Below are 49,470 nucleotides of genomic sequence, written 5' to 3'. Positions count from 1 at the left end.
CCCGGCGGAGCTGCTCCGGGGGCCCCCGCCGCGCTTGCGGGGCGGCCACGGCATTCACTCGGCGCCCCGGCGCCCGGGGGGGAGGCGCCGAAGCCCGGCTCTCGGAGAGTCCCGGCGCTGGGGGGAGAGCGTCGGGACTCGGCTTCGGATGGTCTCGGTGCGATCGAGGTGCGGTTCGGGTGCGGCGGCTGCGGTGAGGGCGTGCGGCGGTGCGGGGTCGTCTCGGTGCGTGGTGTGCCTCCGACTCCCTCGGACCGCGGGTCCCGGGCCTGACGGCTCCGGGCCGGTGAAGTCGTGGGCCCGGAAGTCTTGTGCCCCGGGAACGGGGAGTTGAAGCGGCGCACTACGGCCAAGCAGCGGTACAGAAATGGCCAAGTCCAGGCCAGGACACGGCGCTGGGCAGACCGCGCGGCGGACCAAGCCCCCTTGCGGCCCGAGGGGTTGGGGGCCGTACGGGGCCTTGGGTCCGTACCGGGCGACGGTCGCCGTGCCGCTCCTCGAACGGGTGGGCGGCGGGCCGGGAACCGGTCGGGAATCGGATCGGGCCGACCCGTTCGCGAACTGCCTGCTCAGGCCGCCCGCTCGAACAGTCGGTTCGAACAGTCCGCTCAGGGAGTCCGTTCAGGGAGTCCGCTCAGATGGTCCGTTCAGGTCAGGCGACCGCGTCGAAGCCCGTGTCGCGGGCGAGCTTCTTCAGTTCGAGCAGGGCGTGCTTCTCGATCTGGCGGATCCGCTCGCGGGTGAGCCCGTGCTCCTTGCCGACCTCGGTGAGGGTGCGCTCGCGGCCGTCCTCGATGCCGTACCGCATCTTGATGATGGACGCGGTGCGCTGGTCGAGGCGCCCGATGAGGCCGTCCAGCTCCTCGCTGCGCAGCAGCGTGAGCACGGACTGCTCGGGCGAGACCGCGGAGGTGTCCTCCAGGAGGTCGCCGAACTGGGTGTCGCCGTCGTCGTCCACCGACATGTTGAGCGAGACCGGGTCACGGGCCCAGTCGAGGACATCGGTGACGCGGTCCGCGTTGGAACCCAGCTCGGCGGCGATCTCAGCGGGCTCGGGGTCGCGTCCGTGCTCGCGGTTGAACTCGCGCTGCACACGGCGGATCCGGCCCAGCTCCTCGACGAGGTGGACGGGCAGCCGGATGGTGCGCGACTGGTCCGCTATCGACCGGGTGATGGCCTGACGGATCCACCAGGTGGCGTACGTCGAGAACTTGAAGCCCTTGCGGTAGTCGAACTTCTCCACCGCGCGGACCAGTCCCGCGTTGCCCTCCTGGATGAGGTCGAGCAGGGGAAGGCCACTGCGCGGATAGCGCCGGGCGACGGCCACGACAAGGCGCAGGTTCGACCGTATGAAGACGTCCTTGGCCCGCTCGCTGTCGGCGACGAGGGCTTCGAGCTCTTCGCGGGTCGCGTCCGCCTTGGCCTCCTCCTCGCCGTCGAGGATCTGCTGGGCGAACACACCCGCCTCGATGACCTGGGACAGCTCGACTTCCTTGGCGGCGTCGAGCAGCGGTGTACGCGCGATCTCGTCGAGGTACATGCCGACCAGGTCGCGGTCGGCGATCTCGCCGCCAGAGGCGCGAACGCTGCGAGCCGCGTCGGTCCGGCCGGAGGCGGACGAACGACGAGCGGCGACGGCACGGGTTGCCATGCGTGCTCCCTTGCGATGGTGGGCTGGCAGGGTCGTATCTGTTCCTACGTGTGTCTTGATGCGGCCGCTCGGACACTCTCCCGAGTGCCCTGCTTCCGAAGGAAACAACGACTGGAATCAGGACAGAATTCCCATCCCGTCCCACTATTTTTCTGATCTTGCAGTACCCTGTGCCGCCACAAGGGGAGGCGAGATGTCCGGAGAGTCTGCAGAGGTGCAGGTCAGACCAGGAGTCGAGACCGACCTCGTCGCCCTCACCGACATCTACAACCACTACGTCCGTGAGACGCCCATCACATTCGATATCGCTGTTCTCACTCCGGAGGAGCGCCGCCCTTGGCTGCTCTCCCACCCTGAAGACGGCCCGCACCGCCTGATGGTTGCCACCGCGAAGGACTCACAGCGGATTCTCGGGTACGCCACGAGCAGCGCGTTCCGGCCGAAACCGGCGTACGGCACCTCGGTGGAGGTGTCGGTGTACCTCGCCCCGGACTCCGGCGGCCGGGGCGTGGGCACACTGCTGTACCAAGCCCTCTTCGCGGCGCTCGCCACCGAGGACGTCCACCGTGCCTACGCCGGGATCGCCCTGCCGAACGAGGCGTCGACGCGGCTGCACGAGCGCTTCGGGTTCCGGTACGTCGGCACGTATCGGGAGGTCGGACGGAAGTTCGGGCGGTACTGGGATGTGGCCTGGTACGAGAAGGGGCTCTGAAGGCCGCGGGCCGGGTGCGGGGCTACTGCTCGGCGGTCGGCGGCTCGCTGGTCGGCGGCTCGCTGGGCGGCGGCTCGGTGGGCAGGGACTCCCGCATCGCCTTCGCGGTGGCGGCGGGGTCGTAGCCCTCGGGTACCCCTTCGACCAGGATGATGTCGCCCGTGATGTGCCGTGTCCGCAGCGGGGCGATCTCCTGGTACGCGGCCGAGTCCCACCAGTCCCGCGCCTCGGCGATCCCGGGGAAGCCGATCACCACGACGGCTCCCGGCCAGCTCCCCTCCTTCACCTCGTGCTGGGCGACGTGCACGAGGAAGCGTCCGCCGTACGGCTCGAAGGTGGCGGGGATGCGTTCGATGTACTCGGCGATCTCCGGGTGCGGGGCGGCGTCCCTGAGGTGGGCGATGGCGTAGGCGGGCATGAGGTGGGGTCCTTCCGGTCGGCAGGGCTCCTGCGCACAGGCGGGCGGCGGGACTCGGACGAGCCTCGCCGCTCCGACACCGACGAGCCTGACAGGCGGACGGGCCGGGGTCGATGACCTCCGGGGTAAGGGACCACGTCGGCCGGCGCCCGTACGCCGGGGAGCCGCTCAGGCGTCCCGGCGCGGCGACAAGCCGTCTGATCCGGCCGCCCGAGCCGGCGCCGGCGGCTAACCGAACTGCACCGACCGCTTGGCCAGGCCCAGCCAGAAGCCGTCGATCACCGACCTCTGGGCATCCAGCTCGCCGGCGGCCTCGGCCGCGCCCATCGTGACGAAGAGGGGGGCGAAGTGCTCCGTGCGGGGGTGGGCCAGCTGGCCGGCCGGGGACTTGTGCAGGAAGTCGAGAAGGGAGTCCCAGTCGCGGGATTCGAGGGCCCGGTGACCCCAGTCGTCGAACTCGGCGGACCAGGCGGGGGTGCCGGCCTGGCGGAGGGCGGCGAGGTTGTGGGTGAAGAAGCCGGAGCCGATGATCAGCACGCCCTCGTCGCGGAGGGGGGCGAGCTTGCGGCCGATGTCCATCAGCTTCACCGGGTCGAGGGTCGGCATGGAGATCTGCAGGACAGGGATGTCGGCGTCCGGGTACATCTCCACGAGGGGGACGTACGCGCCGTGGTCCAGGCCCCGGTCGGGGATGTCCTGGACGGGGATGCCGGGGGCCTGGAGCAGCTTGCGGACCGAGGCGGCCAGCTCGGGGGCGCCCGGGGCGCCGTACTGGACCTTGTAGTAGTGCTCGGGGAAGCCCCAGAAGTCGTAGACCAGGGGGATGGTGGTGACCGCGCCGAGGGCGAGGGGTGCCTCCTCCCAGTGGGCGGAGATCATGAGCACGGCCTTGGGGCGGGGCAGGGTCGCGGACCAGGCGGCGAGTTCGCCGGGCCAGATCGGGTCGTCGGCGAGCGGCGGGGCCCCGTGGCTCAGGTACAGGGCGGGCATGCGCTCGACGGGGGCGGCGGACATAGGGGTGACTCCCTCAACACACGCGACGCACCACGACACGCGCGCCTCGGCGGGCCCGGTGGTCGCTTCTGTCTCCTTGGATTCGCCTGGCTCACCAGGCGCTTGAGACTCCTCCCAACTCCCCAGTAGTTGAAGTCTCAATATTTCTGGTTTCACCTTACATCTCTATAGTTCAAAATTCAAGAAGGGGCCTCGTACAGTGGGGGTATGAAGACCGCATCCACTGAGGAAGAACCCCGCTGGCTCACCGCCGAGGAGCGGCGCACCTGGCTGGCCTATGTGCACGCCACGACCCTGCTGGAGGACCACCTCGACCGCCAGCTGCAGCGTGACGCGGGCATGCCGCACCTTTACTACCACCTGCTCGTCGTACTGTCCGAGGCTCCGCAGCGACGGCTGCGGATGACCGAGCTGGCGATGCAGACGAAGATCACGCGGTCGCGGCTGTCGCACGCCGTGGCCCGGCTGGAGAAGAACGGGTGGGTGCGGCGTGAGGACTGCCCGTCGGACAAGCGGGGCCAGTTCACGGTACTGACGGACGGCGGCCAGGAGATGCTCGGTCAGAGCGCGCCCGGGCATGTGGGCGCGGTGCGGCAGGCGCTGTTCAACCGCCTGACGGACGAGCAGGTGAAGGCGCTCGGCGAGATCATGGGGATCGTCGCGGAGGGGCTGCAGCCGAGCGAGGCGGGGGCGGACTTGCCGTGGCTGCGATAGCGCTCCGCTGGGTTTAGCGGTGGGGCGTTGCCGCGTCCGTGGGGGGTGATCCGGGGGTTTCTGGGGCGTCTGGGGGCGTGGGGGTGTTGAGGGCTGAGGGGTCCGTGAGGTCGTGGGGACTGAGGGGTCCGTGAGGTCCTGGGGGCTGAGGGGTCCGTGAGGTCGTGGGGACTGAGGGTCTGTGGGGTCGTAGGGACTGAGGGTCTGTGGGGTCGTAGGGGGCCTGGGTCGTAGGGGTCGCGGGATGTCTGGGGTGCCTGAGGGGGTCCGCGGGTTCGTGAGTTCGTGAGTTCGTGAGTTCGTGAGTTCGTGGGACCGGGAGATCTGCAGGCTCTCTGGGCCGTGAGGTTGCGAGGCTATGAGGTCCACAGGGCCTCGGGTCCGTGGGGCGCGGGTTCGTGGGGCCGCGGGGCGATGAGGTCCACACGTGCCGTGGAGCTGTGGGTCCGCCGCGCCTCGGTAGCCGGCGCACAAGGTCCCCCTGGACTGCGGGAGCAGGAGCAGGAGCGGGAGCGTGGGAGGGGCGGGGCAGGGGAATCGCCCCTGCCCCGCCCCTCGCTTTCCGTCAGTCCGGCCCCGTTGTCAGTGGGCGATCACCGGGACCTTCAGCTCATCCGTCGCGTCCTCGTCCGATCCCGCCGTCGCCGTCATGTCGGGCTTGCCCGTCGTGACGAAGGTGAAGGCGATGGCGGCGGAGACCACCAGGATGCCCACGGCGAACCAGATGGCGTTGGTGTAGCCGTTGACCATGCCCTGCAGCTGGACCAGCTGGGCGGCCGGCTTCGAGGTGGCCGAGCCGATGTGGTCCGCGACGTAGGACGTGGTCGCGGAGGCGGCGATGGTGTTCAGCAGCGCGGTACCGATGGCGCCGCCGACCTGCTGCGAGGTGTTGACCATGGCGGAGGCCACACCCGCGTCACGCGGTTCGACCCCGTACGTCGCCAGGGACATCGCCGGCATGAACGCCGTACCCATACCGAGGCCGAGCAGCAGCTGGGCCGGCAGGAGCAGACCGGCGTAGGAGGAGTCGACCTCCATCTGGGTCAGCAGGAGCATGCCGAGGCCGGCGACCAGGAAGCCGGGGGCCATCAGCAGGCGCGGCGCGACCCGGGTCATGAGGCGGGTGCCGATCTGGGTCGAGCCGGTGATCATGCCCACGATCATGGGCAGGAAGGCGAAACCGGTCTTGACCGGCGAGTACCCCTTCACGATCTGCAGGTAGTAGGTCAGGAAGAGGAAGAGGCCGAACATCGCGATGATCGCGAGGCCGAGGGAGAGGTAGACACCGCCACGGTTGCGCTCGGTGATGACGCGCAGCGGCAGCAGCGGGGCCTTGACCCTGGACTCGACGAACACGAAGGCCGCGAGGAGCACCGCCGAGGCGACGAACAGCGTGATCGTCATGGTGTCGCCCCAGCCCTCGGACTCGGCCCGCGTGAAGCCGTAGACCAGGGAGACCAGGCCCAGGGTGGACAGGACCACGCCGGGGATGTCGAGCGGGGAGCGGTTGCGGCCGCCCGCGGGCTCACGGATGACGAAGTACGCGCCGGCCGCCGCGATCACCGCGAACGGGATGTTGACGAAGAACGTCCAGCGCCAGTCCAGGTACTCGGTGAGGAAGCCGCCGAGGATCAGGCCCACGGCGCCACCACCACCGGCGATCGCGCCGTAGATGCCGAACGCCTTGGCGCGCTCCTTGGCGTCGGTGAACATCACGGCGAGGAGGGAGAGCGCCGCGGGCGCGAGCAGCGCGCCGAAGGCGCCCTGGAGCGCGCGGGCGCCCAGCATCATCGCCTCACCGGTGGCCGCGCCACCCAGCGCGGAGGCGCCGGCGAAGCCGATGAGACCGGTGACGAAGGTGCGCTTGCGGCCCCACAGATCGGAGATACGGCCGCCGAAGAGGAGCAGGCCGCCGAAGGCCAGGGCGTAGGCGGTGATGACCCACTGACGATTGCCGTCGGATATCCCCAGGTCCTGCTGGGCGGACGGGAGGGCGATGTTCACGATGGTCGCGTCGAGCACGACCATCAGCTGGGCGAGGGCGATGAAGACGAGCGCTTTCCAGCGGCTGGCGTGCGCGTCGTTCTGCTGCTTCTGCAGATCGGCGGCCGATCCGGATGATCCGGGGGCGCTGCGGACTGTTTCTGACATGGGGGTACCCACTTCGGGACTTCGTGACGGAAAGATCGGTATCGGGTGACGGAAAAGGGCGTCGAGGAGGGCGGCTTGTCGTCGTCGACAGCCTCGGGGTCGGTCGGGTCAGCGGGTCAGGACGGGCAGGGCCTCCGTAGGTCCTCCACGGTCACCGGGGCGCCGGGCAGTTCGGAGGGGGCCGGGGCGCGCAGGCCGTCCAGGAACAGTTGCAGATGGCGGTGGAGGAACCGGTCGACGCCCGCGCACTGGGTGCCGGCCGGGGGCCTGCTGAGCTGGCTGACGGCGATCATCAGGTCGCCGACGCCCACGTCGGTACGGAGCTGACCGGCGTCCCGGGCCCGCTTCATGATCCCTTCGACCTGCTCCTCCAGCCGCTCGCGCGCCGCCTCCAGGTCGGGGTGGTTCCTGTCGAACGCGTTCTGGATCATGGGGCAGAGCGCACTGATCCGTTCGTCGGCCGAGATGTGCACGAAGCGCGAGAGCGCCTCGAACGCGTCACCGGTCTCGGTGAGCGCGGCCTCGGCCGCGAGGGCCGTACGGTCCATGACGGAGCAGACGACCTCACGGACCAGCGCGTCGCGGTCCGGGAAGTTGCGGTACAGCGTGGCGTTGCCGACGCCGGCTCGGCGGGCGACCTCGTCGAGCGGCACATCGGGGCCGAACTCCACGAACATCTCCCGGGCGGCGCCGACGATCCGCTCCCGGTTGCGCAGGGCGTCGGCCCGGGGGCGGGACACCTTGCGACGTACGGCGGTGGCGGTCTCCACGGCGTACTCCTCTGCTGCTGATCCGGTGGTGTGGGGGGCGCCCGGTGGCTATCCGGGGATGGAGTCCCCGTTTCGCTCGGACACAAGGCTAAACGGGGAGACGGTCCCCGGTTATTTCCCCTCACCGAAGACTTTCCTTGTGACCTGGGTCACATATGGATCGGGTGCGGATCGTGTGGACCGCACTCCACCAGCGCGGATCAACGGCCGCGCATCCGCCGCTCCGATGCCCACGTTCGGCCCTTCCAGCGCGCGCCCGTGCACCCCTCGTCCCAGGGTGATCGAAAGAGGACAGCCTCGTCACGGACGGCTGCCGTGGAGCGAAGGGCGCGTGGATGCAGCAGCCGTTCCGCAGAAACGGGATATCCGCGCGCCGGACTCGTCCCCACCGGGCCCACCGGCCGCGTTCGCACCGGATACGTCCGCGCCGGGTCGTCGCGCTCGCCTCCGTCACCGCCCTCACGCTCGCGGTCACCACCTCCGCCGGCACCGGGCAGCTGGTGGCGAAGGGGACGACGAGGGCCGCGGGGGCCACGGCCCTGGTGCGCGGCTCGGCGCTCGGCCCCTGCATGATCCGCGGCCCGCTCGGCACCCAGATGTCCGAGGGCATCCCCACCCCGCCCGGTTACGCCCGCTCCACCGGCACGGTCCGCGCGCTCAACCTGATGATCGACTTCTCCGACGCGCCCGGCGAGGGCAGTGCGATGGACCGCTTCGCGGAGTTCGCCCCGCAGACCCAGAAGTGGTTCAGGACCAGCAGTTACGGCCGTATCGACTACCGACCCGAGGCACCGCTCACCGAGTGGCTGCGGATGCCGAAGTCCTTCCGCTCGTACGGCATAGAGCGCGGCGCCCCCTTCGACCCCGGCTACCGCCGGCTGGTCCAGGACATGGTGCGGGCCGCCGATCCACTCGTGGATTTCCGGTCGTACGACCTGGTCAACGTCCTCGTCACCCCGAACGCGGGCCCCTCCGCCCTCGACACGGTCCTGTCCGTGACCTTCGCCGGCAACCGCGAGGCGCCGATCGCGGACGGCGTGCCGGTCGCCAACGCGTCGTTCGTCTACAGCCGTCAGGACGACGGCTCGGGTTCGTACGGGGAGACCGGGTACCGGGTGCTGCCCCACGAGAACGGCCATGTCTTCGGGCTGCCCGACCTCTACACCCACGAGGGCGGGGGCGCGGTCGGGCACTGGGACATCATGAGCGAGGACTGGGGCGTCGACAACGATCTGCTGGGCTGGCACAAGTGGAAGCTCGGGTGGCTCGACGAGACGCAGGTCGGCTGTGCGGCGCCGGCCGGAGCGGCCGAGTACACGCTGACCCCGCTCGCCACCCCCGGCGGCGCGAAGCTGGTCGTCGTCCCGCTCAGCTCCCGGGCGGCGTACGTGGCGGAGCTGCGGACACGGGCGGGCAACGACGCGGCGGTGTGCCGGCCGGGGGTGCTCGTGTACCGGGTCGACGCGACGGTCGACACCGGGAACGGGCCCATCAAGGTGCACGACGCCCGCCGGGACAGCGGGGGGTGCACCCGCAGTCCCAACGTCCACGCCGAGCTGTCCGACGCGCCGCTCGTCCCCGGTGAGACGTTCAGGGACACGCGGGCGGGGGTGGAGATCGCCGTGGTGGGGGTGGATGCCGGGGGGAGCCACCGGGTGGTGGTCCGACGGCGGCGAGGGGGCGGGAACGGGTAGGGGGAGGGGGGAGGCTGTCCGAGGTGCGTGGTCGGGCGCGGGTCCGGTGGGGCTTCTCGCGCAGGTCCCCGCGCCCCTGAAAAGCAGGGGCTACGCCCCATGCTTCTCAGCCCCGCAGGGGCTTGGCCTTCAGGGGCGCGGGGGCCTGGCCTCTCAAGGGCGCGGGGACCTGCGCGAGACCCCGCCGGGCCCGCGGCCGCCGAAGGACAGGCGCCCCCGAGCCGGCAGGCGCCCGGCGCGGCGGCGTGGCCGGGGCGCATTACCGTGAGCGCATGCTCCCGAACGTCCCCGGCGCGGCCACCACCACCCCCGCCACCGCCCCCGTGCCCGCCGAAGCCGTCGCACCCCTGATGCGGGGCATGGCCGTGCTGCGCCGGCTCACCGAGGCGGACGGGGCGCTGAGTCCGAGTGCGCTGGAGAAGGCCACCGGGCTCGCGCGCTCCACGGTGGACCGCATCACGGCGACGCTGGCCCGCATGGGCTACGTACGACTGGACGGCCGCGACGTGGTCCTCGCCCCCCGCCTGATGGAGCTGGGCAACGCCTATCTGGCCGCCCTGCGTCTCCCCCGCCTCCTCGACGCCCACGCCGACGCTCTCGCCGACGAACTGGACGAGTCGGTGTCCCTCGCCGTCCGCGACCGGGACGGCGTCCGCTTCATCCACCAGGCGACCCGCCGCCGCGCGATGTCCCTCAGCTTCCGCATCGGCGACCTCCTCCCCGCCGAACGCACCGCACCCGGACCGCTGTTCGCCACCGAGTGGGAGCCGGCCGACTGGGCCCGGTGGCGGATCCGTCGCACGGCCGACCCGGAGGGCCACGGCTTCCCGGCGGTGCCTCCGCGGGGCGGGGCGTACGACGACTTCGAGGACCGTACGGCACGGGCGGGCGCCCAAGGGTGGGCGCTGGACGACCAGTTGATCGAACCGGGGCTGGTCGCGGTGTCCGTGCCCGTGCGGGATCCCCGTACGGGACGGATCGCGTGCGTGGCGAACGTCGTCAGCCACACCAGTCGGCACACGGCGGAGTCCCTGCGGTCGACGCTGCTGCCCCGGCTGCGGGCGGCCGTTGCCGCGATGGAACAGGAACTCCAGCGGGAGCGGGGGGAGTTGCGGAAGTCCTCCCCGTCGGCCACAGCGCCCCGGGGTGCCGCCCCGGCTCCGGGCGGCCCGCCCGCCCCCGCCGGTCTCGCCGCCTGGACGGGTGCCTCCAAGCAGGAACTGGGGCGGGAGTTCGTCGAATCGCTCGCCCGGGGGCTCACCGTGATCACCTCGTTCGGCGAGGGGCGCGCCGAACTGACCCTGACCGAGGTCGCCCGGACCACCGGGCTCGCCCGGGCGACGGCCCGGCGCGCGCTGATCACCCTCGAACACCTGGGGTACGTCGAGTCGTACGACCGCGTCTTCCGGCTCACCCCCCGCGTCCTGGGCCTGGGTTTCCCGCCCCTGTCGATGCTCCCCCTCCCCCGCATCGCCGCGCCGCACCTGGCCGAACTCTCCGCGCGCGTCCACGACTCGGCATCCCTCGCGATCCTCACCGAGGGCGGAGACGAGGTGCAGTACACGGCCCGGGTCGCCACGAGCCGCATCATGAGCGTCAACATCACCCTCGGCACACGGCTGCCGGCGTACGCGACCTCCCTGGGCCGCGTCATGCTCGCCGACCTGCTTCCGCAGGCCCCCCTGCCGGACCGTCCCGCCGCCCTGACCCCGCACACGGTCACCGGCCGGCGGGAACTGCTGACCGTCCTGGAGCGCGTACGGGACACCGGATACGCCCTCGTGGACGGGGAGTTGGAGGAGGGCCTGCGGTCCGTCGCCGTGCCGGTGCGGGAGCGGGGCGGGCGGGTCGTCGCCGCCGTGAACGTCGCCATGCACAGCAGCCGGCGTTCGGTGGAGGAGTGCGTGGAGGAGGTTCTGCCCGCGCTGCGGGACGCGGTGGGGCGGATCGAGGGCGAGCTGGCGGTGGCGGGGATGTTCCGCCGCGTGCCGGAGGTCTGACGGCTCCGCGCCGCGAACACCGTACGCTGTGCGCGTCGCCGTACGCAGCAGAGGAGGGGCTCTCCCATGGCACCCGAGAAGCCGGCCAGGAAGCAGGAGGGGTTCCAGTCCGTGTGGACCCGGCCCCGGACCGGGCGGGAGCAGCCCGTGCTGAGCCGGGAGCACATCGTGGCCGAGGCGCTGCGCCTGCTCGACGAGGAGGGGATCGACGCGCTGAGCATGCGCAAGCTCGGCGGCCGGCTGGGCGCCGGCGCGACCTCGCTCTACCGCCATGTGGCCAACAAGGACGAACTGCTGGAGCTGGCCGTCGACGAGATCTACGGCGAGATCGAGGTCCAGGCCGCCCCCGTCCCGGCGAACTGGCGTACCGACACGGCCAGTTGCGCGCACAGCCTGCGCGCCACGATCCTGCGCCACCCGTGGCTGGCGTCGGTGCTCGGCGAGCTGGGCATGTCCTACCTCGGCCCGAACTGGATGCGGATCTCCGAGGCCATGCTGAAGCTGCTCACCACCGCCGGGTTCCCGGCCGACGAGGCCGACCGGGCGCTCTCGACACTCGTCGCGTACGTCATCGGCACGGCCACCAGCGAGGCCGCCTGGCTCAACGTCCTCGCCCGCAGCGGCGAGGACGAACGGACCATGGTCGAACGACTGTGGCCGGCCGCCGAACAGGCCGCCCAGGACTTCCCCCTGCTGCGCGAGGGCTATGCCGAACAGCGGGGCGCGGACCCGCGGGAAGCCCGGGAGGAAGGGTTCCGGTACGGGCTCGACCGGGTGCTGGACGGGCTGGAGACCCGGCTGAAGTGAGCCGGCCGGCCCGCGCGCCCGAGGAGCCCAGCTGCAACTCCCCCTGTGTTCCTACCCGTTGACGCCCGTGTATCGGCTCAGGCTCCGGTTCCACAGCAACCTGGACAGGACGAACGCGGTGAGGCCGATGACCGCCCGATGCCGGTCCACCGGCAGGTCCAGCTCGCCTTCTTCCCGGTCAACGCCATCGGCGACCTGGTTGTCGCGGCCGGGCTGTCCGTCGCCGAACACCTGCCCGCGCCGGCCGGCCGAGGCTGCCCCCGCCAGTACCCAGCCGTCGTCTACCCCCTGCTCGCCACCCTGATGACCGTCACCGGCTCCAAACGCTCCGCCGTCGGCACTCTCGACAGCAAACAGTGGCGTGCCGTCCGCGCCTCCGTAGGACAAAACGCCGGACGCACCGCAGCCGCCCTGCTGTCGCTCACTGCGCCGAGCCGCTTCCAGTACCAGTACGCGGAGCTGAAGCTCCTGGCCCCCAGCATCGAGCTGCTCCAAGACCTCTTCGAGCGGCATGCCGTGCAACAGGCCCTGAGCCAGGGCCTGTTCCCGGAGGATGCCGCGCACAACCGGGTGAGGCCCGCGCGTCGGCAGCCCCTCGTCGGCGACGCCACCGTCCCCAAAGCGCCCGCCAAGCGGGTCGGAAGCGAGCGTAGTGCCGCAGAGAAGATCAGCTGGCGGCTCGTCGCCTGACCCATCTCCCTGAACGGCTCTGGCGAATGTCCGGCGAGCGTCACTCGCTGTCAGCGAGGTGGCTGGGACGGGGGGAGGGAGTCAGGGGTGGCGCGCTCGGCCTTGGCTGCGTCGGCGAGGGCCGCGGCCGCGGCTTCCGCCGCCTGCGCTGTGTCGTCGGCGGCCTGGGCGGCCATGTCGTCCGGGGGTTTCTGGCGGGTGGCCGGAGACTGGGGCAGCGCCTCGGTGAAGGCACGGGACACGCCCTGGAGTGCGGCAGTGACCTCACTGGGGATCACCCAGAAGGTGCTGCCCTGGCCCTGTGCGAGTTGGGGCAGCATCTGTAGGTACTGCCAGGCGAGCAGCTTGGGGTCGGGGTCGTTGCGGTGCACGGCCTGGAACACCTCGTCGATCGCCCGGGACTGGCCCTCGGCCTGGAGGATCGCGGCGGTGCGGTTGCCCTCCGCGCGCAGGACGGCGCCCTGCTTGTCGCCTTCCGCGGTGAGGATCTGCGACTGGCGTTGCCCCTCGGCTCCTAGGATCGCGGCCCGTTTGTCCCGCTCGGCCCGCATCTGCTTCTGCATCGCGTCCTTGATGGACTGCGGAGGGTCGATCGCCTTGATCTCCACCCGGTTGACCCGCAGCCCCCACTTCCCTGTGGCCTCGTCCAGCACTCCACGGAGCTGGCTGTTGATGGTGTCCCGTGAGGTGAGCGTCTTTTCCAGGTCCATGGAGCCCACCACGTTGCGCAAGGTGGTGACGGTGAGCTGCTCGACCGCCTGAAGGAAGTTCGCGATCTCGTAGAACGCCGCTCGCGGATCGGTGACCTGGAAGTAGAGGACGGTGTCGATTTCGACGACCAGATTGTCCTCGGTGATGACCGGTTGCGGTTTGAAGGAGACGACCTGTTCCCGCAGGTCGATCACCGGATGGACGCGGTCGATGTAGGGGATCACGAGATTGAGGCCGGGATTGAGGGTCCGGTGGTAACGGCCGAGTCGCTCGACATTACGAGCGCGGGCCTGGGGAACGATACGGACCGCCCGCACCACGGTGAAAACCGCGAACAGCGCGATGATCAATCCGGCAATCAGGAACGCCGAGGTTTCCATGGTCCTCAGTCCCGGGGATAGACGATTGCGGTGGCGCCATTGATCTCTATGACGTCGACGGTCTTTCCAGCAGGAATCACCAGCGTCTCGTCGTAGGAGCGGGCCGTCCACTCGTCACCGTCGATACGAACCCTGCCGCCCAGACCCGTCACCTCCGAGACGACATAGGCGCCCCTGCCGACCAGGGCGTCCACACCGAACCGCGCCACTTGCGGCTGGACCACGTGACGCAGCGCCATGGGGCGCACGAACAGCAAGGTGACGGCAGCGACGACAGTGAACACCACAAACTGGTACGGCAGCGGCAGGCCGACCGCAGCGGAACCCGCCGTGACCAACGCGGCCGCACTCAACATTCCGAGCGCAGCGGTCAGGGTGAAGATCTCTGCCACGGCCAACGCGGCTGCGATGATCAACCAGATCAGCCATAGATCCATTACGCACCCCTTTTGACCGGTTCGGGTACGGAAAACCCCTTTGTGTCATCTTTACCCATGCAGCAGAGATCACTCCCCCATCGCAGAGGTCCCTGGGAGCCGACCGGCGGCCGACCACCTCCCGAAAACCTCGCCGCCCGGCGCGGAAATCGGCTGGCCGCCGAATTGGCGGCGGACACGCGGCGGCGGGCACCAGCGACGCACCCCCTGCACACACGACAGCCTTCACCGACCCCTTGCCGACGACCCACAAAGGGTGTTGCACCGCTGCGGCGGCTTCGAGTTTCTGGATCACGGCGGCTCGAGGGTCGCCACGCACTCCACAGGACACACCACCGGGAACATGTCGCAGGGTTTCCAGCCCAGTCGCAGGGCGAACCGACACGACCGTCATCAATCGGGCCTACCCGGCACCTTCCGCCCGCGCCCTGTCCCCGCCTCGCCCCTCAAGGGCTTCCCGCCCTCTTCAACCCTGGCGGACGTCGCGTACTCCGCGCGAGACGGAATGAGCACGCCCCTGCGACCACAACCGCTGCCAGCACCCAGCAATAGATGTCCGATGAACGGATCCCACCCTCCGCATAACGGTCCGATCTCGCTCGCTGGCACTTTCGACGGTGGCCGCCGGTTACGTGATTCACGTCACTAAAGAATAGGCAAAGGCCGTGGTAGAACTACGCAACTCCGCAGGTGGCACGATTCATCGCCCCAACACGGAGCGATCGGCATGCACCTGGCCGTACCCGGGTGCTCACGGCCGGCATCCGCGAATCGAGTGCCCGGTGTCACCGATCGGACAACGGCGTTCGTTCAGAGACCGCACACCAGCCGGCGGTATCCCCCTGCATCCCGGTCCCGCACCATCGAGGTAGCCACTGTGTCACTCGACTCCATGACCGACTCCGTCGACGAAGCCGTCAGCGAGTTCTTCGAACCCATAGCCACGTGGCTGGGGAAGGTCGTCTTCTACGCCGTTCCGGTCGGCGGAACAGACCTTCCTCTCATCGTCGCCTGGCTCGTCGTCGCCGGTCTGGTCTTCACCGGCTGGTTCGGGGGCGTACAGCTCCGCAAGTTCAGACTCGCCGTCAATGTGGTGCGCGGGAAGTACGACGAGAAGGGGTCGTCCGGCGAGGTCAACCACTTCCAGGCCCTGACAGCCGCCGTCTCCGGCACAGTCGGCCTCGGGAACATCGCCGGTGTGGCCGTCGCCCTCTCCATCGGCGGCCCCGGCGCGACGTTCTGGATGATTCTTTGCGGCCTGCTCGGCATGGCCACCAAGTTCGTCGAGGTCACCCTCGGCGTGAAGTACCGCGAGGTGCACGCCGACGGCACGGTCTCCGGCGGCCCGATGCACTACCTGCCCAAGGGCCTCGCCGACCGCTTCGGCGCGAACGGCAAGAAGCTCGGCAAGGTCCTCGCGGTTCTCGCCTCATTCATGATCCTTTTCTTCGGCCTCTTCGGCGGGAACCTCTTCCAGGTCAACCAGTCCTACGCGCAGCTGGTCTCCGTCACCGGCGGCGCGGACGGCCCCATGGGCTCCTCCGCGGGCGCGCTGTTCTTCGGCATCCTCATCGCCGCACTCGTCGGCATCGTGCTGCTCGGCGGCATCCGCTCCATCGCCAACGTCACCAGCAAGCTCGTCCCCGCCATGGCAGGCATCTACATCGCGGCGTGCCTGATCGTCATTCTGGTGCACGTCACCGCCATCCCGGCCGCCATCGGCACGATCATCGAGGGCGCCTTCAACCCGCAAGGCGTCGCCGGCGGCGTGCTCGGCGCACTGATCATTGGCTTCAAGCGGGCCGCGTTCTCCAACGAGGCGGGTCTGGGCTCCGCGCCGATCGCCCATTCCGCGGTGAAGACCAAGCACCCCGCCAGCGAGGGCCTGGTCGCCCTGCTGGAGCCGTTCATCGACACCGTCGTCATCTGCACGATGACCGCGCTGACCATCGTCATCGCCGACCCGGCCAGCTGGGCCGAAGCCCGCAAGGACCCCGATTCCATCGGCGGCGTCACGATCACCTCCGATGCCTTCGAGACGGTCCTGCCCTGGTTCCCGTACATCCTCACCGTCGCGGTGATGCTGTTCGCCATCTCCACCGTGCTGACCTGGGGCTACTACGGCCTCAAGGCGTGGACCTACCTCTTCGGGCGCAGCAGGGTCAGCGAGCTGACGTACAAGGTCGTCTACACCCTGTTCGCCATCACCGGTTCGCTGCTGACGCTGCAGACCCTCATCGACATGGCCGACGCGGTGCTCTTCATGCTCGCCGTCATCAACATCATCGGCCTCTACCTCCTCGCCCCCGTCGTCAAGCGCGAGCTCAGCTCCTTCCTGGAGTTCGTCCGCGCCCGCGACGCCGGTGAGATCACCGACGGCGACGAAGACCCGGAGTCGGTGAAGACCACCGTCTGACCGCCCCGCGGCCCGGCTCCCGAGCGAAGCGAGATGGGGTCCCCCCGGCCGAAGGCTGGGGGAAGGGTCCGTGCACACCTCGCGCCTTGGTGTGTACGGACCCGCTCGTTGTGCGTTGCGGCCGCTGCATCGTGTATGCGGCAGGTGAAAGAGCACCTGAGGTGATCAGGTGCCCGCAAAAGACGAGACCAGGCCGGGCCACGCCTGTGTTCGGCTTTGGCCGCGTGCCCCTGGTGCGGGCATGAGCGCGGGTACTCAGGACGACACCCGCACCTCGCGGACGTGGCGCAATGGTGGTCCTGCCCGTCAGACCGCGGCGATGCCCTCCATGCCGGACTCGGCGAAGGCGGGCAGGCCCTCGGCCGTCGTGACCTTGGTGAGGGAGCCGTTCGCCTCGACGCGGAAGCCGTCGACGGTACCGGAGACGGCGTTCTGGACGTAGACGAACTTCTCGTCCTCCGTCACGGCGAGATCGATCACGCCCTGCGAGTTGGCCGAGGGCGGGGTCGCGATGCCCACGTCGTTGGTCAGGGAGAGCCGGCCGTCCTTGTCCATGCGGTAGCCGGTGACGGTGGAGTTCCCGGTGTTGCCGCCGTAGAAGTAGTTACCGGCGCGCTCCAGCCAGCACAGGGTCTCCTGGCCGTTGGCCAGCGGCTCCTGAACGACCTTCAGCTTTCCGTCGCGCCTCACCTTGTACGTGGTGACCGTGGACTTCTCGGCCTCGGCGACCAGCATCCGCTTCCCCGCCTTGTCGAAGCTGATGGCGAAGGGGACGCCACCCGCCGATTTGTTGATGACCGGTTCGGCCACGGCCGGCAGGCCGTTCCGCCGCATGGGGAAGACCTCGACGGTGTTGTTGGACTTGGTGGTGACGACCAGGTTGCGGCCGTCCGGAGTGAACTCGACCTCGCCGGGTGAGCTGGAGAAGAGAGGGATGTCCTCGTTGTCCAGGCCCAGGGAACGATGTGACCCGGCCAGCGGCTTGAGCCCCCTGCCGGTGATCTTGAAGCCCTGGACGCTCCCCTCGCCGCCGGCGTTCATGACGTACGCGACGTTGCCGTACACCGCGACGCTGGCGGGGAACTCCCCACCGGAACCGACGACTTTCCGGTCTGTCAGCTTGCGCCCTTCGACGCGGAACGAGGTCACCGTGTTGCTGCCCGCGTTGACCGCCAGCAGCATGCCTGACGTGTCGTCGTAGACGAGGGAGCCCTGGGAGGCGAGCGAGTCGGTGGGGGCATCGACCTGATCGCCGCCCTTGCCGCCGGTCGCGTAGGCCCCCGAGGGACTGAGCTTGCCGTCGTCACCCCGCGCGAACACATGGATGGTGTTGCCGTCCAGCTCGTTGCCCTGGACGAAGACCGCGTGGTCGGCCCCGGCAGGGCTCTCGGAGTACTGACTGGCCGAGGCCAGGGACACGGCCACGGTGGCCGCCCCGGCGACGGCCAGGGCCCCGCCACCGATCATGATCCGCCTTGTCCTGGACTTCGCCCGGTGACCGCCGCGCGTCCCGGCAGGCTGGCCTGTGCGGTGGTGACGACTACTCTGCATGTGCGCTCCCGTTCCTCTGGGGCTGCTCCGTCTGTGCGCCCTTGATCCGCGACTGCGGACAGCAACAGCGTGGCCAAAGGGAACAGCGGGACGACGCGGAACGGCGGTCGCGTCAGACTCTCGTAAGGACGCCTCTCGAACGATTTCGCCTTGCCAGTCCACCGGCATCGTCGAGGTCACCGACGCCTTCCCTCTCGAACCGGGTGTGTGCATTGATGAGGACGCGCCGGTCGTCACAGGAGAACTCGTCCGGCACCCGCGTGTGGGAGATGTGCTGTGGCGCCGGTCGAGGCTTGGTTCACGGGAAGCAGCCTGTGGCAGATGGCGTGGTCATGGACGCATGGTCGGGGTTTCCGCTTCGGGTGGTTGGTGTCGTGCCGGTGTCGGCTTGCGCCGCTTGGTGAGCCGGCCGGCCCTCCAGCGTCGCCGCAGCCAGTCGCCCGTCTCCCCGATCGCGACGAGGAACGCGGCCGAGGCGATGCACTGCGCGAGCGTGGCGGGCTGATCGAGCGCCTTGCCCACGAGCCAGAGGACGAGGGCGATCAGCGCCCACCAGACGGTGAGGGAAACCGCGAGGCGCCATACGCGCCGTCGGCTGATCACGGGGTGGCCTTACCGACTCGGCGTGGCGCGAGGGCTGCGTACGTGCAGCCCACTGCGGCCACGATGGCCGCGGTGGCCGTAGCCACCAGGGTGATCACGGGTGTTGCCTCGGCCAGGCGCGGGATCGTGTTGAGGGGCGCGGCGGCGTAGAGGGCGAGCAGGGCCAGGCCGCGCGGGCGCATGGGCGCGAGCCGGTGCCTCAGCCGGTGCGGTATCCGGCCGCCGGCCAGGGCCAGGCCAGCCGGGAGCAGCGTGAGGGAGAAGAAGACGAGGCCGATCCAATGCCAGATCATGCGTGAGGGAACTCCTGTGGTGAGCGGCGCTGACGAAGGCACGGGGCAGCTTCCTCCACGACGGCCTCGGCGTCGGCGGTCGGCTGTGTCCAGTTGGAGAGCGTTGGGCACGGGTGGGGCAGGCCGACAGACGTACGTCGACAGTGCGGGCATGGTCGCCAGGGCGATCCGGATGTGCCTGACAGGCGATCGATCACGGTCGGTGCTCGTCTCGGTGGACGAGGTGGGCGGTGAGCGCTCCGATGAGGAGGGCCCAGGCCACAGCTGCGGGTCCTGCCTGGTGCCAGCCCAGCAGGATCGTGGCCGCTGCTGTGGTCGCTCCGGCGGCTGCGGCGCGACGGTCGGCGGCAAACGCCCACTGCTCACGAGCGGTTCCTCGGTGCCGGAGTTCACCGAGTGCCGTTCTGACCAGCAGGGCGGCGATGACGATCGCGGGTGCCAGCAGCGAGGCGTCCGTGGCCATCAGCCGGACATCCCGTCAAGCACCCTGGTGACCTGTGAGCGGAATCGTGGGGCAGCGGCCATGACGGCACACCTCCGGGCAACGGCGACGGGCACAAGGCCCCTTCACGCCGACCAGACTTCCCGGCACACCCCCACGTCCCTTGACGCGTTCTTTGCACTCTATCCGCTGTCGACACCCCCGGACAGCCCTGCAAGCAACGGTGTGGACCGTGGCCCCGCAGACGCGCTCATCCCCGGTCGGTCCACCCGGCGACCATGCGCAACAGCCCGCCAGCGCCGGAGCGATCATGACAAGTGACGCCGGTCTTGGGCACGGCCGCCTCGCAACCTGGCTGTTCAGCTCGACGGTGCCGGGCCCGTATCCACCGCTGTGACGATCGTCGTGGTTCTGGGGGCTTGGTCTCAGGTGTCGACCGGAGAGGCCCCTGCACAGGACGGACCGCTGCGCTCCGGCTGGTCACTACGGCCGCCTCTGGCCGATCCAGGGCAAGGAGCGGCTATGCGGGCGGGCCGTCAGTGGCTGGCTGACAGTTCACCGCTGAGCTTGCCGTGGAGGTGGGCGCTGGGGGCGTTCAGGCCGGTGATCTCCACCCGCTTGCCGCGTTGGGCGTACTTCATCTCGATGGCGTCCAGGGCGGCGACGGAGGAAGCGTCCCAGACGTGGGCCGCGGACAGATCGATGACGACCTGGTCCGGGTCGGTGGCGTAGTTGAACTGGCCGACAAGATCGTTGGAGGAGGCGAAGAACAACTCGCCCGTCACCCGGTAGACGACCGTGCTGCCGTCCGGGTCGATGGCGGGGGTGACCTGGGCGAGGTGCGCGACGCGCTTGGCGAAGACGACCATGGCGGTGACCGAGCCGACGACGACGCCGATGGCGAGGTTGTGGGTGGCGACCACGCACGCGACGGTGACCACCATGACGGTGATCTCTCCGGTGGGCATCCGCCGAAGCGTCTTCGGGGCGATGGAGTGCCAGTCGAACGTCGCGAACGACACCATGACCATGACGGCGACCAGGGCGGCCATGGGGATGTCGGAGACAACAGGGCCGAAGACGACGCACAGAACCATCAGGAACGCGCCGGCCAGGAACGTCGACAGGCGGGTGCGGGCACCGGACACCTTCACGTTGATCATCGTCTGGCCGATCATGGCGCAGCCGCCCATGCCGCCGAAGAAGCCGGTGACGATGTTGGCGATGCCCTGTCCGATGGACTCGCGGGTCTTGGAGGAGTGGGTGTCGGTGATGTCGTCGACCAGCTTGGCCGTCATCAGCGACTCCATCAGGCCGACCAGCGCCATCGCGAAGGCGTACGGGGCGATCGTCGTGAGGGTGTCGAGGGTGAACGGCACGTCCGGCAGGCCGGGCACCGGCAGCGAGGAGGGCAGGTCGCCCTTGTCGCCGACGGTCGGCACGGCGATCCCAGCCGCCACCGTGATGACGGTCAGGATCACGATCGACACCAGCGGGGCCGGGATGACGGTGGTGACCTTCGGGAAGAACACCATCAGTGCCAGCCCTGCCGCGAGCAGCGGGTACACCAGCCATGGCACGTCCGTCATCTCCGGGACCTGCGCCATGAAGATCAGGATGGCGAGGGAGTTGACGAAGCCGACCATCACGCTGCGGGGGATGAACCTCATCAGCTTCGCCACCCCGAGCGCGCCGAGGATCACCTGGAACACGCCCGCCAGGATGACGGCGGCGACGAGGTATCCCAGACCGTGCTCGCGGTTCAGCGGTGCGATCACGAGGGCGACGGCGCCGGTCGCGGCGGAGATCATGGCCCGGCGCCCGCCGACGAACGCGATGGTGACGGCCATGGTGAAGGAGGCGAACAGGCCGATCGCGGGATCGACCCCGGCGATGATGGAGAAGGAGATCGCCTCGGGGATCAGCGCGAGCGCGACCACCAGGCCGGCCAGGACCTCGGTGCGCCAGACTTTCGGGTCACGCAGCCAGTCGGGCTTGAGACCGCGCAGCCGCGCGGCGGGAGACAGGACGGACGAAGACAAGGAAGCAGCTACCTGTCGTGCTCGGGCACGCCCCTGAAGTAGGGCGGGGCGGGCGAAAGACGGCGCGGAAGGCCAGTCGGCATCCCGCGATCGGCCCGCTGACGGGCTAGAAGTCGAGGACAGAGCCGAGGGGCACGACCGGGTGCGCTCGGGACTCTGGTCAGGGGCGAAGGGTCACGGCGGACAGGCGGCGGCGCCGAGCACCACGGACTCGCGCACGCGTCTCTCCTGCAGATTCGAAGTTCTTCGCCGGAGGCGGCATCGGCCCCGACACGGCAACGGCCGGGCTGGAGACCCGCACCGCAGGCAGAGAAAGGGCAGCGCTCAGGCCCGCCCTCACCGACGAGTACTCTACCCTAACGTTAGAGTAGAGATCGGCGGCTGGTCGGACGCAGTGCCGTCGGCACCGAGAAGGGCCAGGTCGGGGACGTGGACGGCAAGCACATGCAGATCGGTGAGGTCGCCGCGCGGACCGAGCTGTCCCTGCGCACCATCCGGCACTACGAGGAGACCGGCCTCGTCGCCCCGTCGGCGCGCTCACAGGGTGGCTTCCGCCTCTATACCGAGGCGGACGTCGCGCGCCTGATGGTCATCCGGCGCATGAAGCCGCTCGGCTTCACCCTCGACGAGATGCGCGCCCTGCTGGAAGCCACCGACCGCCTCGATTCCGGCGAGGACCTGTCGCCCGAGGAGCGCGAAGAACTGTTGGGCCGACTGCGCGGCTTCGAGGAGACCACGCAGCAGCGCGTGGCCGACCTGCGCACGCAACTGGCCCGTGCGGAAGAGTTCGCGGCCACGCTGCGCGAGCGCCTCGTGCAGACCGCCGCGCCGGCCCCGACCCCATAGCCGATCGGAACCGAGCGTGACGCGGCTCGATCACCCGCGACGCGCAAGCGCCATCTCGGGTCGCGGCCCCGACCCTAGGAGACCGTGGCCGAAATGCTGGTCGAGATGGGCTCGCAGGATGGACATGGCCCGTTCGGCGGACCACTGACCGACCAGACCACCGTTACCCAGACCGTGGCCGGGTACCGGAAGCCGGACCGCCTCTCAACCTCACCCGCGTCCAGCGGGCCGTCGCGCCGTCGCGCCGTCGCGCCGAGATTGGAAAGCACATGGAACCGCTGAAGGGCCAGGTCCGCATCAGCCATCGCCGATGGCTCAGCCGCTCCGGCCGCTCCGGCCGCTCCGGGGCGACGCGCATCTAGAGATCATAGGATGAGCCTCACAATCCGGACCCGGGCGCTCTTCAAGGCTGCCTCCGCACGCGAGCACAGGGAACACCGCTGACAGAATGGGGACAGCCATGGGCGCGCCACGCCTGAGCAGCACACCGTTGCCGGGAATCGGTGTCCGCTACGACCTGACGACGCGGGAGAACCGCCGTCTGTCCGTGGTGGCCCACCGCGACGGGCCGCGCACGATCAGCGCGTACCGGGAGGACGACCCCGACGCGTGCGCCCTGTCCGTACGGCTGACCGCCGAGGAGGCGGCCACCCTCATCGACGCGCTGATGCCCGCCCACCACAACCCGAACCTGCTGTCCACCACCGGCCTGGGGCTGGTGGCCGAGCGCATCGAACTGACGGCCACATCGCGCTGGAACGGGCGTCTGCTGGGCGAGACCCGGATGCGCACCGAGACCGGCGCATCGATCGTGGCCGTGCTGCGCCGGGCCGAGGCCATTCCCTCCCCCACGCCCGGCTTCCGGCTCGCCGGCGGTGACACGCTCATCGTCATCGGTACCCGCGAAGGCGTGGAGACGGCCGCCGCGATACTCGGGCGGGAGTGACCGTCATGCACTCCTCCGCCGTCTTCCTGATCGAGTTCGGCTGCATCATCCTGGCCCTCGGGCTGCTCGGCCGGTTCGCCGGACGCTTCCGGTTCTCCCCGATTCCGCTGTACCTGCTGGCCGGACTCGCCTTCGGCAACGGTGGGCTGCTGCCGCTCGGATCCAGCGAAGAATTCGTGGCCATCGGCGCCGAGATCGGCGTCATCCTGTTGCTGCTCATGCTGGGCCTGGAGTACACCGCCAGCGACCTGGTCTCCAACCTCAAGACCCACTACCCCGCCGGTCTCGTCGACGCCCTGCTCAACGCCCTGCCCGGTGCAGCGCTCGCTCTGCTGTTGGGCTGGGGCCCGGTCGCCGCCGTCGTCCTGGCCGGCGTCACGTGGGTCTCCTCTTCCGGCGTCATCGCCAAGGTCCTCGGCGATCTGGGCCGCCTGGGCAACCGCGAAACCCCGACCGTCCTGAGCATCCTCGTCCTCGAAGACCTCTCCATGGCTGTCTACCTGCCCGTCCTCACCGCCCTGCTGGCCGGGACCGGCCTGGCCGCAGGCAGCATCACTCTCTCCATCGCCCTCGGCGCGGCCGCCCTCGTCCTGGTCCTCGCGGTCCGCTACGGCCGCCACATCTCCCGCTTCGTCTCCAGCGACGACCCCGAGAAGCTCCTCCTCGTGGTCCTGGGCCTGACCCTCCTGATCGCCGGACTCGCCCAGCAACTGAACGTGTCCGCCGCCGTGGGCGCCTTCCTCGTCGGCATCGCCCTGTCGGGCGAGGTCGCCGACGGCGCCCACAGCCTCCTGGCCCCGTTGCGGGACCTGTTCGCCGCGGTGTTCTTCGTCTTCTTCGGCCTGAACACCGACCCCGCCAGCATCCCACCCGTCCTGCTGCCCGCCCTCGCCCTGGCCGCCGTCACCGCCTGCACGAAGATCGCCACCGGCTACTGGGCCGCCAAGCGGGCCGGCATCGCCGCCAAGGGCCGCTGGCGAGCAGGCGGCGCCCTCGTCGCGCGCGGCGAGTTCTCCATCGTGATCGCCGGACTCGCCGTCGCCTCCGGCATCGAACCGTCCCTCGGCCCGCTGGCCACCGCCTACGTCCTGATCCTCGTCCTGCTCGGCCCCCTCACCGCCCGCTACACCGAACCACTGGCCACCCGCCTGCTCGGACATCGCCGTCCACCGGCCGCCCCCGAGCCTGGCGACACCACACCACCGCCAGCGGACGCGTACGAGACCATCAGCGATCAGGACGCCGTCGGCCACGCGTGACCGATCCAGCGCGGGGCGGCTTCGGTCCAGCGCCAGGCGAGCTGCCGTCTCGCGACAAAGTCCTCGGCCACCACGGGTGTAGTGCCAGGAGGGCTCCGCGTGCGGCTACGGCCCGTCGCTGGGCGGGGAAGGCGTGACGTGTTGCTCCTCCACCGTGCCGTGAGTTGTCCACCAAATCAGGGTCAGGACGCCGACGGCACACACAACGCCAATGACCAGCACGACCGGTGGGCGTTGCCGCGATCTGATCAGGCGCAGGCAGAGCCAGCCGGCGCATGCCACCATGAAGAAGATGATCAACGGGGTGAGCCCGCCACGCTTGTAGGTGATCAACAGCACGTCATGATCGGCGGTCAACAACAGGAGCGTCGCGCAGACCGCGCCGATCGCCACGATGACCCTGCATGCCCCTCCAGCAGGCGCAGCCCGCTGCTGTGCATGTCACCCCACCCTCCCCGGTCCACCGCATGCGGCTGTCAACCGGCCCGGCGGAGACAGCCTGCTTGGCTACGACGAGCCCGTCGACCGGAAGGCGGGACGGTCGGCTCAGCCTGTACCTTCTCGGTCACTCCTCCGTCCTGGCCCCTTTCGGTCGAGCGCTTCTCCCCGAGACTGAACGGTGGCGCAGACGGGTGCAGCCGGGGCGAACGCGCCTCCTGTCTTGAGTCGCCTGGGCCAAGGTTCGGTGCGCGCGGCCAGGCGCCTGCCCCGTTCCCTGACCGTCACGGGGACTACCCTGCCGACGTGCCCTCCATCTACCGCAGCACGGCGTGCCAACAGCGGGTGCGGGACTGGTGTCTCGAACGGCTCGGTGAGTGGGGTGTGCCGCACCAGCGCCATGAGATTCCTACGACCGCCGGAGTCACCAGCGTCATCACCATGCGCGCTGAACCTGCGCCCGCCCTGCCGACCGTGGTCCTGGTGCCCGGCACGAATACCAACGGCGCCGTCTACCGGCACATCGCCAAGGCGCTGGCGACCCGATGGTCCACCGTGGTGCTCGACGTGCCGGGGCAGCCGGGCCTGAGCGCTGATGTGCGTCCGCGGCGCGGCCGGTCCCCTTGGTACGGGCAGTGGCTCACCGAGTCGTTGGACCAGGCGGTGCCGGGACCAGCCATCGTCGTCGGGCACTCTCTGGGCGGCGCCATCGCGCTCGCCTCCGACTCCCCGCGCATCGCCGGCCGGGTGCTGCTGTCCAGCGCCGGACTGGTGCGGCTGCTGGTCCCGCCGGCCGTGGTGGCAGCCACCGTGCCATGGCTGGCTCGGCCGACTGTGCCGAGGGCCACCCGGGTACTGCGCCGGATGGTGGCGCCCGGCGGACAGGTGCCGGTCGAGCTCGCGGAATGGATGGCCCTGGTGGCCGACTGCTGCCACAGCAGTCTCGCCCCTCCTCCGCTGCCGCCGGAACTGCTGGCCGAACGCCGTTCGGTGCCGTGCCTGGTCGCCGCCGGCCGCCATGACGTCTTCCTGCCGCCCCGACGCGTCGCACCGGCCGCCCGGCGACATCTGGGCGCCTCACTGCACATCTTGGAGGGGGCGGGGCACCTCTTGCTCGACGAGGCGCCCGACGAGATCGTCGCGCTGGTGGCGCGGGCCCTGGCCCCGGCGCCGCGGGACACCGCATAGGCACAGGCGGGTAACCGACCATGCCTGCACGTGCTGTGTCGGCGGAGCACAAGTCCGGCGGGCGTCGGCAGCGGGGCGCTCGAGCAGCGCGATCGGTGGATCAAGAAGGGGCAGCCGATCTGCCCGATCGGCGACTCCGGCACCGGCATGTCGCAGGAGAGTGCCTCGGCCGGTTCGGCAAGGGGCACTCACGGCCTGTTCTGGGGACTGTCCCGGCGAATGCAAGCCATCCCATCGCGATGTCTACCGAACCGCCTCGCCTGAACAGATCCTGCACCCTGGCCCCCTGTGTTGTGCGGCTCATGTCGTCGGAGTGCCGGCGAATGTAGTGGTGACCCCACGGGAGTGATCCCCCAAGTACCGGCTGCGGAGCAGTCAGGCACCGTTTCGGCTTGTGCCCTCGCCACCCTCGGGGCCGGACACGGTGCGCTGGTAGATGTCGGGGATGCCGTCGGCGTCCTCGTCCCGGGTCTCGGCCTCCCACAGGCGGCGGTAGATCCCGTTGCGGCGTTTGACCAGCAGCGCCGCGACGGCCGCGGCGATCAGTGAACCGAGCAGGACGGCGGCTTTGATGTGCTCGACGTCTGCCGGGTCCGTGAAGGCGAGTTCACCGATCAGCAGGGCGACGGTGAAGCCGATCCCTGCCAGGACCGCCAGGGCGAGCACGTCCGCCCACGCCAGGTCCGGGTTGAGACGGGCCCGGGTGAAGCGGGCCGCCAGATAGGTGCCCGCGAAGATCCCCACCGTTTTGCCCACGACCAGGCCCAACACCACTCCCAGCGGCTCGGGCCGGGTGAAGACCTCGCCCACGGCCTCGGTCGACACGCTCACCCCGGCGGCGAACAGTGCGAACAGCGGCACCGCCACACCGGCCGACACCGGCCGCAGCAGATGCTCGGTCCACTCCCCCGGCGAGGCGTCCTCGTCCTCGTCCCGGACGGTCCGCAGGATCAGACCCATGGCCACACCGGCGACCGTGGCGTGCACGCCGCCGTTGTACATCAGCGCCCAGATCACCAGGCCGAGCGGCACGTACCACCACCAGCCGCGCACCCGGAACCGCTGCAGCAGATAGAACACGACCAGCCCGGCCACGGCCCCTGCAAGCGCGGGCAGGTTCAGGTCGCTGGTGAAGAAGACGGCGATCACCAGGATCGCGCCGAGATCGTCGACCACCGCCAGGGTCAGCAGGAAGGCCCGCAGGGCGGAGGGCAGGTGGGTGGAGAGGACCGCGAGGACGGCGAGGGCGAAAGCGATGTCGGTGGCCATCGGCACCGCCCAGCCCTGTGCGCTGCCGCCGCCGATCGTGGTGGTGGCCAGGTAGACGGCGGCGGGGACCACCATGCCGCACAGGGCGGCGACCACAGGTAGGGCGGCCGTGGCCGGGGTCCGCAGCTCGCCGACGACCAGTTCGCGTTTGAGCTCGATTCCGGCGACCAGGAAGAAGACGCTCAGCAGCCCGTCCGAGGTCCAGTGCCCCACCGACAGGTCCAGGCCGAGCGCGGGAATTCCGAAGTGGACGTCGCGAATGTCCTCGTAGGTGCCGCTCCACGGGGTGTTCGCCCAGACCAGCGCCACCACGGCCGCCGCCAGCAGCACCAGGCCGCCGACCGTCTCCGTCCGCAGGGCCCGGGCCACCCGTACCCGCTCCGGCCAGGGCAGCAGGCCGAGGAATACAGAGCGCTCACGCTGACCATCACGCATCCGGGAGGACCTCCACAGCATCGGGTTTTGGGCACACGTGCCCCATCGACGCCGACCAGACTTCCCGGCACACCGCGCGTCACCTGACGCGTTCTTTACACACTATCCGCCGCTTCCGCAGGTATGCCCCATGAGCGCTCCCGCGTGCGGCAACCCGCTGTGACTGCCGTCACGGCCGATGTCCGGACGGCGCCCCCCGCACGTACGCGGGCGAGGCCACGCCCTCGTTGTTACGGCCCTCAATCGGGCTTCGTCGGCCAGTCCAGCAGCCGGGCCCCGATCACCGCGGTCTGCAGGGTGTAGCGGTGGACGGGGTCGGAGGGGTCCGCGCCGGTGAGCTTGTGGATGCGTTCCAGGCGGTAGGTGAAGGCGCGCACGCTCAGCGAGAGCCGCCGCGCCGCCTCCGCGGACACACAGCCGGAATCGAAGTAGACGGTGAGGGTTTCCAGCAACGGCTGGGCGCCGCCGCGGGCGCCGCGCAGCGGGCCGAGAGCGCCTTCCACCAGGTCGGCCATCGCCTCCCGGTCGCGGGTGAGGACCGGGTAGACGAGCAGGTCGGCTGCGTGCAACACAGGTTCGTCGAGTTCGAGGCGCTCGCCCAGGTCGAGGGCGTTGAGGGCCTCCTCGTAGGACTGGACGACGCCGGCGGCGCCGGGTTGGGGGCGGCCGATTCCCACCTGGCCGCCGCCGGTGGCCGCGAACGCCCGCTTGGCGAAGTGGGCGAGTACCTCGCTCTGGTCGCCCGGGGCGATGCACACCAGCCGGCCGTCCTTGGTGGTGAGCAGGATGCTGCGGTCGCCGAACCGGCCGATCAACGCACGCTCCACCTCTCGCAGAACCACGTCCCCCTCTTCGTACGCGACCGGACCACGTGCCACGGCGACCGCGTGCTCGTACGACAGCCGCAGCCCGTACCGCTCCGCACGCTGGGCCAGCCGGCCCAGGTCGCTGCGGCCGTACAGCAGGTCGTCGATGAATTCCCGGCGAGCGGCTTCCTCCTGGCGCACGGCGAGCCGCTGCGCCCGCTCATAGCCCTCGGCGAACGCGTCCATGGCCTGGGCCGCGGCGCCCAGCACGTCGTCCACGGAAACACTCTCCCCGCTCGGCCAGTGCGCCCGGGTGGCCGCCATATGGGCGCCGACCAGGGCGCGCAGGCCCAGGCCGGCCTCCGCGGCCTGCTCGCCCAGCGCACGGCGCGAATCGAGTTCACCCCGGGTCAGTCGGCGACCGGTCTCCGAGGCGTACGCAAGGATGCGGGCGTACCCCTCCAGGTACTCCTCGTACTCCTCGGACGCGTCCCGCCCCGCCATGTGGGTCCCCCCGACGTTGATGCGTTGTTGACGTCTTTCTAGCGCATGGCCGCAGGAATGACCCGGTCCGAGCCGGGTCGTTGCCTGTCCCCGGCAGTTTTCAGAGGCGCTGACATGCAAACCGCGGGCAAGGTGCACCGCCGCCGAGGGCCGAGACCGGTCAGCGCGTGGAAGCGCGCGATGGGCCCACTGGCCGTAGGTGGGCCTGACGGAGGTGCGGCACCTCAGCCCGGTCGGGTTGTGCGGCGTTCTTCACCGCCGTCCGAGCCACGCGGGTAGGCGGCACCCGGCTGATCATCACGCATCCCAGCGACCAGGCTCAGACAGTCCTGCGACAGATCGGCCTGACCTACGCGTTGACGCATGGAGGCACGGAAACCAGGTGAAGTGCGTCCCGTGTAGCGCACCATGCCGGATCGCGGCAATCTCGGACGGTCAACAGTGCACGACATGAGCCTGCCAGTACGACGTAAAGAACGTGTAGGGTTCCCCGCGGTGTGCCGGGAAGTCTGGTCGGCGGTCTGAGGAGAGCTCTCTTCAGGTCTCTTTGCCGATCGGGGGTCGTCGTCATGGTGCTCGTCGTGGTCTTCGGGGTGGCGCTGCTGATCGCGGTGCTGTTGTCGGGGCTTGCCGCCCGGACCGTTCTGTCGACGTCGCTCCTCTTCCTGGTGGGCGGGGCGCTCGTCAGTGACGGTTTCCTGGGTCTGATCCACATCACGCCGGACAGCGAGATCGTGTCGGTGACGGCCGATCTGGCGCTGTTCGCGGTGCTCTTCACCGACGGCATGCACGTCTCCTTCCCCAAGCTGCGGCAGAACTGGCGCAACCCGGCCCGCGCGCTCGGGCTCGGCATGCCCCTGGCGTTCGTTGGCATGGCGCTCATCACGCACTACCTGGTGGGCCTGGACTGGACGACGTCCTTCCTGGTCGGTGCCGTGCTTGCGCCCACCGACCCGGTGTTCGCCTCCGCGATCGTCGGCCGCAAGGAAGTCCCGGCGAAGCTGCGGCAGTTGCTGAACGTGGAGAGCGGCATCAACGACGGGCTCGCGCTGCCGGTTGTACTCATCCTGATCGCCGCGGCCGGGCCGACCTCCGGGCACGCCGAGGCGTCGCTGGGGACGATCGCACTGGAGCTGGTCCTCGGACTGGTCTTCGGTGTCGTCCTGCCGTTCGTCGTGATCGAGCTTGTACGGTTCCGGCTGCTGGGCGCCGAGCCCAAGCTGCAGCCGCTGCTGCCGTTGGCGATCGGCGTGATCCTCTACGCGGTCTGCCACCTCACGCACGCCAACCCCTACCTCGCCGCGTTCTCCGCCGGCGCCGTGCTCACCGCCCGGTCACTGGAGGCGAAGGAGGCGTTCGAGCCGCTCGGGGAGGCGCTGGCGGAGCTGGCCAAATTCGCGGCGCTGCTGGTGTTCGGCGCGCTGCTGACACCTCAGCTGTTCGGTGACCTGTCCTTCGGCGGGTACGTCGTGGTGGCCCTGGCCATCGTGCTGATCCGTCCGGCGTCGCTGCTGCTGTCGCTGATCGGCACGCGGTTCACCCGGCAGGAGAAGATGGTCGCGGCATGGTTCGGGCCGAAGGGCTTCGCGTCCGTCGTCTACGGGCTGCTCGTACTGCAGGCCGGCATCCCGCAGGGCCAGGAGGCGTTCACCCTCATCGCCGTGTGCATCGCCTTCTCCATCGTCGCGCACAGTTCCACCGACGTACCGATCGCCCGCCTCTTCCACGTCGACGAGCTCGCCGGGATCCCGGCCGGACGCAAGGACGAGACCACCGCAGCTGTGCGCGCGTGACCGCGCCGAGCCGCACCCGTGGGCGTTCGTCGACGACGGCTCTCAAGAACGGCCCGGGTGGTGGGCCGAGGAGCGGGAAGACGTGGACCGAGCCGTCGGGAGCGTGACGCGGGAGCTTGACCAGACCTGCTCTTCGGGAAGAGACAGCAGGAGGACCACTCTCAATGACCGGGTTCTGGAACGACCGATCCCCTGCCGGTCGGTCGGTACGGCTGAGCTACATCGCCGCCGTCACTCCGAGCAGTCCCACCGAGCTCGTCCTGCTCGGCTTGTGTGGCCGCGTCATCGGCCGAGTACGTTTCCGTACCTGCCGAACGTGCCGGACAGGGCGCATCCTGGACATCTGGGTCTGCGACGCGTGGCAGCGACAAGGCATGGGGCGCGAACTCGTGTGTTCCCTGCTCGCCCGACGTCGCGGCTACCGGTGGAACACCACCCTGCAAAGCCGCCCCGGGCGGGCGTTCTTCACGGCGCTGATGCGGGAAACCACAGTGAGCCTGCATCACGGAAGCCCGTTATGCCCCCACCTGAGGGGCTGGTTCCGGCGGACCTGGCGCCGCCTGCTGCACACCTGCTGACGTCTTCGCTCAGCACGCCCGGTCCCTCCCAGCCCCCGCCGAATCGCCTTTCGCTGTCCGGCCATCCGGAGGAGCTGGCTCCCTCGCCACGGTCTGCGGCCACGGCGTAGGCGGATTGCTGACAGCACCCGGCACTCGGACCGCGGTGAACACTGCCGGGCCCTGGCAGTGCGACCGCCCTGGCTGTGCGCGCAGGATGAGTGTGGGGAGCTTAGGCAGTGGTCCCCGGTGCCGGCACCGTCCCGGCCCGCGCTGCACCGGGGCCAAGGCCGCCTCCCCACGCAGCAGGCTGGAGGCGAGCCGCCGGTACTCGCGAAGGGGTGTCGGGCGATGGCAAGGGCACCGTGTGCCAGGGTTCGATGCTGGCGGTGGCGGCGAAATCCGCTCCGCCGGCGCAGCGATGTCGTCGAAGCCTGGGTCATCCTCGCCGGATGGCTGCTGGCCCTGGTGGGCGGCCTGCTCGCGGGGCTCGCGGCGGCGGATGCGATCGAGCGGTCCGCCGACCGGCAGCGGGCGGAGCGCCGCACGGTGTCGGCCGTACTTGTCGAGGACGCCAAGGGCAAGGTGCCCGCCAGGACAGCGGGCGACCCCCGGGTGTGGGCGACGGTCCGCTGGACGGCCCCGGACGGCTCGACACTCACAGGCGAGGCCAGGGTGTCGGCCACCAGCCTCGCCGGCAACCGGGTCCCGGTCTGGATCGACCAGAGCGGTCACCTCACCGCCGAGCCCCTGACCGACGGGCAGGCACGCTCCCATGCGGCCGCTGGAGGGGTGCTGGTCGCGACATGGGCGGGCGGCATCGCCCTGGCCGCTGTCTCCGTCGCACGCTTCCACTTGCGTCAGCGGCGTATGGAGCAGTGGGCCGTGGAGTGGGAGCGGATCGACACGCGGTGGGGCAGGAAAACCGGCTGACCGGATCGGTTGATCAGCCAGACGGAGCAGCCTGACGAGGCCCGCCCGGCCAACCGGTCGGCCAGGATCACCACGGCTGCCGGCTGATGCCCCCAGCATGATCGACTGTCTGTGCTCGCACTGCCCGCCGGTAGAACCCCTCGCCCAGGTGTGACCCGGCTACGAGCCCTCCCGCAAATACGAGGACCTCTCCCTGCGCGACGGACGCGAGAAAACTGGCGTCCTCGGCAGCCAGGTCGCTCCACCGCAGCAGCGGACCGGTCAGCCCGCCGAACCAGATCACCAGCAGTGCGACGCCCCGGACGCGGATGCACCACGGGCTCGTACGGCTGCGGACTCGTTTCGGCGCCCACCCCCGCAGCGAGGCAATGGCCACAGGCAGCGCGAAGGCCGACCAGCCGATCAGCCAGAGCCACAGAAACACCCTCGTACCTCCGTAGACAAGCCGCCCGAGCGGCCGAAAGCCCGCGCTCTCGCCCCTGTGCGATGCCAGACAGCGAAAGCGCCTTCACGGACGAGCCCGGGCGGTGCCGGCACCGCCCGGGCTCGCTCCTCTGACCGATGTGGACGTCAGCCGGTGATCTCGACCTTCCCGTTGACCTCGGTGGACGCCGTCGTCGCCGGCTGTGCACCGCCGACCCGGCCGGTGATGCCCTTCAGCAGCTCGGCGAGGTCGACACCGGTGGTGGAACCCAGCAGTTCGAGGCCCTGGGCCACGTTGTCGGCGACCGTGCGCGAGAGCTGGCTGGCGCCGTCGGTGGAGATCACCGTCATCTTGTCGATCGCGCTGAGCGGCTCGGACGCCTTGGCGACGACCTGCGGCAGCACCTCCACCAGCATCTGCAGCACGGCGGCATCGCCGTACTGGGCGAAGGCGTCGGCCTTCTTGCGCATTGCCTCGGCTTCGGCGGAGCCCTTCGCGCCGATCGCGGCGGCCTCGGCCTCGCCCTCGATACGGACCGCGTCGGCGAGTGCGGCGCGGTGCGCCTTCTCGCCCTCACCGGTCAGCCGGGACCGCTGGGCGTCCGCCTCGGCCTCCTTGACCAGGGCGATACGGCGGGCCTCGGCCTCCTGCTCGGCCTGGTAGCGGGCGGCGTCGGCGGGCTTGCGGACCTTGGTGTCCAGCTCACGGTCGGTCAGCGCGGCCTGCCGCTCGGCCACCTTCTCCTGCTCGGCCAGGACCTCCTGCGACCGGGCGGCCTCGGCGAGCGGTCCGGCTGCGGCGGCGCGGGCGGCTGCCTCGTCGGTCTCGGCCTTGATCTCCGCGGTCTTGAGGGCGAAGGTCCGCTGGGCGATGGCTATTTCCTCTTCGGCCTTCAGCCGGGCCTGCTCGGCGGCGCGTCGGGCCACGGCCTCGGCGATGTCGGCCTCCTGCTTGGCACGCGCGGCCTCCGGACGGCCCAGGTCCTCGAGATAGGAGCCCTCGGTGGTGATGTCCTGGATCTGGAAGGCGTCCAGCACCAGGCCCTGCCCGGAGAGGCTGGCCTCCGCCTCCTCGGCGACCTGACCGGCGAACGCGGCCCGGTCACGGATGATGTCCTCCACCGACATCCGCCCCACGATGGAACGCAGCGCACCGGACAGCACCTCTTGCGTGAAGCCGACGATGCCGTCCTGCTGCATCAGGAACCGCTGTGCGGCGGCCCGGATCGAGTCCTCGGTACCGCCGACCTTGACGATGGCGACGCCTTCGAGATTCGCCTTCACTCCCCTCAGCGTGACCGCGCCGCGCACCGAGATCGGGATGTGCCGGCTGGACAGGTCGAGGGCGAACTTCTGCTGCACGAACGGCACGACGAACACGCCGCCGCCGACCACGACCTTCTGCCCGCTGTTGTCGGTGAACACCCGCCCGGTCTCCGGGTCGGTGGCCTGCTTGCCGCGCCGGCCGGTGACGATGAACGCCTCGCTCGGCCCGGCCACCTTGTAACGGGTGACCACGACGAGGCCGAGCAGCACAAGGAGTACGACGACTCCTATCACGGCGATGACTACTGGACTCATGATGTCTTTCCCCTCAGCCCTCCCAGGGGACGGCAGATCGATACGAGTTCATGTGGATGAAAGGGCGGCGCCGATGCAGCGGCGCCCGATGTGCGGAGCGGCGCGGCAGATCAGCGTTCGACCGGACGTACGGAGACCGCTGTCTGCGACAGCGTCTCCTCCACCCAGATCTCGGCGCCTCGCGGCACCGGACTCGGACTCTTCGCCGCGAGCTTCACCGGTTGCCCGGCCCGGTGGACCAGTACCTCGCCGTAGCCGTCGGCCGGAATGGCCGTCACCACGGAGCCCGCGGCGCCGATCAGGTCGTCATGGCGCGGGGCAGCGCCGGAGCTGTCGTTCAGCAATGTGCGGCTGAGGCGATAGGAGAGCCAGCCCGTGGCGGCTCCGGCGGGCACTCCGACCGCGGTGGCGCCGACCGCGCCAAGCCCGGTGGTGCCCATGACGATCGCACCGGAGAAGCCGAGCATGGACACGAATCCGGCGATGACCGGAAGCGACAGCCAGCCGTCGAAGAGACCGTCAAGCGCGTCGACGCCGCCGAAGAGGCCCTCAAGGACACCGTCGAAGACGAGGGACAGAACCAGGAGTACGACTCCTGCGATGCCGAGACCCAGAAACCAGGTCATCCGCGTTCACCGCCTCTCGCCCACTGTCACCGCGCCGGTGGCCAATACTCACACGTAGACGCGACGAAAACACTGCCTGGTTCCGGCAATCTTTACGCTCCCTTGATGCCGGTCTCCGCACAGCTCGGCCGGAGTGCGGCGGGCGCCGGGGGCAGCCGAGCTGGGAGCAGCTCTACGGTGTGGCGGGGTCGGCCGGTCGGGGGTGGCGGCCGAGGAGTTCGGCGAGCCCCTGCCGGGTGGTCGCCAGCACGACGCGGTCCTCGGGCCGCAGGACGTATCCGGGGTGCAGCTCCCAGACCAGCCCGGGAGGCCGGTTGTCACCGTCGGCCGGATGGGCCGACGCCAGGTCGGGGCGGCGGTCGGCAGGGGAGGCCGCGTCCAGGGCCAGAACCCGCCAGGCCCCGGGGTGGAAGGCTTCAGCGACCGTGCGGCCCTCCAGGTGCGGGTGCCCGGCGACGACGAGGGCTGCGAAGAGGAGCACCTTGCGCTCGACAGGGATGGCGCCGAGTATCTGGCGGCCCATCATCGCGCCGGCGAACGCGGGGGCCGCGAGGCTGGAGACGCTGCGGCTGCGGGTGAGAGCGTGCGGGTGGGCGGCGCGCAGGGTGCGGTAGACGGCGGTGGCGAAGTCGTCGTCGTACAGCCGCAGTGCGACACGCAGGTCTGGCTTGACGGAGCGGGCATACAGGGCGGCTTCGAGGTTGGTGGTGTCGGAGCTGGTCAGGGCGAGCAGGGCGTGCGCACGGTGGATCTTGGCGGACTCCAGGACGCCTTCCTCGGTGACATCCCCGATCACGGTGGGGACCCGCAGGCGGCGGGCCAGCGGGATGCCGCGCGCCTCGGGATCCGACTCCACACAGACGACGGGGATGTCGAGCTCCTTCAGCCGCGCCAGCACACGGGTCCCGATCTTGCCGAGGCCGAGCAGCACGACATGCCCGGACAGTCCGCGCGGCGGGCGGCGCAGGGCAGAGGCGTTGCGGAAGGTACCCAGCCCCTCCAGCACGGCAGCCGTCAGCACCGGCAACAGCAACAACCCGGCAAGTCCGGAGAGGAGTTGGATGATCTGACGGCCCAGCGGCTCGCCCAGCGCCGGATCGTCGATGGCGAACAGGTCGAGCAGAGTGAGGTAAGTGGCGTGCACCAGGTCGTCGCCGGTGGTCAGCCAGGAGGCGACGGCGAGGCCGAGAACACAGGCGAGCAGACCGAACAGTGACCAGCGCAGTCGGCGCTGGAACAACTGTCCGAGCGAGGCGCCCCGGCCCGCCAGCCGGCCGGCGGGCAGTACCGGTCCGCTGTACGAGACCGCTTCCAGCACCACCGTGCCGCGCCCGGTGGCCCCGGTCACCGCCTCCTCGTCCGGCAGGAGTTGAGGCGCCTCCGTGCCACTGCGGTCCGAACCCTCCGCCCCCGCAGGGTCGTTGGCGGTCGCCGACAGCAGCGCCAAGGTGCACAGGCCGGGGTCGGCGCCCTCGCCGCGGCGCGGCGGAATACGCTCCACCGCCCGTAACAGCAGCCCGTCCGCCTGAACCACCTTGCTGGTGCCCGCGACGGCGGTGGCCGCCAGCGCCGGCGCGGCGGTGTCCGCGTCGGACAGGACGGTGGTGGAGGTGTCCAGGGCCACCGGGTCGAGCCCCGGGGAGGCGACGATGGCGGCCTGGTCCAGGAGCTCCTCCAACTGCTGACCGAGCTTGCGGTTGTAGAGCCGGATCACCAGCCGCACCTGCGGGTTGAGGCGGCGGGCGATCAGTGCCGTGCGGATGTTCACCTCGTCGTCCTCGTGCACCAGAGCGACCGCTGTGGCCCGAGCCACACCGGCCCTCGCCAGCACCTCGTCGGTGAGTTCCCTCGCCTCCAGCCTCTGCTCATCATCGGCGGCGTCCGGCGCTGCACCCGGAGTCCCCGTCATCGCCGAGGACACCCGCCCGAAGAGCGCCGTGGCCCGTTCCCGGCCGGTGGGCGACGTACCCGGAGCGACACCCCTGTAAGTGGGAGCGACGAGCGTGACCTGCTCGCGGTACACCTCGCGCAGCTCGTAGGACAGCCGGTGAGCCAGCCCGTCATCACCACAGACGATCATGTGCCCGCTGCGAGGCTGCATCTGACGCGGGAGGGAGGACATGAAAGATCACTTTGCCGCAGTCCGGCAGCAGTTTCCATGCCTGCGTTCCAGCGAAAAAGGAATGGGGGAACAGCGCACTCACACGGATTGCTCCGCCGCCCGGCACACCGGACAGGTCATCTGTCGGGCCGCCCGGTCATGCGTCATCTTGCCCGGGCTGGCGGGCCCGCGCAGCACCTTGCTCTCGGACCGTACGTGATCGGCACACACAGCCGCTCCGCACACCCTGCACACAGCGACTCCAGCCACCGTACGGCCTTGCTGAGCACACTCGTAACAGTTCATGACCAGCGCCCTTCGGCCGAAAGCCCGCCAATGACACGTCCTCCGACTACGCTTCCCAGGTCTCCTCAAAGCCGCAGCCCAAACACCTCACCGAACACCTCGGCCCGATGACATGTGCGGCACGATGCGCCAGCAGATCCACCGCCAGCGACACCACTACCGTCGCGGCGAACACCACCCAAAGCCAGAGCGGGACCTCCAGCACGCCGGTCACCCTCTTCGTGGCCTACACCGACACAGGCCCTCCATTTCTGAGGGTTGTGGCATCTCACTGCAGAGGGCGACCCAGAGGCGGCGCCGTCCGCCCGGTCACCGAACCGGGGCACCTGGGTCAGTGGATGCGCAGCGGCGCCCCCAGCGCACGGCCCATCCTTGCTGCTCATCGCCGACCGCGCCCGGTGCCGCCCGCTCCGTCCGTTCCCTCTTGCCGCGGGGGCCTGGCAGTCCGCGCCCGGTCGAGCCGGGCCACCACCGGCCCCGCCGTGACACCGTGCAGCACGACCGAAGCCAGTACGGTGAAGGTCACCACCGCCCACAGTTCCCGCTCCGGCACAGGAAAGTCGTGCTGTCCCAGCGCGTAGGCGAGGTAGTACAACGAACCGATGCCCCGAATGCCGTAGGCCGCGACCACCCAGCGCTCCTGGCCCCGCAGGCGGCCCCCGAGCAGCCCTGCCCACCCGGACAGCGGCCGGATCACCACCAGCACTACCAACGCGGTGACGGCACCCTGCCAGGTCAGAGAGGCGAGGCCGCCCAGCGCGGTGAAGGCCCCGAGCAAAAACAGCACCGCTGCGGTCAACAGGCGCTCGATCTGCTCCACGAAGTCGTGCAGGACGTTGTGGAATCCGTGAGCACGCTCGGCCGCCCGGATCGCGCACGCGGTGGTGAACACGGCGAGGAAGCCGTAGCCCCCCAGCAGCTCGGTCACCCCGTACGACAGGAACGTGGCGCCCAGCGCGACGAAACCCTCGCGGTGTTCGGACAGCCGCAGAACGGGCGATCGGGTCTGGAAGAACAGCCAGCCCAGCAGCCGGCCGACCAGCAACCCGCACAGCACACCGACCGTGCACCTGAACGCGACGTCCTCCAGCACCCACGCGCCGACCCAGGCGGCTGACCAGCCGCTGCCCGCGGCGGCGGCCAGCGCCACAGCCGCGTACGTCAGCGGGAAGGCGAGCCCGTCGTTGAGGCCGGCCTCGCTGGTGAGGGCGAACCGCACCTCGTCCTCATCGTGGGGGTCCTCGGTGGGCTCCCCCACCCGCACCTCCGAGGCGAGCACCGGATCGGTCGGCGCCAGCACCGCGGCCAGCAGCAGCGCGGCGGCCGGTGGCCAGTCCAGCAGCCACCACGCCACGAGAGCGGTGACCACGACGGTCAACGGCATCGTGACGCCCAGCAACCTCCAGGTCGTGGCCCAGCGACGTCGGCCGACGGGGCGGTTGAGCGCCAGTCCTGCGCCCATCAGCGCGATGATCACGCATAGCTCGGTGACGTGCTCCGCCAGCAGCCGGTCGTCCACCGGATCGATCACAGGCAGCGGCAGGGGCAGCAGGTACACGCCGATGCCGGCCACCAGGAACACCAGCGGCAGCGACAATGGCCGTCCAGCCACCACCCGGGGCAGCACCGCCGCCAGCAGCGCTCCCACACCCACCCACGCGAACACCGCATCGGCGATCGTCACTACGTTGCGCCGTCCTTCCGCCATGTCACCGAACGAACCCGTGCGCATCGCACGGAACCGTGGCCGGCTTCGCTCTTGATCCCACGCCTGCAGGAGGCCGACGCGACACCGGCGCCGTCCCGCGTACCCGGCGCCGTCCCGCGTACCCAACTCGGCAGCACAGCGCTACGGAACGGCTCACGCATACATAACGCTGCATTTCCAGGCGCCCCGCTACTGGGGCGCCGCCCCTGGCCGTCTGCCCCCGCGCCGCCGCGGCCCGGCCATCACTGGCTCTCCGGCCTGCGGAGTCCGTGGCGCTGGACGATCCGGAAGATGTCCCGCGCGGTGATGATCCCGACCACGTGCGGGCCGTCGGTGACAAGGATGGGCAGGCCGCTGCTTGGGCGGAGCTTGTCGAGCACGTTCTGCAGAAGGTCATCCGGCGCACAGGTCGTGCACCGCGGCAGCGGGACCGCCACGTCACGCGCGCGCAGTGTCTGCCGCTGCTCGCCGAGGATCCGAGCGAGCCGGGGAAGCTGCAGGAGGCCGCTGGGGCGTCCTTCGAAGTCGGTCAGGACGAGGGTCGAGTGGTGGGTCCGCAGGGCCACGTCCTCGACGCAGCGCTCCACGGTGAACCATTCCGGGCAGGTCTCCACGGGACTGGACATGGCATCGGCCGCTCTCACTCCGCGCAGGGCCGGGGCCAGCCGTGCACGCCGGCGTTCGGCGCCGGCGACGACCACGAGGAAGAAGCCGATGACCGCCAGCCACAGACCGCCGAAGACGCCACGGAGAACGGAGATCCATCCCAGAACGATCAGCAGGATGCCGAGGACCTGCCCGCCGCGTGCGGCCGTCCCTTCAGCCCGGTCGCGGTCCCCGGTACGCCACCACACCAGTGCCTGCACCACCCGCCCTCCGTCGAGCGGCGCGGCCGGCAGCAGGTTGAACACGGCCAGGACGCCGTTCACCCATCCGAGCCACACCAGGACGGCCGCGGGTACCGCCCAGCCGGATGCCGCGTCCAGCCCGATGCCCGCGCCGAACGCCGCCGCACCGACGACCAGGCTGGTAAGCGGCCCGCTCACAGCCACCAGGAAGACTGCGCGTGCGGCGCCCGGCCTGCCCATCTCGGTCATCCCGCCCAGCGCCCAGAGCGTGATGCTCTGGACCTCGATGCCCTTCCTCCGGGCCGTGACGGCGTGGGCGGCCTCGTGGGCCAGCAGGCTCCCCAGAAGCAGCAGGGCTCCGGCCAGGCCGGCGACCGTGTAGACGGCGTTCGACTGTTCCGGGACCGCGGCGGGGAGCGTCCGGCTGCCCAGGCTGTACCCGAAGAGCATCACCAGCAGGGGCACGGTCCAGTGGATGCGCAGCGCTACCCCGAGGACTCGTCCCATTTGTACCGAGCCGTTCATCGCGATCTCCTGCGGACTGAAGCCGACGGTCCGTGCCCGAGCCGACAGGCCGGGGCGTTCACCGGACCGGGCCGGCAGGGCGTCCACCCACTGACAGTCTCGCTCACGGCGGCGACTGCAGAAGGGCACGGCTTTCCCGGGCACGACGGCACGTCGCCGTTCACGATCGAGCAGGGCCCCAGGTCGCAGCCCTCCCCGTCAGCGCTCGGAATGGCGCCGGGACCGGGTGCCTGTGACTCTCGTGCTGCCGGGTTAAGGCCGACTGCAACTGAGCGGCGTGACCACGGCCCCTGCTGCGCGGGCGGGGGTGGGGTGTCGAGCCCCGCTTGATGCGCCGGGCGGGTGCGGTCAGCCGATCCCGCCCAGCGCCGCCCGCGCTGTGACATACCCGCAGATGCCCAGCACCAGGCCGAGGAGCGCGAGCACGGTGTGCACGGCGGTCTGGCCGGGCCGGTCGCCGTCGAGAGGGGCGCGCGCCGCTCGACTCACCTTTGGGGGCGGCAGGCTCCCGTCTCCCGGGTGCTGTTCCAGCGTCCTGCGCAGCGCGCGCTTTCCGGCATCGGCGGTGATGCCGAGCCACACACCGTCGGCGTCACGGACGAGAAGCGTCCGGTAGACGGACCCGTACGAGAAGGACGTCAGCAGCCGAACACGGTCGAGACGGGCCAGGTCGACGGAGCGCATGCCGGTCAGCGTCCGTGCGGTGATCCTGCGCATCGAGTGACGGGCCGGCGTGGACTCCTCGACCAGCATTCCGTACAGCACGAAGGCGAGCGTGCCGGTCAGCAGCCCGAGGGGTGTGCCCGCCTCGCGCGCTCCGGGCAGGGCGCCGACGGTGAAGGGCAGCACGAGCAGCGCCCCGAGCAGGCAGACGCCTGTGCGCGCCCGACGGCGGGTGGTGCCCGCGTCGGGCAGCTCCGCAGGCAGGGGCGCCGGACGGGCGCGCACCACCTCACACCTCCCCGGGGGCGGCGGTCGGGCGGGCCGCGTGCCGGGCGGCCGGGTTGGCCACCAGGTACCGCGGGTCGGCGGCGCGGTTGATCGCCGTCTCCACGGCCGCGACGCGGTCGGCGAGCAGGCCCAGGGCGGCGATGGCTCGGGTGAGGGGGTCGTTGTCCGGGCCGCCCAGGGTCTGGGTGCGCACGTACGCCGCCTTCAGTTCGGCCCAGCGCGCAAGCTGTTCGGGCGACAGCGTGCCACGCAGCTCGCCCAGTTTCAGCAGGTTGGCCTCGGCGCCGGTGGTCAGGGTCTGGGCCTCGGCCCGGTAGTGGTCGTCGATCAGTGCCGCCAGCTCGGTGTCGTTCATGACCGGCTGGATGCGCTGGGCGATCTTGTTCATGTTGCGGTAGGAGCCCTGGAGCTGGAAGGGCGGTTCGGTGCGGGTGGTGTCGGACTGGGCGGCCGAGGCGATGTAGGCGGCGTTCACCGCCAGAACCGTCTCGCGGGCCGCGAGCAGGTGCCGCAGGACGGCCTGGATCCGCTCCAGCTCCGCGGGAGCGTACGGGTGGGCGAGCCGGTCGGCACGGGCCGTCGGGTCGCCCTCCACGAGACGGATCAGCAGATCGACGTCGGCGCGGTCACGCCCGCCGAGCGGCGCCAGGACCGGGTTGGCGGTCAGCGCGTTCTCGATGAAGCTGAGCGCGAAGGCGTCCTGCTTGCCGGTCAGGACGTCGCCCAGGTTCCAGACGTCTGCGCGGTTGGCGAGCATGTCGGGGACGCGAAAGAGGCTGCCGGACTCGGTGTAGGGGTTGCCGGCCATGCAGACGGCGAAGCGCTTGCCGCGCAGGTCGTACGTGCGTGGCTCGCCGTCCCGTACGCCCTCGATGCGGCGCGTGGCGTCGCACAGCGGGATGAACTTCTGCAGCAGTTCGGGGGAGGTGTGCTGGATGTCGTCCAGGTACAGGAGGGTGTTGTTGCCCGCCTCCAGCGCGAAGTTGATCTTCTCGACCTCCTGGCGGGCGGTCACGTTCGGGGCCTCGGCCGGGTCGAGCGAGGTCACGCCGTGGCCGAGCGCGGGTCCGTTGACCTTCACCAGGATGAGGCCAAGGCGGTCGGCGACGTACTCCATGAGCGTCGTCTTGCCGTAGCCGGGCGGGGAGATGAGCAGCAGCAGACCGCCGGTGTCGGTGCGCTTGGACTCACCCGTGGTACCGAGCTGCTTCGCGAGGCTGTCGCCGACCAGCGGCAGGTACACCTCGTCGATGAGCCTGCCCCGTACGAACGCGGACATCACCCGCGGCCGGTACTCGTCCAGGCGGATGCGCGATCGTTCGGCGGCCACCAGTGACGTGCGGCAGCGCTGGTAGGCGCGGTGTGCGGGGACTTCGTGGGCCCGGAACGCCTTTGTGCGGGCGAGGAGTTCGTCGACGCGGACGGTGAGGGTGCGGTCGTGGATGCGCGGGTGGGTGCCGAGCAGGCCCTCGACGGTCTCGGTCACGGTGGCGGCGGACTCGTAGCGGTCGAGCTCGGGGCAGAGCTCGACGGTCACCGCCTCGGCCAGGTCGCCGGGGGCGATGTCCGTGCCGGTGGCCGCGGTGTACGACGTCAGCCACGCCTCGACCAGCTGCTTGCGGGCAGCCAGGTCACCGAGTGCGGCAAGGTCGTCGTCGTAGGGCGACGTGCCCACCGTACGGCGGAACTTGTCGAGCAGCGTGCGGGCGCCGGCGCTGATGACGAAGCCGTCGGGGCCGCTCGTCAGCTCCTCGAAGAGGTAGGCTGCCGCCGCTTCCGTGCCGATCGCCTCCGCCAGCTCGGCCCGCAGGTCGGCGATCGCCGGCGCGAGCCCGAACGTGTCCCGGGCCCGCGCCAGCGATACCGCACGCCGGGTCCAGCTCTCGCGCTCCTCGGCTGTCGTGACGTGCGCCCAGAACAGTTGGGCGGCTGCGCGGGCCGCGGGCTCGTGGCGGAGCGGGCCAGCGTCCTCATGCAGGCGCAGAAGCGCGGCGAGGATCAGGCTCGCGTCGTGGTCGTGGACACCGCGCTGGTATCCCTCGTCGTACGCCGCCTCCGCCGCCTGCCGGACCAGGGCGGGCAGGTCGGCTGCCGCGAGCGGCCCCGGGCCGTGCTCGTCCAACAGTCGGGCGGCGAGGTGCTCGGCGCGGTAGACCTCGGGCGACTCCGAGGGAAGCGGGCGGTCCCAGTACGGGCGGGTCGCGGCGAAGTCGGGGGCGGCGACCGGGGAGCGGTAGTCGGTGCCGGTCAGCGCGAAGGCCAGGCCCTCGCCGTGCGGGACGAGGGTGAGGTCGAGCGGCTGGGTGTTCACCGCGAAGCGGTGGGTGCCCAGGCGGATCGTGCGGCCGTCGTCGACGTACAGGTCGGTGCGGTCACGCAGGGCGCGCAACGCCCCTTGGCGGGCCGACTTCAGGCGGCCGTCCAGTTCCTCCGCCTTGACCTGGTCGCCGAGTTCGCGCAGCTCGGCGGCGATGCGGCGGACTTTGGCGGGCATCGGGTCGGAGGTGAAGTACGTGGCGATGGCGTCTGCGTCAAGGAGCGTGGCGGCGCGGCGGGTGACCGTCTGCAGGACGCGGTTCGCGGAGTCGGCCAGGCGTTCGGCGCGGCGGGCGCGGGCATCGGCGAGGGTCTGTTTGCGGGCGGAGAACGTCTCGTGGATCTCGTCGCGCTTGTCCGCCAGCTCGCCGAGGAAGTCGTCGTACTCGGCGAACCGGGACTCCAGGTTCTCCACCTGCACCAGCATGCGGGCGAGTTGCTCATCGCCCGCCTCGGGGCTGTCGGCGGCCGCGAGCGCACCGATGACGGCCTGGCCGAGCAGCGCGAACTCGGCGGCGAACTCGGCCCGTCCCTCCCGGTCGATCAGCGCGCGGCGGCGGCCGTCGAGCGTGGCGCGGGCACGGTTGGCGCCACCGAGGACCTCGGCGATCCGCTCCAGGATGGAGGTGCGGACGGTGGCGTCGCCGATGTCGAGTCCGGCGACGACCTCGGTCACCGTGCGCAGCCCTTCGACGAGTTCGTCAAGGCAGGCGGCGACGGGCGCGGCCTCGGCGACGGTGGTGATCGCCTCGGCGTCGGCGACGAGCTGCTCTATCTCCTCCTGGTGGCCGGCGAAGGCGTCCTCGCGGGCGAGGTGGGCGACGGCCCGCTGACCGAAGGAGGTGAGGTCGGCCTCGGCGTCGGCGGCGAGGTGGTCGATGCGGGCGGTGTCCGCGTACCGCATGTCCTTGAGGGTGAGCAGGTGGCCCTGGGCGTGCCGCAGTTCGGTCAGGCCGGTCACCCAGGCGGCGGCGCTGCGCGGGGCTTCGCCGCGCAGGCGTCGTACGACTTGGGCGACGCGTGTGGCGGCTTCGGCGAGCGCGTCGGTGGCCTGCCGGGTGAGCGCCTGTACGGTCTCGAACTCGGCCAGAACCGCTTCGGCGGTGGCCCGGATCTGCGTGAGCGGCGTGTGCAGGTCTCCGAGTTCGGGCTCGCTCAGCCAGTGGTAGGAGTCGCTGGCCCGCACGCACGCGGCGGTCAGTGCCTCGTAGACCCCGCTCGTCGGGGTCGTCTCGGTGACAGCGCGCGTGAGGGACAGGCAGTCGGAGATGCCCCGTACGAGGTCGGCGTTGCCGACGCGAGCGAGCGGGCCGGTGCCGACGGGCTGGGCGGCGGCATGGGTGTCGGAGACGTACGGGGAGTTCCAGAGCTGGAGCAGATGGACACGCTGCGGTTCATCGCTGTCGGCACGCAACACCATCAAAGTGCCGTCGTCGAACAGCGCCCAGCCGTGGCAGGACAGCGGGGTGGCGACCTCCTTGCGGATCAGGTTGTACGGCAGCAACAGGCTGCGGCCCTCCACACGCGCGTGGAAGGCGAACAGCACGTCCTCGCCGTTCGGCGAACGGACCGCGCGCTCGAACTCCAGGTCCGCCATGTCCGAGGAGGCGGCGATGCCGTCGAAGGTCTTGTACGTCCCGGTGGCGAGGCAGTAGCCACCGGGGAAGACGATCCCCTGGTCCTCGGGCAGTGTCCGGCAGGCCCGGCCGACGCCGTCGAGGCGGACGACGCTCTTGGTGAGCGTGTTGAAGACCAGGTAGCGGTGAACGTCCTCCTTGTACGGCAGGACGTCCAGCAGGATGAGAGCGCCCACACGCGCGTACGTGATGTCGGCGTCGGCGAGGGACTGCAGCGGCTCGGCGACCGGCTCGGCGTAGATGCCCTCGCCTGTCTCGGTGTTGTCCTCGATCTTGACCGTGAGGGCGCCGCCGACAGTCTCTACGAAGACCTCGCCCTCGATGGAGACATGCGGGTGGCGGCCCAGAACGTGGTGCTCACGGGTCGTCTGTGTCCAGGCGAAGTCGTGGGAGGACGGGAAGACGTGGTCGCGCTCGCCCCGCGCGTCCAGGAAGGATGCCCGTCCGTCGTCGGTCACCGCCCAGCGCAGGACGCGGATGTCGCCGGCCTTCTCACCTGTCTGGAAGACGGCGAGCAACTTGCCGTCGATGCGGCGGAGTTGCAGGAGGTGGGCCTGGCGGTAGTAACGGTAGAGAGCGGCGAACTCGCGAACGAAGGCGGGGTCGTCGAGCAGGCCCGGCACGGCGTCCTCGGGCAGCCGGTTCAAGGCGCGGTCGTACAGCGCGAAGACATCGCCCACCGCCGTCTCCGCTTTGAGGCCGAGGAAGACGTTGTGGCCGAAGAGCAGGGTATCGCCGACGGAGACGACGTCGCGGGGTACGCAGTTGTGCTCGGTGCGCAGCCGCTCGGTACTCGTCAGCTCCAGCAGGGTGGAGCCGAACTCCTCGGTCCGGCGGGTGTTGAGCGCCTCGGCGCGCCGGGCGAGCTCCGCGGCCTGCGCAGTGAGCCGGTCGCGCAGCACCTCGTACGTGCCGGTGTCCAGACCGCTGGTCCCGGTGGTCATGGGGTCCCTCTCGGATGGTCGGAGAGAAGTCGAAAGAAACGTGGTCCGGAGCTGCCGTCCCCTGTGCGGCAGCTCCGGACCACGGGCCGGGGGGCTTCGCGGCGCGAATGGGGTCCTGGCGTGCCTGGAGCCGCGGCGGCGCGGGTCAGGCCCTGACGCTGCCGTTGAGCGCGGTCAGCGAGGTGTCGGCGAGGCCCAGCTCACCGGCCTTGTCCAGGAGCTGCTGGAACTGTCCTGCGTTCGCGCCGCCGTTGTTCATGAGCTTCATCAGCAGGGCGGAGACGGTCAGGTCCCGCACGTCGGCCGTGGACACCGAGCCCAGGACGCGGCCGAGGTCGTCGGTGAAGCTGGAGGTGCCGTCCAGCCAGGGCTTCGCCAGCGCCTGGGCGGTCTCGGAGTTCTGGACGAAGCCGTCGACGCCCTTGCCGAGCGCGATCGAGGACACCAGCCGGTCGAGGAAGACCGACTCTCCTCCGACAATGCTGATGTCGGCGTTCTCCAGCCCGGTGGCCAGCACCGTGGCCTGCGCCTCGGCGACCTGCCGCTGCACGTCCAGCCCGGCCAGCCGTACGTCCTTCTCGGCCGCCAGCCGCAGCCGGAACTCCTCGTGGCCCCGGGACGCCTCGTCCAGCGCGGCCATCGCCGCCGCCTTCTCCGTCAGCCCGGCCGCTTCCGCCTTCAGCTTCTCGCCGATGGCCTCCGCCTCCGCGAGCGCCTGCGCCCGGGCGCCCTCCGCCTCGGCCCGCATACGCGCCTCGGTCGCCCCGGCCTCCGCGCGGCCGGCCTTCTCGATGACCTCGGCCTCCTTGTCGCGGACCTGGACCGCGGCCAGCCCCTCGGCCGCAGCCTCCGCCTGGACGCCCTCGGCCAGGCGCAGCTTGGCCCGCGCGTCCAAGTCGGCGGTCTTCAACCGGGCCTCCGCCAGAGTCAGTTCCTCGGCGGCACGGTGCGTGGCGGCCTGCTCGGCGGCTTCGGCGGCCTTGATGTCCTTGACCAACTTCTCCTGCGCCTGAGCCTCGGCGCCGATGATCACGGTCTGCCGCTGCCGTTCCGCCTCCTCCACGGCCCGCAGCTTCTTGATGGACTCCTCCTGCTCGGCGACCGTACGGTCCACCGCGACCCGCTCACGGATGACCTCGGCGATCTCCCGCTTCTCCGCCTCGACCTCCTTCGACGCTGCGATCCGCGTCAGCTCGGTCTCCCGCTCCCGTGCGATGACTTCGAGGAGACGGTCCTTCTCGATCCGCTCGTTCTCAATGGCGATGACCCGCTCGCGGTTCTTGGCGGCGACCGCGACCTCGCGTGCCTGGTTCTCCCGCTGCACACCGAGCTGCTCCTCGGTGCGCAGGAACGCGCCCTGCGCCCGCAGCCGCTCCTCCTCCACCACCCGAGCCGTCTCGGCTTCTTCCCGGGCCCGTACGGTGTCGATCTCCCGGCGCTGCTTGATCTCGGCATCCGACTGGCGGCGCTCCAGCTCCAGGATCGCCTCGCGGGCGTCGACGTTCTGCCGGGTGATCTCCTTCTCCTCATGGCGCTGTGCCTCGTTGGTGCGCACATGCTCCACGGCCGTCAGCTCGGTGATCTTCCGGATGCCCTGCGCGTCGAGGACGTTCGCGGGGTCGAGCTGGGTGAGCGGCGTCTGCTCCAGGTAGTCGATCGCCGCGTCCTCCAGGTGATAGCCGTTGAGGTCGACGCCGATGACCTCGATGATCCGGTACCGCAGCTCCTCGCGCTTGGTGTACAGGTCCGTGAAGTCCAGCTGCTTACCCACGGTCTTCAGCGCCTCGGAGAACTTCGCGTGGAACAGCTCCTGCAGCGTGTCCCGGTCGCTCGCCCTCGCGGTACCGACGGCCTGGGCCACCTTGATGACGTCCTCGACGGTCTTGTTGACCTTCACGAAGAACGAGATCCGGATGTCCGCACGGATGTTGTCCTGGCAGATCAGGCCCTCCTTGCCGGCCCGGGTGATCTCGATGGTCTTCACCGAGATGTCCATCACCTCGGCCTTGTGCAGCACCGGCAGCACGACCTGCCCGGTGAAGGTCACATCGACTTTCCGCATCTTGGAGACGATCAGTGCCTTGCCCTGCTCCACCTTGCGGAACAGGCGGGCGACGACGAGTACGGCGAGCAGGCAGACGGCGACGAGCGCGCCGATGCCCACGATCATGGTGACCATGGCATACGTCCTTGAGGCGTAAGGGAGTTCTAACGTGAGGAAGAAGAGCCGGGGTGAGATCCGGCGGCGCTTCGGGTCAGGCGGCCCGGTCCCGCAGATGAAGCGCGGTGTCACGTGACGTCCCCGAGCGGGAGTCCTCGCTGTCGGCGTCTCGCCGTCCGATGACGTCGCCCGTGCGGGCCTCGCCCGGCACGGACGGCCCGGGTTCCTCGGGGAAGAGGCGGTGCAACGGCCGTACGAGCACGCGTGCCACCCGCCAGCCGAGCAGCGGGGCCGCGGTCAGTACGGCGATCCCGATCAGCGCGCGCATCGGTCCCGACAGGACGAGCGGATCCAGGAGAACGGTCGCGCAGAGGCTGCCGAGCCAGGCGGCAACCGTCACCAGTGAGAACCCGACGGAGACCGGGACCCCGCCCAGTCCCCAGACTTCGGCGTCCGCATCGTCGTCGAAGCTGCCGGGGTGGGCCGCACCCACCGCGACCAGCAGCCAGAAGCACACGACCACGCTCAGGGCGACGGTGAAGGGGAAAACCGGGTAAGTCGTGGCGGCCTCGAAGAACGTCCGCATTTCCGATCCCCCGATCGTCCCGATCCGTGACAGCCTCAGCGCACACTTCAGACCTTGGTGCCGGTCACCTGCCGGTGCCCGGCATCGAGGCCGATCCGTGTACTCCCCTCCCGACCAATCCTGCCTGGAGAAGACTCAGAGCACATTGCTGGCTTCCGGCAATCTTTGCCCGGTCCTCCATGCCGGTTCCCGCTAAGAGGACGTCTCATTTGGCTCGGTCGGTAGTCTGCGTTCGTGGACATCGTGGAGCGTCTGGTGCCGGATGAGTTGTGGGAGTTGTTCGAGCG

General features: G+C 70.3%; 39 protein-coding genes and 2 pseudogenes. 14 read left to right on the top strand and 27 right to left on the bottom strand.

Annotated features, from left to right (window positions below; all coding sequences use genetic code 11):
* Positions 1 to 652: 652 nt before the first annotated feature.
* On the bottom strand, positions 653 to 1,651 hold the full coding sequence (locus tag ACFU5F_RS32345) for an RNA polymerase sigma factor RpoD/SigA (RefSeq protein ID WP_383894973.1): 999 nt from the start codon (positions 1,649 to 1,651) through the stop codon (positions 653 to 655).
* A gap of 193 nt (positions 1,652 to 1,844) precedes the next feature.
* Between ACFU5F_RS32345 and ACFU5F_RS32340 the strand changes: the two genes are divergently transcribed.
* Positions 1,845 to 2,363 carry a GNAT family N-acetyltransferase gene (locus ACFU5F_RS32340; protein ID WP_383894970.1) on the top strand — a complete coding sequence of 173 codons (519 nt, stop codon included), beginning with the start codon at positions 1,845 to 1,847 and terminating at the stop codon, positions 2,361 to 2,363.
* Between the two features lie 22 nt (positions 2,364 to 2,385).
* Here ACFU5F_RS32340 and ACFU5F_RS32335 read toward each other — a convergent pair whose 3' ends face one another.
* Entirely contained in the window at positions 2,386 to 2,781 is a 396-nt protein-coding gene (locus ACFU5F_RS32335; RefSeq protein ID WP_383894967.1) for a DUF1330 domain-containing protein, read from the bottom strand.
* 228 nt (positions 2,782 to 3,009) lie between these two features.
* Positions 3,010 to 3,795 carry a dioxygenase gene (locus ACFU5F_RS32330; RefSeq protein WP_383894964.1) on the bottom strand — a complete coding sequence of 262 codons (786 nt, stop codon included), beginning with the start codon at positions 3,793 to 3,795 and terminating at the stop codon, positions 3,010 to 3,012.
* Positions 3,796 to 4,002: 207 nt separating this feature from the next.
* Here ACFU5F_RS32330 and ACFU5F_RS32325 point away from each other — a divergent pair, with 207 nt between their 5' ends.
* Positions 4,003 to 4,509, top strand: coding sequence for a MarR family winged helix-turn-helix transcriptional regulator (locus ACFU5F_RS32325; RefSeq protein WP_383894961.1), 507 nt, complete (start codon positions 4,003 to 4,005; stop codon positions 4,507 to 4,509).
* Between the two features lie 582 nt (positions 4,510 to 5,091).
* Here ACFU5F_RS32325 and ACFU5F_RS32320 read toward each other — a convergent pair.
* Together ACFU5F_RS32320 and ACFU5F_RS32315 are read right to left on the bottom strand one after the other, a co-directional pair.
* Positions 5,092 to 6,660 (bottom strand): MFS transporter, encoded by a 1,569-nt coding sequence (locus tag ACFU5F_RS32320; RefSeq protein ID WP_383894958.1) that lies wholly within the window; start codon positions 6,658 to 6,660, stop codon positions 5,092 to 5,094.
* 116 nt (positions 6,661 to 6,776) lie between these two features.
* Entirely contained in the window at positions 6,777 to 7,430 is a 654-nt protein-coding gene (locus ACFU5F_RS32315; RefSeq protein WP_383894956.1) for a TetR/AcrR family transcriptional regulator, read from the bottom strand.
* A 335-nt stretch (positions 7,431 to 7,765) separates the two neighbouring features.
* On the opposite strand from ACFU5F_RS32315, the gene ACFU5F_RS32310 reads away from it, so the two are divergent.
* The 4 genes and pseudogenes from ACFU5F_RS32310 to ACFU5F_RS32295 all read left to right on the top strand — a co-directional run.
* Positions 7,766 to 9,124 carry a M6 family metalloprotease domain-containing protein gene (locus ACFU5F_RS32310; protein WP_383894952.1) on the top strand — a complete coding sequence of 453 codons (1,359 nt, stop codon included), beginning with the start codon at positions 7,766 to 7,768 and terminating at the stop codon, positions 9,122 to 9,124.
* Between the two features lie 272 nt (positions 9,125 to 9,396).
* Entirely contained in the window at positions 9,397 to 11,124 is a 1,728-nt protein-coding gene (locus ACFU5F_RS32305) for an IclR family transcriptional regulator C-terminal domain-containing protein (RefSeq protein WP_383894949.1), read from the top strand.
* Positions 11,125 to 11,190: 66 nt separating this feature from the next.
* The gene (locus ACFU5F_RS32300) at positions 11,191 to 11,931 is read left to right on the top strand and encodes a TetR/AcrR family transcriptional regulator (RefSeq protein WP_383894946.1); all 741 of its coding nucleotides are present in this window, start codon (positions 11,191 to 11,193) and stop codon (positions 11,929 to 11,931) included.
* Between the two features lie 132 nt (positions 11,932 to 12,063).
* Positions 12,064 to 12,156 (top strand): annotated as a pseudogene (locus ACFU5F_RS32295) (ABC transporter); the annotation flags it as partial.
* Positions 12,157 to 12,671: 515 nt separating this feature from the next.
* On the opposite strand, the gene ACFU5F_RS32290 reads toward ACFU5F_RS32295, so the two are convergent.
* The gene (locus ACFU5F_RS32290) at positions 12,672 to 13,712 is read right to left on the bottom strand and encodes an SPFH domain-containing protein (RefSeq protein ID WP_383894943.1); all 1,041 of its coding nucleotides are present in this window, start codon (positions 13,710 to 13,712) and stop codon (positions 12,672 to 12,674) included.
* A 5-nt stretch (positions 13,713 to 13,717) separates the two neighbouring features.
* Positions 13,718 to 14,149, bottom strand: a complete 432-nt coding sequence (locus ACFU5F_RS32285) for an NfeD family protein (protein WP_383894940.1) — start codon at positions 14,147 to 14,149, stop codon at positions 13,718 to 13,720.
* An 877-nt stretch (positions 14,150 to 15,026) separates the two neighbouring features.
* On the opposite strand from ACFU5F_RS32285, the gene ACFU5F_RS32280 reads away from it, so the two are divergent.
* Positions 15,027 to 16,565, top strand: coding sequence for an alanine/glycine:cation symporter family protein (locus ACFU5F_RS32280; RefSeq protein WP_383894937.1), 1,539 nt, complete (start codon positions 15,027 to 15,029; stop codon positions 16,563 to 16,565).
* 306 nt (positions 16,566 to 16,871) lie between these two features.
* Here the strand turns inward: ACFU5F_RS32280 and ACFU5F_RS32275 are convergent, their stop codons facing one another.
* The 5 genes from ACFU5F_RS32275 to ACFU5F_RS32255 all read right to left on the bottom strand — a co-directional run bounded on the left by ACFU5F_RS32275 (position 16,872) and on the right by ACFU5F_RS32255 (position 21,481).
* Positions 16,872 to 18,032, bottom strand: coding sequence for a lactonase family protein (locus ACFU5F_RS32275; protein WP_383894934.1), 1,161 nt, complete (start codon positions 18,030 to 18,032; stop codon positions 16,872 to 16,874).
* Positions 18,033 to 18,446: 414 nt separating this feature from the next.
* The gene (locus ACFU5F_RS32270) at positions 18,447 to 18,719 is read right to left on the bottom strand and encodes a hypothetical protein (protein ID WP_383894931.1); all 273 of its coding nucleotides are present in this window, start codon (positions 18,717 to 18,719) and stop codon (positions 18,447 to 18,449) included.
* Positions 18,716 to 19,012 (bottom strand): hypothetical protein, encoded by a 297-nt coding sequence (locus ACFU5F_RS32265; protein ID WP_383894929.1) that lies wholly within the window; start codon positions 19,010 to 19,012, stop codon positions 18,716 to 18,718. The genes ACFU5F_RS32270 and ACFU5F_RS32265 overlap by 4 nt, the downstream gene beginning before the upstream one ends.
* A 193-nt stretch (positions 19,013 to 19,205) precedes the next feature.
* The gene (locus ACFU5F_RS32260) at positions 19,206 to 19,475 is read right to left on the bottom strand and encodes a hypothetical protein (RefSeq protein ID WP_383894926.1); all 270 of its coding nucleotides are present in this window, start codon (positions 19,473 to 19,475) and stop codon (positions 19,206 to 19,208) included.
* Positions 19,476 to 19,990: 515 nt separating this feature from the next.
* Positions 19,991 to 21,481: a SulP family inorganic anion transporter gene (locus ACFU5F_RS32255; RefSeq protein WP_383894981.1), complete on the bottom strand. Its 1,491-nt coding sequence runs from the start codon at positions 21,479 to 21,481 to the stop codon at positions 19,991 to 19,993.
* 459 nt (positions 21,482 to 21,940) lie between these two features.
* Between ACFU5F_RS32255 and ACFU5F_RS32250 the strand changes: the two genes are divergently transcribed.
* From ACFU5F_RS32250 to ACFU5F_RS32240, 3 genes are all read left to right on the top strand, one after another.
* Positions 21,941 to 22,342 (top strand): MerR family transcriptional regulator, encoded by a 402-nt coding sequence (locus ACFU5F_RS32250; RefSeq protein ID WP_383894979.1) that lies wholly within the window; start codon positions 21,941 to 21,943, stop codon positions 22,340 to 22,342.
* 460 nt (positions 22,343 to 22,802) lie between these two features.
* Complete coding sequence (locus ACFU5F_RS32245) at positions 22,803 to 23,288, top strand: cation:proton antiporter regulatory subunit (protein ID WP_383894923.1); 486 nt, start codon at positions 22,803 to 22,805, stop codon at positions 23,286 to 23,288.
* A gap of 5 nt (positions 23,289 to 23,293) precedes the next feature.
* Entirely contained in the window at positions 23,294 to 24,547 is a 1,254-nt protein-coding gene (locus ACFU5F_RS32240; protein WP_383894920.1) for a cation:proton antiporter, read from the top strand.
* Positions 24,548 to 24,652: 105 nt separating this feature from the next.
* Here the strand turns inward: ACFU5F_RS32240 and ACFU5F_RS32235 are convergent, their stop codons facing one another.
* A complete protein-coding gene (locus ACFU5F_RS32235; RefSeq protein ID WP_383894917.1) occupies positions 24,653 to 24,940 on the bottom strand; it encodes a hypothetical protein in 288 nt (95 codons plus the stop codon).
* Positions 24,941 to 25,291: 351 nt separating this feature from the next.
* Between ACFU5F_RS32235 and ACFU5F_RS32230 the strand changes: the two genes are divergently transcribed.
* Complete coding sequence (locus ACFU5F_RS32230; protein WP_383894914.1) at positions 25,292 to 26,173, top strand: alpha/beta fold hydrolase; 882 nt, start codon at positions 25,292 to 25,294, stop codon at positions 26,171 to 26,173.
* A gap of 375 nt (positions 26,174 to 26,548) precedes the next feature.
* On the opposite strand, the gene nhaA is transcribed toward ACFU5F_RS32230, so the two are convergent.
* Together nhaA and ACFU5F_RS32220 are read right to left on the bottom strand one after the other, a co-directional pair.
* The gene (gene nhaA / locus ACFU5F_RS32225; protein WP_383894911.1) at positions 26,549 to 27,877 is read right to left on the bottom strand and encodes a Na+/H+ antiporter NhaA; all 1,329 of its coding nucleotides are present in this window, start codon (positions 27,875 to 27,877) and stop codon (positions 26,549 to 26,551) included.
* Between the two features lie 239 nt (positions 27,878 to 28,116).
* Positions 28,117 to 29,187 carry a PucR family transcriptional regulator gene (locus tag ACFU5F_RS32220; protein WP_383894908.1) on the bottom strand — a complete coding sequence of 357 codons (1,071 nt, stop codon included), beginning with the start codon at positions 29,185 to 29,187 and terminating at the stop codon, positions 28,117 to 28,119.
* 569 nt (positions 29,188 to 29,756) lie between these two features.
* On the opposite strand from ACFU5F_RS32220, the gene ACFU5F_RS32215 reads away from it, so the two are divergent.
* From ACFU5F_RS32215 to ACFU5F_RS32205, 3 genes are all read left to right on the top strand, one after another.
* On the top strand, positions 29,757 to 30,980 hold the full coding sequence (locus tag ACFU5F_RS32215; protein ID WP_383894905.1) for a cation:proton antiporter: 1,224 nt from the start codon (positions 29,757 to 29,759) through the stop codon (positions 30,978 to 30,980).
* A 164-nt stretch (positions 30,981 to 31,144) separates the two neighbouring features.
* Positions 31,145 to 31,558: a GNAT family N-acetyltransferase gene (locus ACFU5F_RS32210; protein WP_383894902.1), complete on the top strand. Its 414-nt coding sequence runs from the start codon at positions 31,145 to 31,147 to the stop codon at positions 31,556 to 31,558.
* Between the two features lie 330 nt (positions 31,559 to 31,888).
* Positions 31,889 to 32,470, top strand: coding sequence for a hypothetical protein (locus tag ACFU5F_RS32205; RefSeq protein ID WP_383894899.1), 582 nt, complete (start codon positions 31,889 to 31,891; stop codon positions 32,468 to 32,470).
* Positions 32,471 to 32,537: 67 nt separating this feature from the next.
* Here the strand turns inward: ACFU5F_RS32205 and ACFU5F_RS32200 are convergent, their stop codons facing one another.
* The 12 genes and pseudogenes from ACFU5F_RS32200 to ACFU5F_RS32145 all read right to left on the bottom strand — a co-directional run bounded on the left by ACFU5F_RS32200 (position 32,538) and on the right by ACFU5F_RS32145 (position 49,183).
* Positions 32,538 to 32,894: a hypothetical protein gene (locus tag ACFU5F_RS32200; RefSeq protein ID WP_383894896.1), complete on the bottom strand. Its 357-nt coding sequence runs from the start codon at positions 32,892 to 32,894 to the stop codon at positions 32,538 to 32,540.
* 146 nt (positions 32,895 to 33,040) lie between these two features.
* Positions 33,041 to 34,474 carry a flotillin family protein gene (locus ACFU5F_RS32195; protein WP_383894893.1) on the bottom strand — a complete coding sequence of 478 codons (1,434 nt, stop codon included), beginning with the start codon at positions 34,472 to 34,474 and terminating at the stop codon, positions 33,041 to 33,043.
* A 110-nt stretch (positions 34,475 to 34,584) separates the two neighbouring features.
* Positions 34,585 to 35,100, bottom strand: coding sequence for a hypothetical protein (locus tag ACFU5F_RS32190; protein WP_383894890.1), 516 nt, complete (start codon positions 35,098 to 35,100; stop codon positions 34,585 to 34,587).
* A 172-nt stretch (positions 35,101 to 35,272) separates the two neighbouring features.
* The gene (locus ACFU5F_RS32185) at positions 35,273 to 37,222 is read right to left on the bottom strand and encodes an NAD-binding protein (RefSeq protein WP_383894887.1); all 1,950 of its coding nucleotides are present in this window, start codon (positions 37,220 to 37,222) and stop codon (positions 35,273 to 35,275) included.
* A gap of 78 nt (positions 37,223 to 37,300) precedes the next feature.
* Entirely contained in the window at positions 37,301 to 37,507 is a 207-nt protein-coding gene (locus ACFU5F_RS32180) for a DUF2180 family protein (RefSeq protein ID WP_383894885.1), read from the bottom strand.
* Between the two features lie 103 nt (positions 37,508 to 37,610).
* Positions 37,611 to 37,712, bottom strand: a pseudogene (locus tag ACFU5F_RS32175) (TerC family protein); the annotation flags it as partial.
* Positions 37,713 to 37,886: 174 nt separating this feature from the next.
* A complete protein-coding gene (locus ACFU5F_RS32170; RefSeq protein WP_383894882.1) occupies positions 37,887 to 39,191 on the bottom strand; it encodes a cation:proton antiporter in 1,305 nt (434 codons plus the stop codon).
* Positions 39,192 to 39,457: 266 nt separating this feature from the next.
* On the bottom strand, positions 39,458 to 40,588 hold the full coding sequence (locus tag ACFU5F_RS32165; protein WP_383894976.1) for a site-2 protease family protein: 1,131 nt from the start codon (positions 40,586 to 40,588) through the stop codon (positions 39,458 to 39,460).
* A gap of 348 nt (positions 40,589 to 40,936) precedes the next feature.
* Positions 40,937 to 41,536, bottom strand: a complete 600-nt coding sequence (locus ACFU5F_RS32160; RefSeq protein ID WP_383894881.1) for a hypothetical protein — start codon at positions 41,534 to 41,536, stop codon at positions 40,937 to 40,939.
* A gap of 4 nt (positions 41,537 to 41,540) precedes the next feature.
* The gene (locus tag ACFU5F_RS32155) at positions 41,541 to 46,436 is read right to left on the bottom strand and encodes a DNA repair ATPase (protein ID WP_383894878.1); all 4,896 of its coding nucleotides are present in this window, start codon (positions 46,434 to 46,436) and stop codon (positions 41,541 to 41,543) included.
* A gap of 145 nt (positions 46,437 to 46,581) precedes the next feature.
* Positions 46,582 to 48,615, bottom strand: a complete 2,034-nt coding sequence (locus ACFU5F_RS32150) for a flotillin family protein (RefSeq protein ID WP_383894876.1) — start codon at positions 48,613 to 48,615, stop codon at positions 46,582 to 46,584.
* A gap of 76 nt (positions 48,616 to 48,691) precedes the next feature.
* A complete protein-coding gene (locus ACFU5F_RS32145) occupies positions 48,692 to 49,183 on the bottom strand; it encodes a hypothetical protein (RefSeq protein WP_383894873.1) in 492 nt (163 codons plus the stop codon).
* Positions 49,184 to 49,470: the final 287 nt, after the last annotated feature.

Origin of the sequence: Streptomyces sp. NPDC057438 (assembly GCF_042802995.1) — a bacterium.
Taxonomy (GTDB): Bacteria; Actinomycetota; Actinomycetes; order Streptomycetales; family Streptomycetaceae; genus Streptomyces.
The sequence above is the reverse complement of the archived record's forward strand: the minus strand, read 5'-3'. Positions and strand labels throughout refer to the sequence as shown.

What these genes read in the sequence shown, in the direction of transcription:
- ACFU5F_RS32325 (WP_383894961.1), top strand. Translation starts at nt 4,003, where the DNA reads ATGAAGACCGCATCCACTGAGGAAGAACCCCGCTGGCTCACCGCCGAG.
- ACFU5F_RS32240 (WP_383894920.1), top strand. Translation starts at nt 23,294, where the DNA reads ATGCACTCCTCCGCCGTCTTCCTGATCGAGTTCGGCTGCATCATCCTG.
- ACFU5F_RS32215 (WP_383894905.1), top strand. Translation starts at nt 29,757, where the DNA reads ATGGTGCTCGTCGTGGTCTTCGGGGTGGCGCTGCTGATCGCGGTGCTG.
- ACFU5F_RS32210 (WP_383894902.1), top strand. Translation starts at nt 31,145, where the DNA reads ATGACCGGGTTCTGGAACGACCGATCCCCTGCCGGTCGGTCGGTACGG.
- ACFU5F_RS32305 (WP_383894949.1), top strand. Translation starts at nt 9,397, where the DNA reads ATGCTCCCGAACGTCCCCGGCGCGGCCACCACCACCCCCGCCACCGCC.
- ACFU5F_RS32330 (WP_383894964.1), bottom strand. Translation starts at nt 3,795, where the DNA reads ATGTCCGCCGCCCCCGTCGAGCGCATGCCCGCCCTGTACCTGAGCCAC.
- ACFU5F_RS32300 (WP_383894946.1), top strand. Translation starts at nt 11,191, where the DNA reads ATGGCACCCGAGAAGCCGGCCAGGAAGCAGGAGGGGTTCCAGTCCGTG.
- ACFU5F_RS32285 (WP_383894940.1), bottom strand. Translation starts at nt 14,149, where the DNA reads ATGGATCTATGGCTGATCTGGTTGATCATCGCAGCCGCGTTGGCCGTG.
- ACFU5F_RS32155 (WP_383894878.1), bottom strand. Translation starts at nt 46,436, where the DNA reads ATGACCACCGGGACCAGCGGTCTGGACACCGGCACGTACGAGGTGCTG.
- ACFU5F_RS32275 (WP_383894934.1), bottom strand. Translation starts at nt 18,032, where the DNA reads ATGATCGGTGGCGGGGCCCTGGCCGTCGCCGGGGCGGCCACCGTGGCC.
- ACFU5F_RS32220 (WP_383894908.1), bottom strand. Translation starts at nt 29,187, where the DNA reads ATGGCGGGGCGGGACGCGTCCGAGGAGTACGAGGAGTACCTGGAGGGG.
- ACFU5F_RS32345 (WP_383894973.1), bottom strand. Translation starts at nt 1,651, where the DNA reads ATGGCAACCCGTGCCGTCGCCGCTCGTCGTTCGTCCGCCTCCGGCCGG.
- ACFU5F_RS32195 (WP_383894893.1), bottom strand. Translation starts at nt 34,474, where the DNA reads ATGAGTCCAGTAGTCATCGCCGTGATAGGAGTCGTCGTACTCCTTGTG.
- ACFU5F_RS32250 (WP_383894979.1), top strand. Translation starts at nt 21,941, where the DNA reads ATGCAGATCGGTGAGGTCGCCGCGCGGACCGAGCTGTCCCTGCGCACC.
- ACFU5F_RS32265 (WP_383894929.1), bottom strand. Translation starts at nt 19,012, where the DNA reads ATGATCTGGCATTGGATCGGCCTCGTCTTCTTCTCCCTCACGCTGCTC.
- ACFU5F_RS32260 (WP_383894926.1), bottom strand. Translation starts at nt 19,475, where the DNA reads ATGGCCACGGACGCCTCGCTGCTGGCACCCGCGATCGTCATCGCCGCC.
- ACFU5F_RS32190 (WP_383894890.1), bottom strand. Translation starts at nt 35,100, where the DNA reads ATGACCTGGTTTCTGGGTCTCGGCATCGCAGGAGTCGTACTCCTGGTT.
- ACFU5F_RS32180 (WP_383894885.1), bottom strand. Translation starts at nt 37,507, where the DNA reads ATGAACTGTTACGAGTGTGCTCAGCAAGGCCGTACGGTGGCTGGAGTC.
- ACFU5F_RS32165 (WP_383894976.1), bottom strand. Translation starts at nt 40,588, where the DNA reads ATGAACGGCTCGGTACAAATGGGACGAGTCCTCGGGGTAGCGCTGCGC.
- ACFU5F_RS32205 (WP_383894899.1), top strand. Translation starts at nt 31,889, where the DNA reads ATGGCAAGGGCACCGTGTGCCAGGGTTCGATGCTGGCGGTGGCGGCGA.
- ACFU5F_RS32150 (WP_383894876.1), bottom strand. Translation starts at nt 48,615, where the DNA reads ATGGTCACCATGATCGTGGGCATCGGCGCGCTCGTCGCCGTCTGCCTG.
- ACFU5F_RS32290 (WP_383894943.1), bottom strand. Translation starts at nt 13,712, where the DNA reads ATGGAAACCTCGGCGTTCCTGATTGCCGGATTGATCATCGCGCTGTTC.
- ACFU5F_RS32185 (WP_383894887.1), bottom strand. Translation starts at nt 37,222, where the DNA reads ATGTCCTCCCTCCCGCGTCAGATGCAGCCTCGCAGCGGGCACATGATC.
- ACFU5F_RS32340 (WP_383894970.1), top strand. Translation starts at nt 1,845, where the DNA reads ATGTCCGGAGAGTCTGCAGAGGTGCAGGTCAGACCAGGAGTCGAGACC.
- ACFU5F_RS32245 (WP_383894923.1), top strand. Translation starts at nt 22,803, where the DNA reads ATGGGCGCGCCACGCCTGAGCAGCACACCGTTGCCGGGAATCGGTGTC.
- ACFU5F_RS32310 (WP_383894952.1), top strand. Translation starts at nt 7,766, where the DNA reads ATGCAGCAGCCGTTCCGCAGAAACGGGATATCCGCGCGCCGGACTCGT.
- ACFU5F_RS32335 (WP_383894967.1), bottom strand. Translation starts at nt 2,781, where the DNA reads ATGCCCGCCTACGCCATCGCCCACCTCAGGGACGCCGCCCCGCACCCG.
- ACFU5F_RS32320 (WP_383894958.1), bottom strand. Translation starts at nt 6,660, where the DNA reads ATGTCAGAAACAGTCCGCAGCGCCCCCGGATCATCCGGATCGGCCGCC.
- nhaA (WP_383894911.1), bottom strand. Translation starts at nt 27,877, where the DNA reads ATGCGTGATGGTCAGCGTGAGCGCTCTGTATTCCTCGGCCTGCTGCCC.
- ACFU5F_RS32145 (WP_383894873.1), bottom strand. Translation starts at nt 49,183, where the DNA reads ATGCGGACGTTCTTCGAGGCCGCCACGACTTACCCGGTTTTCCCCTTC.